The organism is Streptomyces sp. 12E (genome assembly GCF_055633275.1).
The window spans coordinates 2,760,098-2,813,038 of the sequence record NZ_JBVNCJ010000001.1 but is presented as its reverse complement, the minus strand read 5'-3'; the positions used below and the strand labels follow the sequence as shown (position 1 = coordinate 2,813,038).

The 52,941-nt window shown below is 71.3% G+C and carries 60 protein-coding genes, 1 tRNA gene, 1 pseudogene and 1 riboswitch (2 of these 63 only partly in view); of the genes and pseudogenes, 39 read left to right on the top strand and 23 right to left on the bottom strand.

Features of this window, described 5'->3' with window-relative positions:
- Both ACZ8ZB_RS13190 and ACZ8ZB_RS13185 read right to left on the bottom strand, forming a co-directional pair.
- Positions 1–422: the 5' portion of an ABC transporter permease gene (locus tag ACZ8ZB_RS13190; protein WP_470737907.1), read on the bottom strand. It extends 226 nt beyond the left edge of the window; 422 of the gene's 648 nt are visible here — the first part of the coding sequence; it begins with the start codon at positions 420–422; its stop codon lies beyond the left edge, outside the window.
- Positions 423–452: 30 nt separating this feature from the next.
- Positions 453–923, bottom strand: a complete 471-nt coding sequence (locus ACZ8ZB_RS13185) for an Lrp/AsnC family transcriptional regulator (RefSeq protein ID WP_470737906.1) — start codon at positions 921–923, stop codon at positions 453–455.
- Positions 924–1,045: 122 nt separating this feature from the next.
- Between ACZ8ZB_RS13185 and hppD the strand changes: the two genes are divergently transcribed.
- Positions 1,046–2,191, top strand: coding sequence for a 4-hydroxyphenylpyruvate dioxygenase (gene hppD / locus ACZ8ZB_RS13180; protein ID WP_470737905.1), 1,146 nt, complete (start codon positions 1,046–1,048; stop codon positions 2,189–2,191).
- A 66-nt stretch (positions 2,192–2,257) separates the two neighbouring features.
- Here hppD and ACZ8ZB_RS13175 read toward each other — a convergent pair whose 3' ends face one another.
- Positions 2,258–3,670, bottom strand: a complete 1,413-nt coding sequence (locus tag ACZ8ZB_RS13175) for a tetratricopeptide repeat protein (RefSeq protein ID WP_470737904.1) — start codon at positions 3,668–3,670, stop codon at positions 2,258–2,260.
- A gap of 104 nt (positions 3,671–3,774) precedes the next feature.
- Between ACZ8ZB_RS13175 and ACZ8ZB_RS13170 the strand changes: the two genes are divergently transcribed.
- From ACZ8ZB_RS13170 to ACZ8ZB_RS13160, 3 genes are all read left to right on the top strand, one after another.
- Positions 3,775–5,238 (top strand): FAD-binding oxidoreductase, encoded by a 1,464-nt coding sequence (locus ACZ8ZB_RS13170; RefSeq protein WP_470737903.1) that lies wholly within the window; start codon positions 3,775–3,777, stop codon positions 5,236–5,238.
- Positions 5,239–5,353: 115 nt separating this feature from the next.
- Positions 5,354–6,820 carry an RDD family protein gene (locus ACZ8ZB_RS13165; RefSeq protein ID WP_470737902.1) on the top strand — a complete coding sequence of 489 codons (1,467 nt, stop codon included), beginning with the start codon at positions 5,354–5,356 and terminating at the stop codon, positions 6,818–6,820.
- 82 nt (positions 6,821–6,902) lie between these two features.
- Positions 6,903–7,571, top strand: a complete 669-nt coding sequence (locus tag ACZ8ZB_RS13160) for an RDD family protein (protein WP_470737901.1) — start codon at positions 6,903–6,905, stop codon at positions 7,569–7,571.
- A gap of 13 nt (positions 7,572–7,584) precedes the next feature.
- Here the strand turns inward: ACZ8ZB_RS13160 and ACZ8ZB_RS13155 are convergent, their stop codons facing one another.
- Positions 7,585–7,884, bottom strand: coding sequence for a hypothetical protein (locus tag ACZ8ZB_RS13155; protein ID WP_470737900.1), 300 nt, complete (start codon positions 7,882–7,884; stop codon positions 7,585–7,587).
- Positions 7,885–8,273: 389 nt separating this feature from the next.
- Between ACZ8ZB_RS13155 and ACZ8ZB_RS13150 the strand changes: the two genes are divergently transcribed.
- Both ACZ8ZB_RS13150 and ACZ8ZB_RS13145 read left to right on the top strand, forming a co-directional pair.
- On the top strand, positions 8,274–10,631 hold the full coding sequence (locus ACZ8ZB_RS13150; protein WP_470737899.1) for an immune inhibitor A domain-containing protein: 2,358 nt from the start codon (positions 8,274–8,276) through the stop codon (positions 10,629–10,631).
- A 122-nt stretch (positions 10,632–10,753) separates the two neighbouring features.
- Complete coding sequence (locus tag ACZ8ZB_RS13145; RefSeq protein WP_470737898.1) at positions 10,754–11,083, top strand: hypothetical protein; 330 nt, start codon at positions 10,754–10,756, stop codon at positions 11,081–11,083.
- Between the two features lie 65 nt (positions 11,084–11,148).
- On the opposite strand, the gene ACZ8ZB_RS13140 is transcribed toward ACZ8ZB_RS13145, so the two are convergent.
- Both ACZ8ZB_RS13140 and ACZ8ZB_RS13135 read right to left on the bottom strand, forming a co-directional pair.
- Positions 11,149–11,742: an isochorismatase family protein gene (locus tag ACZ8ZB_RS13140; RefSeq protein WP_030825432.1), complete on the bottom strand. Its 594-nt coding sequence runs from the start codon at positions 11,740–11,742 to the stop codon at positions 11,149–11,151.
- A 161-nt stretch (positions 11,743–11,903) separates the two neighbouring features.
- Positions 11,904–13,250, bottom strand: a complete 1,347-nt coding sequence (locus tag ACZ8ZB_RS13135; protein ID WP_470737897.1) for a nicotinate phosphoribosyltransferase — start codon at positions 13,248–13,250, stop codon at positions 11,904–11,906.
- Positions 13,251–13,347: 97 nt separating this feature from the next.
- Here ACZ8ZB_RS13135 and clpS point away from each other — a divergent pair, with 97 nt between their 5' ends.
- Together clpS and ACZ8ZB_RS13125 are read left to right on the top strand one after the other, a co-directional pair.
- Positions 13,348–13,665, top strand: coding sequence for an ATP-dependent Clp protease adapter ClpS (clpS, locus tag ACZ8ZB_RS13130; protein ID WP_085573997.1), 318 nt, complete (start codon positions 13,348–13,350; stop codon positions 13,663–13,665).
- A 56-nt stretch (positions 13,666–13,721) separates the two neighbouring features.
- Positions 13,722–14,324: a DUF2017 domain-containing protein gene (locus ACZ8ZB_RS13125; RefSeq protein WP_470741474.1), complete on the top strand. Its 603-nt coding sequence runs from the start codon at positions 13,722–13,724 to the stop codon at positions 14,322–14,324.
- A gap of 204 nt (positions 14,325–14,528) precedes the next feature.
- Here the strand turns inward: ACZ8ZB_RS13125 and ACZ8ZB_RS13120 are convergent, their stop codons facing one another.
- Positions 14,529–14,687 (bottom strand): hypothetical protein, encoded by a 159-nt coding sequence (locus ACZ8ZB_RS13120; protein WP_470737896.1) that lies wholly within the window; start codon positions 14,685–14,687, stop codon positions 14,529–14,531.
- A gap of 19 nt (positions 14,688–14,706) precedes the next feature.
- Between ACZ8ZB_RS13120 and ACZ8ZB_RS13115 the strand changes: the two genes are divergently transcribed.
- From ACZ8ZB_RS13115 to ACZ8ZB_RS13095, 5 genes are all read left to right on the top strand, one after another.
- Positions 14,707–16,131: an amino acid permease gene (locus ACZ8ZB_RS13115; RefSeq protein ID WP_470737895.1), complete on the top strand. Its 1,425-nt coding sequence runs from the start codon at positions 14,707–14,709 to the stop codon at positions 16,129–16,131.
- 132 nt (positions 16,132–16,263) lie between these two features.
- Positions 16,264–16,686, top strand: coding sequence for a M67 family metallopeptidase (locus tag ACZ8ZB_RS13110; RefSeq protein WP_470737894.1), 423 nt, complete (start codon positions 16,264–16,266; stop codon positions 16,684–16,686).
- A 98-nt stretch (positions 16,687–16,784) separates the two neighbouring features.
- Positions 16,785–16,880: a putative leader peptide gene (locus ACZ8ZB_RS13105; RefSeq protein WP_366814419.1), complete on the top strand. Its 96-nt coding sequence runs from the start codon at positions 16,785–16,787 to the stop codon at positions 16,878–16,880.
- Positions 16,881–16,979: 99 nt separating this feature from the next.
- Entirely contained in the window at positions 16,980–17,312 is a 333-nt protein-coding gene (locus tag ACZ8ZB_RS13100) for a MoaD/ThiS family protein (RefSeq protein WP_470737893.1), read from the top strand.
- A gap of 6 nt (positions 17,313–17,318) precedes the next feature.
- A complete protein-coding gene (locus ACZ8ZB_RS13095; RefSeq protein WP_470737892.1) occupies positions 17,319–18,269 on the top strand; it encodes a PLP-dependent cysteine synthase family protein in 951 nt (316 codons plus the stop codon).
- Between the two features lie 45 nt (positions 18,270–18,314).
- Here the strand turns inward: ACZ8ZB_RS13095 and ACZ8ZB_RS13090 are convergent, their stop codons facing one another.
- Positions 18,315–18,452: a hypothetical protein gene (locus ACZ8ZB_RS13090; protein WP_470737891.1), complete on the bottom strand. Its 138-nt coding sequence runs from the start codon at positions 18,450–18,452 to the stop codon at positions 18,315–18,317.
- Positions 18,453–18,654: 202 nt separating this feature from the next.
- Between ACZ8ZB_RS13090 and ACZ8ZB_RS13085 the strand changes: the two genes are divergently transcribed.
- Positions 18,655–19,407, top strand: a complete 753-nt coding sequence (locus ACZ8ZB_RS13085) for an MBL fold metallo-hydrolase (protein WP_470737890.1) — start codon at positions 18,655–18,657, stop codon at positions 19,405–19,407.
- Positions 19,408–19,527: 120 nt separating this feature from the next.
- Here the strand turns inward: ACZ8ZB_RS13085 and ACZ8ZB_RS13080 are convergent, their stop codons facing one another.
- Positions 19,528–20,790, bottom strand: coding sequence for a PTS transporter subunit EIIC (locus ACZ8ZB_RS13080; protein WP_470737889.1), 1,263 nt, complete (start codon positions 20,788–20,790; stop codon positions 19,528–19,530).
- Positions 20,791–21,056: 266 nt separating this feature from the next.
- The gene (locus ACZ8ZB_RS13075) at positions 21,057–22,364 is read right to left on the bottom strand and encodes a PTS transporter subunit EIIC (protein ID WP_470737888.1); all 1,308 of its coding nucleotides are present in this window, start codon (positions 22,362–22,364) and stop codon (positions 21,057–21,059) included.
- 184 nt (positions 22,365–22,548) lie between these two features.
- Here ACZ8ZB_RS13075 and ACZ8ZB_RS13070 point away from each other — a divergent pair, with 184 nt between their 5' ends.
- The 4 genes from ACZ8ZB_RS13070 to rdgB all read left to right on the top strand — a co-directional run bounded on the left by ACZ8ZB_RS13070 (position 22,549) and on the right by rdgB (position 24,800).
- On the top strand, positions 22,549–22,782 hold the full coding sequence (locus ACZ8ZB_RS13070; RefSeq protein ID WP_010039992.1) for a PTS sugar transporter subunit IIB: 234 nt from the start codon (positions 22,549–22,551) through the stop codon (positions 22,780–22,782).
- A 96-nt stretch (positions 22,783–22,878) separates the two neighbouring features.
- The gene (gene rph / locus ACZ8ZB_RS13065; protein ID WP_470737887.1) at positions 22,879–23,616 is read left to right on the top strand and encodes a ribonuclease PH; all 738 of its coding nucleotides are present in this window, start codon (positions 22,879–22,881) and stop codon (positions 23,614–23,616) included.
- A 145-nt stretch (positions 23,617–23,761) separates the two neighbouring features.
- Complete coding sequence (locus ACZ8ZB_RS13060) at positions 23,762–24,160, top strand: hypothetical protein (protein ID WP_470737886.1); 399 nt, start codon at positions 23,762–23,764, stop codon at positions 24,158–24,160.
- A 37-nt stretch (positions 24,161–24,197) separates the two neighbouring features.
- Positions 24,198–24,800 carry an RdgB/HAM1 family non-canonical purine NTP pyrophosphatase gene (rdgB, locus tag ACZ8ZB_RS13055; protein WP_470737885.1) on the top strand — a complete coding sequence of 201 codons (603 nt, stop codon included), beginning with the start codon at positions 24,198–24,200 and terminating at the stop codon, positions 24,798–24,800.
- A 44-nt stretch (positions 24,801–24,844) separates the two neighbouring features.
- Here rdgB and ACZ8ZB_RS13050 read toward each other — a convergent pair.
- From ACZ8ZB_RS13050 to bcp, 4 genes are all read right to left on the bottom strand, one after another.
- A tRNA-Leu gene (locus tag ACZ8ZB_RS13050) sits at positions 24,845–24,929 on the bottom strand.
- Positions 24,930–24,941: 12 nt separating this feature from the next.
- Positions 24,942–25,607, bottom strand: a complete 666-nt coding sequence (locus tag ACZ8ZB_RS13045; RefSeq protein ID WP_470737884.1) for an HNH endonuclease — start codon at positions 25,605–25,607, stop codon at positions 24,942–24,944.
- Positions 25,604–26,230 carry an HNH endonuclease gene (locus ACZ8ZB_RS13040; RefSeq protein ID WP_470737883.1) on the bottom strand — a complete coding sequence of 209 codons (627 nt, stop codon included), beginning with the start codon at positions 26,228–26,230 and terminating at the stop codon, positions 25,604–25,606. Before ACZ8ZB_RS13040 ends, ACZ8ZB_RS13045 begins: the two co-directional genes overlap by 4 nt.
- A gap of 137 nt (positions 26,231–26,367) precedes the next feature.
- A complete protein-coding gene (gene bcp, locus ACZ8ZB_RS13035) occupies positions 26,368–26,835 on the bottom strand; it encodes a thioredoxin-dependent thiol peroxidase (protein ID WP_470737882.1) in 468 nt (155 codons plus the stop codon).
- Positions 26,836–26,983: 148 nt separating this feature from the next.
- On the opposite strand from bcp, the gene ACZ8ZB_RS13030 reads away from it, so the two are divergent.
- The 3 genes from ACZ8ZB_RS13030 to ACZ8ZB_RS13020 all read left to right on the top strand — a co-directional run bounded on the left by ACZ8ZB_RS13030 (position 26,984) and on the right by ACZ8ZB_RS13020 (position 28,203).
- A complete protein-coding gene (locus ACZ8ZB_RS13030; RefSeq protein ID WP_470737881.1) occupies positions 26,984–27,313 on the top strand; it encodes a DUF3618 domain-containing protein in 330 nt (109 codons plus the stop codon).
- Positions 27,314–27,418: 105 nt separating this feature from the next.
- Positions 27,419–27,721 (top strand): GroES family chaperonin, encoded by a 303-nt coding sequence (locus tag ACZ8ZB_RS13025; RefSeq protein WP_380955277.1) that lies wholly within the window; start codon positions 27,419–27,421, stop codon positions 27,719–27,721.
- Between the two features lie 66 nt (positions 27,722–27,787).
- A riboswitch (guanidine-III (ykkC-III) riboswitch) is annotated at positions 27,788–27,849 on the top strand.
- A gap of 33 nt (positions 27,850–27,882) precedes the next feature.
- Positions 27,883–28,203: a DMT family transporter gene (locus tag ACZ8ZB_RS13020; protein ID WP_030825380.1), complete on the top strand. Its 321-nt coding sequence runs from the start codon at positions 27,883–27,885 to the stop codon at positions 28,201–28,203.
- 51 nt (positions 28,204–28,254) lie between these two features.
- Here ACZ8ZB_RS13020 and ACZ8ZB_RS13015 read toward each other — a convergent pair whose 3' ends face one another.
- On the bottom strand, positions 28,255–30,597 hold the full coding sequence (locus tag ACZ8ZB_RS13015) for a transglycosylase domain-containing protein (RefSeq protein WP_470737880.1): 2,343 nt from the start codon (positions 30,595–30,597) through the stop codon (positions 28,255–28,257).
- Positions 30,598–30,820: 223 nt separating this feature from the next.
- Here ACZ8ZB_RS13015 and ACZ8ZB_RS13010 point away from each other — a divergent pair, with 223 nt between their 5' ends.
- From ACZ8ZB_RS13010 to ACZ8ZB_RS12995, 4 genes are read left to right on the top strand one after another with little or no spacing between them, the layout of a single operon-like run.
- Positions 30,821–31,621: an ABC transporter permease gene (locus ACZ8ZB_RS13010; protein WP_470737879.1), complete on the top strand. Its 801-nt coding sequence runs from the start codon at positions 30,821–30,823 to the stop codon at positions 31,619–31,621.
- Between the two features lie 49 nt (positions 31,622–31,670).
- On the top strand, positions 31,671–32,435 hold the full coding sequence (locus ACZ8ZB_RS13005; RefSeq protein ID WP_470741473.1) for an ABC transporter permease: 765 nt from the start codon (positions 31,671–31,673) through the stop codon (positions 32,433–32,435).
- A 3-nt stretch (positions 32,436–32,438) separates the two neighbouring features.
- Positions 32,439–33,416: an ABC transporter ATP-binding protein gene (locus ACZ8ZB_RS13000; RefSeq protein WP_470737878.1), complete on the top strand. Its 978-nt coding sequence runs from the start codon at positions 32,439–32,441 to the stop codon at positions 33,414–33,416.
- A gap of 54 nt (positions 33,417–33,470) precedes the next feature.
- Positions 33,471–34,190 carry a DUF1707 SHOCT-like domain-containing protein gene (locus ACZ8ZB_RS12995; RefSeq protein WP_470737877.1) on the top strand — a complete coding sequence of 240 codons (720 nt, stop codon included), beginning with the start codon at positions 33,471–33,473 and terminating at the stop codon, positions 34,188–34,190.
- A gap of 124 nt (positions 34,191–34,314) precedes the next feature.
- Here ACZ8ZB_RS12995 and ACZ8ZB_RS12990 read toward each other — a convergent pair whose 3' ends face one another.
- The gene (locus tag ACZ8ZB_RS12990) at positions 34,315–35,682 is read right to left on the bottom strand and encodes an SGNH/GDSL hydrolase family protein (RefSeq protein ID WP_470737876.1); all 1,368 of its coding nucleotides are present in this window, start codon (positions 35,680–35,682) and stop codon (positions 34,315–34,317) included.
- Between the two features lie 209 nt (positions 35,683–35,891).
- Here ACZ8ZB_RS12990 and ACZ8ZB_RS12985 point away from each other — a divergent pair, with 209 nt between their 5' ends.
- The 3 genes from ACZ8ZB_RS12985 to ACZ8ZB_RS12975 all read left to right on the top strand — a co-directional run bounded on the left by ACZ8ZB_RS12985 (position 35,892) and on the right by ACZ8ZB_RS12975 (position 39,696).
- A complete protein-coding gene (locus ACZ8ZB_RS12985) occupies positions 35,892–37,256 on the top strand; it encodes a DUF445 domain-containing protein (protein ID WP_470737875.1) in 1,365 nt (454 codons plus the stop codon).
- 307 nt (positions 37,257–37,563) lie between these two features.
- Positions 37,564–39,042: an MFS transporter gene (locus ACZ8ZB_RS12980; RefSeq protein WP_470737874.1), complete on the top strand. Its 1,479-nt coding sequence runs from the start codon at positions 37,564–37,566 to the stop codon at positions 39,040–39,042.
- 213 nt (positions 39,043–39,255) lie between these two features.
- Positions 39,256–39,696, top strand: a complete 441-nt coding sequence (locus ACZ8ZB_RS12975; RefSeq protein ID WP_470737873.1) for a DUF5980 family protein — start codon at positions 39,256–39,258, stop codon at positions 39,694–39,696.
- A gap of 103 nt (positions 39,697–39,799) precedes the next feature.
- Here the strand turns inward: ACZ8ZB_RS12975 and ACZ8ZB_RS12970 are convergent, their stop codons facing one another.
- Positions 39,800–40,102 carry a hypothetical protein gene (locus ACZ8ZB_RS12970; RefSeq protein WP_470737872.1) on the bottom strand — a complete coding sequence of 101 codons (303 nt, stop codon included), beginning with the start codon at positions 40,100–40,102 and terminating at the stop codon, positions 39,800–39,802.
- 367 nt (positions 40,103–40,469) lie between these two features.
- On the opposite strand from ACZ8ZB_RS12970, the gene ACZ8ZB_RS12965 reads away from it, so the two are divergent.
- The 5 genes from ACZ8ZB_RS12965 (at position 40,470) to ACZ8ZB_RS12945 (ending at position 43,316) form a co-directional block, all read left to right on the top strand.
- Entirely contained in the window at positions 40,470–40,898 is a 429-nt protein-coding gene (locus tag ACZ8ZB_RS12965; protein WP_470737871.1) for an Hsp20/alpha crystallin family protein, read from the top strand.
- Positions 40,899–41,076: 178 nt separating this feature from the next.
- The gene (locus ACZ8ZB_RS12960; protein WP_470737870.1) at positions 41,077–41,553 is read left to right on the top strand and encodes a DUF2267 domain-containing protein; all 477 of its coding nucleotides are present in this window, start codon (positions 41,077–41,079) and stop codon (positions 41,551–41,553) included.
- A gap of 189 nt (positions 41,554–41,742) precedes the next feature.
- On the top strand, positions 41,743–42,117 hold the full coding sequence (locus ACZ8ZB_RS12955; protein ID WP_470737869.1) for a VOC family protein: 375 nt from the start codon (positions 41,743–41,745) through the stop codon (positions 42,115–42,117).
- Between the two features lie 58 nt (positions 42,118–42,175).
- Positions 42,176–42,760 carry a sugar O-acetyltransferase gene (locus tag ACZ8ZB_RS12950; RefSeq protein ID WP_470737868.1) on the top strand — a complete coding sequence of 195 codons (585 nt, stop codon included), beginning with the start codon at positions 42,176–42,178 and terminating at the stop codon, positions 42,758–42,760.
- Positions 42,761–42,770: 10 nt separating this feature from the next.
- Positions 42,771–43,316, top strand: coding sequence for a TetR/AcrR family transcriptional regulator (locus ACZ8ZB_RS12945; RefSeq protein ID WP_470737867.1), 546 nt, complete (start codon positions 42,771–42,773; stop codon positions 43,314–43,316).
- Positions 43,317–43,335: 19 nt separating this feature from the next.
- Here ACZ8ZB_RS12945 and ACZ8ZB_RS12940 read toward each other — a convergent pair whose 3' ends face one another.
- Positions 43,336–43,833 carry a hypothetical protein gene (locus ACZ8ZB_RS12940; RefSeq protein WP_470737866.1) on the bottom strand — a complete coding sequence of 166 codons (498 nt, stop codon included), beginning with the start codon at positions 43,831–43,833 and terminating at the stop codon, positions 43,336–43,338.
- 326 nt (positions 43,834–44,159) lie between these two features.
- Here ACZ8ZB_RS12940 and ACZ8ZB_RS12935 point away from each other — a divergent pair, with 326 nt between their 5' ends.
- Entirely contained in the window at positions 44,160–44,777 is a 618-nt protein-coding gene (locus tag ACZ8ZB_RS12935) for a GNAT family N-acetyltransferase (RefSeq protein WP_470737865.1), read from the top strand.
- 266 nt (positions 44,778–45,043) lie between these two features.
- Here the strand turns inward: ACZ8ZB_RS12935 and ACZ8ZB_RS12930 are convergent, their stop codons facing one another.
- Positions 45,044–45,454 carry a RidA family protein gene (locus ACZ8ZB_RS12930; RefSeq protein ID WP_381228607.1) on the bottom strand — a complete coding sequence of 137 codons (411 nt, stop codon included), beginning with the start codon at positions 45,452–45,454 and terminating at the stop codon, positions 45,044–45,046.
- 79 nt (positions 45,455–45,533) lie between these two features.
- Here ACZ8ZB_RS12930 and ACZ8ZB_RS12925 point away from each other — a divergent pair, with 79 nt between their 5' ends.
- From ACZ8ZB_RS12925 to ACZ8ZB_RS12915, 3 genes are all read left to right on the top strand, one after another.
- Positions 45,534–45,905, top strand: a complete 372-nt coding sequence (locus tag ACZ8ZB_RS12925) for a winged helix-turn-helix transcriptional regulator (RefSeq protein WP_470737864.1) — start codon at positions 45,534–45,536, stop codon at positions 45,903–45,905.
- A gap of 603 nt (positions 45,906–46,508) precedes the next feature.
- Positions 46,509–47,528, top strand: coding sequence for a peptidoglycan-binding protein (locus tag ACZ8ZB_RS12920; protein ID WP_470737863.1), 1,020 nt, complete (start codon positions 46,509–46,511; stop codon positions 47,526–47,528).
- 327 nt (positions 47,529–47,855) lie between these two features.
- Complete coding sequence (locus ACZ8ZB_RS12915) at positions 47,856–48,206, top strand: hypothetical protein (protein WP_470737862.1); 351 nt, start codon at positions 47,856–47,858, stop codon at positions 48,204–48,206.
- Positions 48,207–48,759: 553 nt separating this feature from the next.
- Here the strand turns inward: ACZ8ZB_RS12915 and ACZ8ZB_RS12910 are convergent.
- Together ACZ8ZB_RS12910 and ACZ8ZB_RS12905 are read right to left on the bottom strand one after the other, a co-directional pair.
- Positions 48,760–49,268, bottom strand: a pseudogene (locus ACZ8ZB_RS12910) (NUDIX hydrolase).
- A 299-nt stretch (positions 49,269–49,567) separates the two neighbouring features.
- Positions 49,568–50,443, bottom strand: coding sequence for an alpha/beta fold hydrolase (locus ACZ8ZB_RS12905; protein WP_470737861.1), 876 nt, complete (start codon positions 50,441–50,443; stop codon positions 49,568–49,570).
- A 385-nt stretch (positions 50,444–50,828) separates the two neighbouring features.
- Here ACZ8ZB_RS12905 and ACZ8ZB_RS12900 point away from each other — a divergent pair, with 385 nt between their 5' ends.
- Together ACZ8ZB_RS12900 and ACZ8ZB_RS12895 are read left to right on the top strand one after the other, a co-directional pair.
- Positions 50,829–51,206 (top strand): hypothetical protein, encoded by a 378-nt coding sequence (locus ACZ8ZB_RS12900; RefSeq protein ID WP_470737860.1) that lies wholly within the window; start codon positions 50,829–50,831, stop codon positions 51,204–51,206.
- A gap of 175 nt (positions 51,207–51,381) precedes the next feature.
- Complete coding sequence (locus ACZ8ZB_RS12895; RefSeq protein WP_470737859.1) at positions 51,382–51,969, top strand: DinB family protein; 588 nt, start codon at positions 51,382–51,384, stop codon at positions 51,967–51,969.
- A 59-nt stretch (positions 51,970–52,028) separates the two neighbouring features.
- Here the strand turns inward: ACZ8ZB_RS12895 and ACZ8ZB_RS12890 are convergent, their stop codons facing one another.
- Positions 52,029–52,406, bottom strand: coding sequence for a nuclear transport factor 2 family protein (locus ACZ8ZB_RS12890; RefSeq protein WP_470737858.1), 378 nt, complete (start codon positions 52,404–52,406; stop codon positions 52,029–52,031).
- 409 nt (positions 52,407–52,815) lie between these two features.
- On the bottom strand, positions 52,816–52,941 hold the 3' portion of the coding sequence (locus tag ACZ8ZB_RS12885; RefSeq protein ID WP_470737857.1) for a hypothetical protein. It continues 195 nt past the right edge of the window; the window shows 126 of its 321 coding nt (coding positions 196–321); its start codon lies beyond the right edge, outside the window — the gene reads right to left on this strand; it ends in the stop codon at positions 52,816–52,818.

Genomic DNA, 52,941 nt, shown 5'->3' with positions numbered 1-52,941 from the left:
ATCCCGGTCAGGATCGGCGGCCAGGCCAGCGGCAGCTCCACCCGCGCCAGCCGGGCCGCGCGCGACATGCCGATCCTCGTGGCCGCGTCCACCAGCGACGGATCGACCCCGCGCAGCCCCACGATCGCGTTCCGCACGATCGGCAGCAGCCCGTACAGCGTCAGCGCGATCACCGTCGGCGCCACTCCGAGCCCCACGACCGGGATCAGCAGACCGATCATGGCCAGCGCCGGGATGGTCAGCAGGGTGGCGGTGGCGGTCGTGGCCAGGTTGCCCGCCCACTCGCTGCGGTAGGCGACCACCCCGATCAGCACACCCAGCAGGGTCGCCACGACCATGCACTGGAAGACGACGCTGGCGTGCTGGTAGGCGTCGGTGAGCACTTGCTGATGGCGGTCGACCAGGTACTCCCAGAAGTTCACATCCGCTCACCCCAGCTCGGCCAGGTCGGGTCACTCGCCGAGCGCGGCCTGTTCCACCAGCGGGATGATCCGCAGCGGAACGGGGTTCTCCATGACGATCGCCGTGGACGCCCGGACGATGCCATCAAAACCGACGACGCGGTCGATCACCCGCTGGAGGTCGGCGTTGGAACGTGCCACCAGCCGGCACATCATGTCCCCGGTACCGGTCGTGGTGTGCAGCTCCAGCACCTCCGGCACCGTCGCCAAGTGGGCCCGTACGTCGGCTCCTTGACCCTGCCGGATCTGCAGCGTGGCGAACGCCGTGACCGGGTAGCCGAGGGCCGCCGGATCCACCTCGGGACCGAATCCGCGGATGACTCCGTTCGACTGAAGCCGATCGAGGCGGGCCTGTACGGTGCCGCGCGCCACCCCGAGCCGCCGCGACATCTCCAGCACCCCGATCCGCGGCTCCCGCGCCAGCAGCAGGATGATCCGCCCGTCCAGATGATCGATCGCCATACCGGCCTCCCCGGTGGTCATCCTGTACAGAAAGCCCGACGGCACGGGCGTACGGCTGGACACATTGCCCAGTGAACGGGCGAACTATTGCGCACCTTGCAGGGCTGCACCACCCTGCCCCTATGACGCAGACCACACACCACGCTCCCGACACCGCCCGGCAGGCCGACCCCTTCCCGGTCAAGGGGATGGACGCGGTCGTCTTCGCCGTGGGCAACGCCAAGCAGGCGGCGCACTACTACTCCACCGCCTTCGGCATGAAGCTGGTCGCCTACTCCGGACCGGAGAACGGCAGCCGCGAGACCGCCGCCTACGTCCTGGAGAGCGGCTCGGCCCGCTTCGTGTTCACCTCGGTGATCAAGCAGTCCACCGAGTGGGGCGCCTTCCTCGCCGACCATGTGGCCGCGCACGGCGACGGCGTCGTCGACCTCGCCATCGAGGTCCCGGACGCGCGCGCCGCGTACGCCTACGCCGTCGAGCACGGCGCCCGCCCGGTCGCCGAGCCGTACGAGCTGAAGGACGAGCACGGCACCGTCGTCCTGGCCGCGATCGCCACGTACGGCAAGACCCGCCACACCCTGGTCGAGCGCACCGGCTACGACGGTCCCTACCTGCCCGGGTACGTCGCCGCCGACCCGATCGTCGAGCCGCCGGCCCAGCGCTTCTTCCAGGCCGTCGACCACTGCGTCGGCAACGTCGAGCTCGGCCGGATGAACGAGTGGGTGGAGTTCTACAACAAGGTCATGGGCTTCACGAACATGAAGGAGTTCGTGGGCGACGACATCGCCACCGAGTACAGCGCGCTGATGTCGAAGGTGGTCGCCGACGGCACGCTCAAGGTCAAGTTCCCGATCAACGAGCCCGCCGTCGCCAGGAAGAAGTCCCAGATCGACGAGTACCTGGAGTTCTACGGCGGCGCGGGCGTGCAGCACATCGCGCTGAACACCAACGACATCGTGCAGACGGTCCGCCGGATGCGCGCGTCCGGCGTGCAGTTCCTGGACACCCCCGACTCGTACTACGACACCCTCGGCGAGTGGGCCGGGGAGACGCGGGTGCCGGTGGAGACGCTGCGCGAGCTGAAGATCCTCGTCGACCGCGACGAGGACGGCTACCTGCTGCAGATCTTCACCAAGCCGGTCCAGGACCGCCCGACGGTCTTCTTCGAACTCATCGAGCGCCACGGCTCCATGGGCTTCGGCAAGGGCAACTTCAAGGCCCTCTTCGAGGCCATCGAGCGCGAGCAGGCCAAGCGCGGCAACCTGTAGGCACCCCGCGAGCGCGGGCGAACGCCGGGCCGCGTGACCCGCCCCCGCTCCGCGCCGACGCGCGCCTCAGGACAGCTCGGGCCCCGCCTGGAGGGAAGGCTCACCCAGGCGGGCCAGCGCCGCTCTTGCCTGCGGCACCCGCACCGGCGAGAACCACGGGTTGATCCGAAGGGCCTCTCCCAGGTGCCGCCGGGCCGCCCCGTACCGCTCCAGCGACCGCTCGATCATCCCCCGGTGGAACGCGTACAGCGCGCTCCGCACCCCGCCCCCCTCCGTCCCCTCGGTCGCCCGCACGGCGAAGGGCAGAGCCTCCTCGTGCTCACCCGCCCGGTGCAGCGCCCACCCCAGCGCGTCCGCCACCGCGGTGGACGGCTGCCGCTCCCACAGCCCCCGGAGCCGCCGCACGGCACCGGCCGCGTCCCCGTGGTCCGCCTCGAACCGCCCCAGCACCAGCCCTTCGTCGCCCCCGTGCGCCGCGGCCAGCCGGACCCGCTCCCGCACCACCCCGTACTGCGCCTGCGCGGCCCGCTTCAGCCCCAGCGACTCGTACAGCTCCCCCAGTTCCAGCGCGTACTCCGGCCGGGGCTGCCTCGCCAGCGCCGCCCGGTACGCGCTCAGCGCCTCCGTCGTCCGCCCCAGCGCCGCCAGCACCCTGCCCTGTCCGGCCTGCGCCGCCCGCTGGTCGGGATCGGTCCGCACCGCCTTCCGGAAGTACCGCAGCGCGTCCTGGCGGTCGCCGCGCTCCCAGGCGAGCTGCCCGGCCCGCTCCAGGTACGCCGCCCGCTCGGCCGGCTCCCCGGCGGCCGACGCCGCGTCCGCCAGCTCGGCCGCCGCGTCCTCCCGCCAGCCCCGGTCCCGGTACACGGCCGCCGCCCGCGCCATCACGGCGGGACCGGAGCGCAGGTCCGTCAGCTTCTCCAGCAGCCTCCCCGTCTCCTCGTCGTCGCCGAGCCCGGCGGACGCCTCGATCAGCGGCGGATACGTCGTCCACCGCTCCGGCTCCAGCTTCCGCGCCGCCTCGCCCCACTTCCGCGCCCCGGCGAAGTCCCGCCGCGCGTTCGCCAGCGCGGCCAGCCCCCGCAGCGCCGGGGCGTTCCCCTTCGCCCGCGCCTTCAACGAGGTGCGCAGCGCCTTCTCGGCCCGCGGCCAGTACGCCGGGTCCGCCAGCCGCAGCCCCTGCTCCACCCGGGCCGCCCCGAGCACGGCCCAGGCCTCCGCGTCCTCCGGATGCCCGCGCACCCGCCGCTCGCGCTCCTCGACCAGCGCCTCCAGGTCGGGCAGCGCGGCCGGCGCCCCGCGGGTGACCGCCGCCAGCGCCCGCGCCCCCGGATCCGGGGCGGGCGGGGCCCGGTGCCCCCAGAGCAACAGCACCGGCACCCCGCCCAGCACGGCGCACCCGGCGACCGAGGCGAGCAGCGCCCGGCGGCGGACCCGCCGCCGGGGCTCTTGGGGCTTGTCGTCCGTGGCGCACACCGTCATGGCGCACACTGTGCGCCACACCCCACGCCCATGCGATGATCACACTCCGACGTGACGCGGCTGCCGTACACGGGGTTCACACCGATGGCCCCCGGTGTCACGCTGTGATCATGAGCCGTATCGAAGCGCGACGCGATGAAGACACGGTGACGGCCGGCCCCCTCGTCGACCGGCTGCTCGAAGGCCTGCCCCCCGAGGCCGTCCTCACCGACCCCGACGTCACGGCCTCCTACGCCCACGACATGGCGAGCTTCTGCCCGGCCGGCAGCCCCGCGGTGGTGGTCCTGCCGCGCACGGTCGAACAGGTACAGCACGTCATGCGCACCGCCACCGGACTGCGCGTGCCCGTCGTCCCGCAGGGCGCCCGCACCGGCCTGTCCGGCGCCGCCAACGCCACCGACGGCTGCGTCGTGCTCTCCCTGACGAAGATGGACCGCATCCTGGAGATCAGCCCGGTCGACCGGATCGCCGTCGTCGAACCCGGCGTCGTCAACGCCGCGCTCTCCCGCGCGGTCGGCGAGCACGGCCTGTGCTACCCGCCCGACCCCTCCAGCTGGGAGACGTGCACCATCGGCGGCAACATCGGCACCGCGTCGGGCGGACTGTGCTGCGTGAAGTACGGGGTGACGGCCGAGTACGTCCTCGGCCTCGACGTCGTCCTCGCCGACGGCCGCCTGATGTCCACCGGCCGCCGCACCGCCAAGGGCGTCGCCGGATACGACCTGACCCGCCTGTTCGTCGGTTCCGAGGGCTCCCTCGGCATCGTCGTCCGCGCGGTCCTCGCCCTGCGGCCCGAGCCGCCCGAACAGCTGGTGCTGGCCGCCGAGTTCTCCTCCTCCGCCGCCGCCTGCGACGCCGTGTGCCGCATCATGGGGACGGAAGGGCGCGAAGCGCGTCCGCGGAAGGGCGGTGGGCGACGGGCGGGAGGCCACGTCCCCTCCCTCCTCGAACTCATGGACCGCACGACGGTCAAGGCCGTCAACGACCTGACCCGCATGGGCCTCCCGGAGTCCACCGAGGCCCTGCTGCTGGCCGCCTTCGACACCACCGACCCGGCCGCCGACCTCGCCGCCGTCGGCGCGCTGTGCGAGGAGGCCGGCGCCACCCGGGTCGTGCAGGCCGAGGACGCCGCCGAGTCCGGACTGCTGCTCCAGGCACGCCGGACGTCCCTGGTCGCGCTCGAAGCGGTCAAGGGCACGACGATGATCGACGACGTGTGCGTGCCCCGCTCGAAGCTCGGCGAACTCATCGACGGCGTCGAGCGGATCTCCGAGAAGCACCGGCTCACCATCGGCGTCGTCTCCCACGCCGGCGACGGCAACACCCACCCGACGGTCTGCTTCGACGCCACGGACCCCGAGGAGACGCGGCGGGCCCGCGAGTCCTTCGACGAGATCATGGCGCTCGGCCTGGAACTCGGCGGCACCATCACCGGCGAACACGGGGTCGGCGTGCTGAAGAAGGAGTGGCTGGCGCGCGAGATCGGCCCCGTGGGCCTGGAGATGCAGCGGGCCGTCAAGCGGGTCTTCGACCCGCTGGGCATTCTCAACCCGGGCAAGCTCTTCTGAACGAGAAGGCGCCCGAAAGGGGTGGGGTCCGGCCGGACGGGCGGTCAGGTCCCCGCTCTTCTGATAGATGTGGTTCCCCCCGACCCACCCCATCGAGCAGATACGGGACGACGGAATGAGTGCCCCAACCCCGGCCCCCGGTGACGACAGGCCCCGCGAAGGGTACTACCCGGACCCCTCCATTCCCGGATACGTCCGGTACTGGAACGGCACCTCCTGGGTGCCGGGCACGAGCCGTCCGGCGCCCGAGGACGGCGAGTCGCTCGCACCACCGCCCGGCGCGAGCCCGGCGCTGCCCTCCCTCGAGGAGACCGGACCGCACTTCTTCGACGAGGACCCGGTCGGAGAGCCGCTCCCGGACGGGTCCCGGCACGGCAGCCGGTCCGAGCCCGCCTCGGCGTGGGGCGCCGACCGCTCCCACCAGACGGGCTTCGGCGGCGACCAGGACCGCAAGGTGTCCTGGGGCGCCGACCCGAGGACGCCGCACACGGCCGCGCCCACCGCGCCTGCCGCGCCTGCCGCGCCTGCCGCGCCTGCCGCGCCCGCCGCGCCCGCCGCGCCGGAGACCGGGCCCGCGGGCGCGGACGTCCCGGACGGGCAGGCCGCGGCCGGCTCGGGCGACACCTTCGTCTTCCGCGGTCCGGCGCCGAAGCCGCGGCGGGGGGCCGGGGTTCCCGACGGGGAGCCCGCGGACGAGGGCACGATGACGTTCCGCGCCGTCACTCCCCGCACGGGACAGGGCCCCGCGGGGCAGCGGACGGGCTCCGCCGCCCCCGGACGGCCCGGGTTCGGGGCCGGGAAGGCCGCGGCCGACCGTGCCGCCGCCGCTGCCGCCACGACTCCGCCCGGCCCCCGGCAGGCCACCGCCCCCGCCGTGCCCCCGCAGACCGCGGGCACGGCGGGAACAGGCCACGCGGCGGGCGCGGTCCCCCAGCCCGCCGCTGCCGTCGCCGCGCCCCTGACGAGCGGCGCCGGCGGTGGCCAGTCCTCCTGGGCGCAGCAGGTGCACCGGCTGGCCGGCGCCGAGGAGCAGCCCGTTGCGCCCTGGAAGCCGCCGGTCGAGGACGTGTTCCAGGCCGCCGCCCGGCGCCAGGCCGCGGCCCGTCCCGCCGCCCTCGGCAGGCGGCTGGCCGCCCGGCTGCTGGACACCGTCGTCCTCGGCGCCGTCACCGCCGTGGCCGCCGTGCCGCTCGGCATCAAGGCCGTGGACCACATCGACGCGAAGATCGACGCGGCCAAGCTGTCCGGCGAGACCGTCACCGTCTGGCTGCTCGACGGCACCACCTCCGTCCACCTCGGCATCGTCCTCGTCGTCCTCCTCCTCGCCGGCGTCCTCCTGGAGGTGCTGCCGACCGCCAAGTGGGGCCGCACCCTGGGCAAGAAGCTGCTGGGCATCGAGGTGCGGGACATCGAGGGACACGAGGCGCCGTCCTTCGGCGCGGCCCTGCGCCGCTGGCTGGTCTACAGCGTGCCCGGACTGCTCGTCGTCGGGGTCGTCGGCGTTCTGTGGTGCCTGTTCGACAAGCCCTGGCACCAGTGCTGGCACGACAAGGCCGCGCACACGTTCGTCGCCGCCGACTGAGTCCGCGTCACCCGTACCACCGCTAATCCGGACGGCCGCTCGCCGGATGCGGGGCCGGGGGGTTCACGATCGACTCGGGGGCATGACCACCGAACCGCCCCCCGGCTCCGGTCGGCAGCCGCCGGACGACGACCCGTTCAAGAAGCACCCCCCGCCGGGCGGCCCCGAGACCCCGGGGCCGGGCTCCCCGTACGACACCCCCGGCGGCCCGCCCCCGCCCTCCGAGGGCGGCGGCGGCCCCTACGGCGGCGGTGGTGGCGGCCCCTACGGCGGTGGTCCCGACCCCTCCGGCCCCCTCGCCGGCATGCCCCCGCTCGCCGACAGCGGCAGGCGCACGCTCGCCCGCGTCATCGACATGATCCTCGTCGGCATCGTCGTCTGGCTGTTCACCTGGCCGTTCGGGGTCAGCGAGTACAGCGTCGACGGCGACCGCGTCAACGTCGGCAACTCCTTCGGGCAGTCCCTCATCGCCGCGGTCCTCTACATCGCCTACGACACCTTCATGACCGCCCGGAACGGTCAGACCCTGGGCAAGAAGTGGCTGCGCATGCGGGTGGCCGACCTCGCCGACGGCTCCACGCCCTCCGTGCAGACCTCGTTCATCCGCGCCCTCGTGCTGTGGCTGCCGTTCGCGTTCTGCTGCGCCTGCCTGTGGACCGCGATCGCGGGAGGCTGGAGCTTCTTCGACCGGCCCTACAAACAGGGCCTGCACGACAAGACGGCCAAGACCGTGGTGGTCAGCACGAGATGAGGGCGCCGCCCGCTCAGGACGCCGCGCGCTCCCGCACCGGTTCGCGGGACGCGGGAGCGACGGTGGCCCGTACCGGTCCCGGGGCCACGGGCAGCTCCGCCCCGGCGGGCCGCTCCACCGCGACGGGACGCCGGGGCCCGGGGCGCGGCACCGTCATGGCCACCAGCAGTCCGAGGGCGAGCGCCGGGACGGCGACGAGCGCGATGCCCACGGCCGAACTCGCCCCGGACAACAGCAGCATGGCGAACGTCGCCAGGATCACGGTGCACGAACCGTAAGCGAGCTGAGTGACAGTCGGACGGGGCATGGCCATCGTGTCCTCGGGAGTCGGGGGCTGTCCGCCTGGGTTTCCACCGGTTCGGGGCGGTTGCGCCAGACGACTCTAACCGCGAGCGTGCCCGGGGGGAACGGACGGTAAGCGTGACCTGACCGACACGGCCGGTGCACAGGGGGCGCACGGATTCACGGCGTCCACCACGTGGACGGTCGTACGCGCCCGCAGGGTTTCGCACGGATGTGTCCGGTAAGCGAACCCGGCCTCCGCATAGTGCCATTGATCTGTCCAAGTCAAGGTCTGTTTTTTCTGGCGAACCTCTAGTCAAATGTCGTCACTTGACTACACGCGTTGATCACGTGCGTGCGGGACCTTCCACAGACGGAACCTCCTTCGGCCGCGCGCACGCACGCGGGAGGGGATCTCAAGTGACGAGTAGAACCTGGACGTCCAGAGCGGCCGCGATAGGCGTGGCACTCGCGGCGGTCACCGCCACCTGCTCTGCGTTCACCGTGGCCCAGGCCGACTCGGCTGACAAGGCCGATCGCGCCGGCGCCGTGGACCGGCACGACCCGGCGGCGCACAACCACGTCGAGCACGACCTCGAGGGGCCGCTCTCCAAGACGCAGGAGGCCCAGCGCGAGGAAGCCCTCAACCAGGTCATATCCGGTAAGGCGTCGGTCAAGAACCGCGATGGTTCGAAGGTCGTCCAGCTCAAGAGCAAAAAGGGCGACAGCAAGTACGTGGAGCTCGGCCGCGAGAAGACCGACAAGATCTTCACGATCCTGGTCGAGTTCGGCGACAAGATCGACAGCCGCTACGGCGGCGAGCCCGGCCCGCTGCACAACCAGATAGCCAAGCCGGACCGCAAGAAGGACAACTCCACGGCCTGGCAGGAGGACTACGACCAGCAGCACTTCGAGGACCTGTACTTCGGGTCCGGCAAGGGCGTCGACTCGGTCAAGACCTACTACGAGAAGCAGTCCTCCGGCCGCTACTCGGTCGAGGGCGAGGTCTCCGACTGGGTCAAGGTCCCCTACAACGAGGCCCGCTACGGCAACAACGCCTGTGGCGACACCAACTGCCCCAGCGTCTGGAACGTCGTCAGCGACGGCCTGAACGCCTACGTCGCCCAGCAGAAGGCGGCCGGCCGCACCGACGCCCAGATCAAGGCGGACGTGGCCCGGTTCGACGAGTGGGACCGCTACGACTTCGACGGCGACGGCGACTTCAACGAGCCCGACGGCTACATCGACCACTTCCAGATCGTGCACGCCGGTGAGGACGAGTCCGCGGGCGGCGGCGCCCAGGGCACCGACGCGATCTGGGCCCACCGCTGGTACGCCTTCGGCACCGACGCCGGCGCCACCGGCCCCGAGCAGAACAAGCTCGGCGGCGCCCAGATCGGCGACACCGGCATCTGGGTCGGCGACTACACCGTCCAGCCGGAGAACGGCGGACTCGGCGTCTTCGCCCACGAGTACGGCCACGACCTCGGTCTGCCGGACCTCTACGACACCGCGGGCGGCGAGAACTCCACCGGCTTCTGGTCGCTGATGTCCTCCGGTTCCTGGCTCGGCACCGGGAAGAAGGAGATCGGCGACCTGCCCGGCGACATGACCGCCTGGGACAAGCTCCAGCTCGGCTGGCTGAACTACGACACCGCCAAGGCGGGCGTCAACTCCTGGCACAAGCTGGGCGTCGCCGAGTACAACACCAAGAACAAGCAGGCGCTGGTCGTCACGCTGCCGAAGAAGGCCGTGACCACCGAGGTCATCCAGCCGTCCCAGGGCCGGAGCCAGTGGTGGAGCGGCAGCGGTGACGACCTCAGGAACACGCTGTCCCGTTCGGTCGACCTGACCGGCAAGTCGTCCGCCGAGCTCACCTTCGACGGCTGGTACGACATCGAGGCCAACTACGACTACCTCTACACCGAGGTGTCCACCGACGGCGGCGCCAACTGGACCGCCATCGACGGCACGGTCGACGGCCAGCCGGTCCCGCGCGACGGCAGCGACAAGCCCGCCCTGCACGGCACGCTCGACGGCTACAAGAAGTTCGCGTACTCCCTGGACGCCTACGCCGGCCAGAAGATCGACCTGCGCTTCCGCTACCAGACCGACGGCGGAGTGGCCCAGAAGGGCTTCACGGCCGACGCGATCGCGGTGACGGCCGACGGCGCCCCGGTCTTCTCGGACGACGTCGAGACCGCCGACGCCGCCTGGAAGGCCACCGGCTTCTCCCGCATCGGCGCGTCCTTCACCAAGGACTACGCGCAGTACTACATCGCCGAGAACCGCCAGTACGTGTCGTACGACAAGACCCTCGAGGTCGGCCCGTACAACTTCGGCTTCACGGCCCGCCCGGACTGGGTCGAGCACTACGCGTACCAGAACGGCCTGCTGATCTGGAAGTGGGACACCTCCCAGGCGGACAACAACACCAGCCAGCACCCGGGCACCGGTCTGGTCCTCCCGGTGGACTCGCACCCGACCGCGCTGAAGTGGTCCGACGGCACGCTGATGCGCAACCGCATCCAGAGCTACGACGCGCCGTTCAGCAAGTACCGCACCGACGGCATGACGCTGCACAAGGCGGACGTGGCGACGTGGATCCCGTCGTCGAAGGGCGTGTCGGTCTTCAACGACCGCACCAACACCTACTACGACGAGTCGAACCCGACCGCCGGCGTCAAGGTCACTGACACCAACACGAAGATCAAGATCCTCAAGGAGGCCAAGAACGGCTCGACGATCGAGCTCGAGGTCGGCCCCGCAGGTAGGTAAATAGCATCTTCGCAGGTCAACACATGATCGGCGGTGACCCCCTGGCGGGTCACCGCCGATCCGTGTTTAGGTGCCTCCTGTGACTCGCTTATTGACACCGGCTGACACGGGGGTATGACCACATGGCCGCAGGAGGTTTCTGCAAGCTGCCGAACGGCACGGTGGTGGTGGCACTGAACCTGCCCAGCCCCGCCGCCGACGCACCGGCCGGGGTCCGCGTCCTCGTCCACGCCCAGAACCGCGCACGAGCCCTGACCAGGCTCCGCAACCTGGGCCTGCGGGCGATCTACCTCCGGGGCAACGCCGCCCCGCCCACCCCCGACGAGATCACGGCGGTCCTCCACCACCCCGACGGCCTCATATGGCGCACCAACCCCGACACCATCGCCCTGACGGTGGAACTCTGGCACCCCATAAGAGCCCTCCTCAGGCCCCCGGCGGCCTCCGCCTAGCGGGCGCGGCGGCACCCCGCGAGCGCCGGGCCGCGCGACGCCCCCAGGCCCGCCCCGGCGCAGGGCTACTGCACGACGGGCTTCCCCGACAGCTCCACCCCCGCCGAGCGCAGCTCCTCCAGCGCACGCTCGGTGGTCTCCGCCGCCACCCCCGCGGTGAGATCGAGCAGCACCTGGGTGCGGAACCCCTCCCGCGCCGCGTCCAGCGCGGTCGCCCGCACGCAGTGGTCCGTGGCGATGCCCACCACGTCCACCTCCTCGACCTCCCGCTCCCGCAGCCACTCCGCCAGCGGCGTCCCGTTCTCGTCGGCCCCCTCGAACCCGCTGTAGGCCGCCGAGTACGCCCCCTTGTCGAACACGGCGTCGACCGCGCCCGACGTCACCGCGGGGGCGAAGTTCGGGTGGAACCCGACCCCCTCCGTCCCGGCGACGCAGTGCGCGGGCCAGGACCGTACGTAGTCGGGGTTGTCGGCGAAGTGCCCGCCGGGCGCGATGTGGTGGTCGCGGGTGGCCACCACGTGCCGGTAGCCGCCGGCCGAGGCGGCCTGGCCGATCAGCTCGGTGATGGCGGCGGCCACGTCCGCACCACCGGCCACGGCGAGGCTGCCCCCTTCACAGAAGTCGTTCTGCACGTCAACGACGATCAGTGCGCGGCGCATGGTCGGTGTCCTTCGGCTATGGGGTCGGATGGGGGCGGGCCCGGCAGGGGGAACCTCCGAGCCTAGGGAATGACGGACGACGCGGGCAGGGGCACGGCAGGGCGGGCGGGAGCCCCCGCCCGCGCACCGGGAGCCCTGCCCCGCGTACGAGGGGCACGTTCTCAGCTACCCGACGGCCCGTGCGCGTACTCCGTCGGAAGGACGGGTTCCCCCCGGGAGAGCTGGGTGGCGGACAGCGGCAGGCCCGCGCGGGCCGCCGCGTGCCGGTCGCGGACCACGTCCAGCGGCTCCCGGGCGATCACCGTGCCGCCCTCGACCAGCTTCACCAGGAGCTGCCGGTCGGCCAGCTCGGCCGGCACCTCGCCGGTGCCGATCACCTCGGCCTCGGCGACGCCGTGCTCGTCCAGCCGCCGCGCGGCCCACTTGCGGCCGCCGACGGAGGTCTTGCCGCCGGTGGACTTCTTCGCCACCGGCACCAGCGGCGCCTTCGGGTCGGCGGACTGCGCGCGCGCGACCAGCTTGTACACCATGGAGGCCGTCGGGTGCCCCGAGCCGGTCACCAGCTGGGTGCCCACCCCGTACGCGTCCACGGGCGCCGCCGCCAGCGAGGCGATGGCGTACTCGTCCAGGTCCGAGGTCACGACGATCTTCGTGCCGGTGGCGCCCAGCTCGTCCAGCTGCTGCCGCACCCGGTGCGCCACCAGCAGCAGGTCGCCGGAGTCGATCCGCACGGCGCCCAGGTCCGGCCCGGCGACCTCCACGGCCGTACGGACCGCCTCGGTCACGTCGTAGGTGTCCACCAGCAGCGTGGTGCCGCTGCCGAGGGAGTCCACCTGGGCCCGGAAGGCGTCCCGCTCGCTGTCGTGCAGCAGGGTGAAGGCGTGGGCGGAGGTGCCCACGGTGGGGATGTTGTAGCGGAAGCCGGCCGCCAGGTCGGAGGTGGTGGCGAAGCCGCCGACGTACGCGGCCCGGGCGGCGGCCACCGCCGACAGCTCGTGGGTGCGCCGGGCGCCCATCTCGATCAGCGGGCGGTCCCCGGCGGCGGACGACATCCGGGAGGCCGCGGCGGCGATCGCCGAGTCGTGGTTGAGGATCGACAGGATCACCGTCTCGAGGAGCACGCACTCCGCGAAGCTGCCCTCCACCCGCATGATCGGCGAGCCCGGGAAGTACACCTCGCCCTCGGGGTAGCCCCAGATGTCACCGGAGAAGCGGTAGCCGGCCAGCCAGTCCAGGGTCTCCTCGTCGACGATGTCCTTCTCGCGCAGGAACCGCAGGACGCCCGGGTCGAAACGGAAGTTCTCCACCGCGTCCAGCACCCGCCCGGTGCCGGCCACCACGCCGTAGCGGCGGCCGTCGGGCAGGCGTCGGGTGAAGACCTCGAACACGCTGCGCCGCCCGGCCGTGCCCGCCTTCAGCGCGGCCCGCAGCATCGTCAGCTCGTACTGGTCAGTGAAGAGCGCCGTCGACGGAACATCCACCGGCAGCCCAAGGTCCGCTGTGTTCATGACGGGGATGCTACCCCCATTTCGTCACTTTGACGATTTCAGTCCGTGCACCGGAACAGCGGGCCGGTTTGTGCGACCACCCCCCTGCGGTGGCAGCATGGGCTGTGTGACGTCACCCGCACCCCTGGAGATCGAACGCACCGAATCGGCGGAGGAGGCCTTCGCCGTACCCGAGCCCGACGTCCCGTGGGTCACCATCGTCCACAACGACCCGGTCAACCTCATGAGCTACGTGACGTACGTCTTCCAGACGTACTTCGGCTACAGCAAGGACAAGGCCACCAAGCTCATGCTCGACGTCCACCACAAGGGCCGGGCGGTCGTCTCCAGCGGTACCCGTGAGGAGATGGAACGCGACGTCCAGGCCATGCACGGCTACGGACTGTGGGCCACCCTCCAGCACGACCGGAAGTGACCGAGCCGGACATGACCCGCCCCCGCCCGCAGGACCGGAAGCAGCCGATCGCCGCCATGCCAGGAACCTTCGAACCGCTCCCCGGCGGCGGCGCGGCCGTCGCCCTCGACGACGTCGAGATCTCCATCATCCGGTCGCTGGCCGTGCAGTTGATGGAGCTCATCGGCCCCGGACCCGCCGAGGACGCCTCCGCCGACCCGTTCGCCGGGCTCTTCGACGAGGGGCCGAGCGAGCCCCCTTCCGACCCCGTGCTGCGCCGCCTCTTCCCGGACGCCTACGTGGATCCCGAGGGTGCTGCGCGGGCCGAGGAGGCCGAGGAGCAGCGGGCCCACTCCGCGGAGTTCCGCCGCTACACCGAGAACGACCTGCGGGCCGGCAAGCGCGACAACGCCCTCGCGGTGATCCGCTCCCTGGACGCGCTCACCCCGGCCGGCGAGGCCGGCGCGGTGCTGGAACTGTCGCCGGACGAGTCCCGCCAGTGGCTCGGCGCCCTCAACGACCTGCGCCTGGCGATCGGCTCCCGCCTGGAGATCAGCGACGAGGACGACAGCGACCTCCTCTTCCACCTCCCCGACGAGGACCCGCGCAAGCCGATGGTGATGGCGTACCTGTGGCTCGGCGGACTCCAGGAGACCCTGGTCACCACCCTCATGCCGTGAATCCATGACGAGCATGCCGTGAATCCACCCGGAAAGTCCGGAAAAGTCCGCTGACGCGTTCGCTCAGAGGGCACTCAAATCCGGATAACGATCGCGTCAAAGAGCCCGCCGTCTATGGGCTCTTCAGGTGCCTTTTGTCCACTTCTCCCCGTGAGGCACGCCACACACCGCCCGTGTGATCAGTATTGCGGCCGTGATAAATCTTCACGACCGCCCGGCGAACACCACCCGTACGTTCGCCGGGTGCGCCACCGAGCCGGCGACCGCCGGCCAGGCACGGGCGGACTCCCAGAGCCCGCCCAGCTCCATCAGTCCGGGGGGATCGAGACCCGATCCGAGGCCGACAGCGGCTCGGATCGGCATGGAGAAAGGCGCACCGCACATGACCTCACCGCAGGTCGACACGGAGTCCGCACCCGAAGAGGGTTACGAGCGAGGTCTCAACAGCCGCCAGGTCCAGATGATCGCGATCGGCGGCGCCATCGGCGTCGGACTCTTCCTGGGAGCCGGGGCGAACATCGCCAAGGCCGGTCCCAGTCTGATCGTCATGTACGCCCTCGCCGGCGTCATCATCTTCTTCATCATGCGGGCCCTCGGCGAACTCCTGCTCTACCGGCCCGTCTCGGGTTCGTTCGCCGAGTACTCGCGCGAGTTCCTCGGCCCGTTCTTCGGCTACTTCACCGGCTGGACCTACTGGCTGATGTGGGTGGTCACCGGCATGGCCGAGCTGACCGCCGCCGCCATCTACATCAACTTCTGGTTCCCGGCGATCCCGCAGTGGACGTCGGCCCTGGTCTTCCTGATCATCCTGTTCGGCGCCAACCTGATCTCGGTGAAGCTCTTCGGCGAGATCGAGTTCTGGTTCTCCATGGTCAAGGTCACCGCCATCATCGGCATGATCGTGATCGGCCTCGGCGTGCTCACCCTCGGCTTCAGCCAGGCCGGCGACACCGCCGCCGTCTCCAACCTGTGGGCCTTCGACGGCTTCTTCCCCAAGGGCATCGGCTCGTCCCTGATGACCCTGCAGGGCGTCATGTTCGCCTACCTCGCCGTCGAGCTCGTCGGCGTCACCGCCGGCGAGTCCGAGAACCCCGAGAAGACCCTCCCCAAGGCGATCAACACCCTGCCCTGGCGCATCGCCCTGTTCTACGTCGGCGCGCTCACCGTCATCCTGTGCGTGGTCAAGTGGACCGAGTTCTCCGACGGGGTCAGCCCCTTCGTGAAGGCGTTCGCGGTCATCGGCATCCCGGCCGGCGCCGGCATCGTCAACTTCGTCGTCCTCACCGCCGCCCTGTCGTCCTGCAACTCCGGCATGTACTCCACCGGCCGCATGCTGCGCAACCTCGCCGACAACGGCGAGGCCCCGCGGGTCTTCAAGCGGCTGTCGTCCACCAAGACCCCGGCGCTCGGCATCGCCACCTCCGTGGTCTTCATGGGCATCGGCGTCGTCCTGAACTACACCGTCCCGGAGAAGGCCTTCGGCTACGTCACCTCCATCGCCACCGCCGCCGGCATCTGGACCTGGCTGATGATCCTGATCAGCCACGTCCTCTACCGCCGCCGGGTCGTCGCCGGCCGGCTGCCCGCCTCGTCCTTCCCGGCGCCCGGCGGCTCGGTCTGCTCCTACATCGCCATCGCGTTCCTGCTCTTCGTCACCGGCATGATCGCCATCGACGCGAACGCCAGGATCTGCCTGTACGTGATGGCCGGGTGGGCCCTCGCCCTGGGCGTCGGCTGGTTCTTCCTCAAGCGCCGCAACCCCCAGGTCACCCGGCGCGACGAGGACCGGTTCCAGAGGGTCGGCTGACCCCTCCCCGGGACGCCGAACCGCAGGGGGCACTCGTGGCGCCCCCGCGCCCTCCGCTCAAGGCGTCCGGCATACGGGCCGTTCCGTACCACCCCTCGGTACGGAACGGCCCGTCTGCTTATCCTGAGCCCCATGCTGACCATCACCCAGGACCTGTACGACCGGATCGTCGCCCACGCCCGCGAGGACCACCCCGACGAGGCGTGCGGCGTGGTGGCGGGCCCGGTGGGCGCCGGCCGCCCCGAGCGCTTCATCCCCATGCTGAACGCGGCCCGCTCGCCCACCTTCTACGAGTTCGACTCCCAGGACCTGCTGAAGCTCTACCGGGAGATGGACGACCGGGACGAGGAGCCGGTGGTCATCTACCACTCCCACACCGCCACCGAGGCCTACCCCTCCCGCACCGACATCTCCTACGCCAACGAGCCCGGCGCCCACTACGTCCTGGTCTCCACCGCCGACACCGACGGCGCCGGCGAGTTCCAGTTCCGCTCCTTCCGCATCCTGGAGGGCGAGGTCACCGAGGAGGAGGTCGAGGTCGTCGAGGCCTACTGACCCGGCGCACCGGCCCCGGTCCCGCATCCCGGAAGGAAGGTGTCCGAAGCGTGAGATCACATTCCGGAGACCGGTCCGGGAATCGATACGATGCCCCCATGGTTCTCCCTGACGTGAGCGAAACAGCGCCGGGCGCCCTGCTCGTGGCGCGGCTGCACGTCGACCTGTGCAGGCTGAACAGCGCCATCTGTTGATCCTCCGCCGCCGTGGGCCGTGAGCCGCGGCGGACTGCCGCGCGCCCCCGCGCGCCCTGACGAACCCACGACAGACACTTCCGACAGGAGCCCTCAGCCATGGCCATCGAGGTCCGCATCCCGACCATCCTCCGCCAGTACACCGACGGTCAGAAGGCGGTGGAGGGCACCGGGGACACCCTCGCCGAGCTCTTCAACGACCTCGAGACCCGGCACCCGGGCATCCACGCCCGCATCGTGGACGGCGAGCAGCTGCGCCGCTTCGTCAACGTCTACCTCAACGACGAGGACGTCCGCTTCCTGGACGGCATCAACACCAAGCTGTCCGACGGCGACAACGTCACGATCCTGCCGGCCGTCGCCGGGGGATCCGCCGCGGCGGAGCCGCGTCCGACCGGGGTGGCGGTCGGGCGGCGGGCGGGAACGGTCTGACCGGCGATGCGCTACGACTCCCCGCTGGCCGCGGTGGGCAACACCCCCCTGGTGCGCCTGCCGCGGCTGTCGCCGTCCGCCGACGTCCGGATCTGGGCGAAGCTCGAGGACCGCAACCCCACCGGCTCGATCAAGGACCGCCCCGCCCTGTTCATGATCGAACAGGCGGAGAAGGACGGCCGCCTCACCCCGGGCTGCACCATCCTCGAACCGACCAGCGGCAACACCGGCATCTCGCTGGCCATGGCCGCCAAGCTCAAGGGCTACCGCATGGTGTGCGTGATGCCCGAGAACACCTCGCAGGAACGCCGTGACCTGCTCGGCATGTGGGGCGCGGAGATCATCTCCTCCCCGGCCGCCGGCGGCTCCAACACCGCCGTGCGCGTCGCCAAGGAACTCTCCGCCGAGCACCCCGACTGGGTGATGCTCTACCAGTACGGCAACCCGGACAACGCCGGCGCCCACTACGCCGGCACCGGCCCCGAGATCCTCGCCGACCTGCCGTCCATCACCCACTTCGTGGCCGGCCTCGGCACCACCGGCACCCTCATGGGCGTCGGACGCTACCTGCGCGAGAACAAGCCCGACGTGAAGATCGTCGCCGCCGAACCGCGCTACGACGACCTCGTCTACGGACTGCGCAACCTCGACGAGGGCTTCGTCCCCGAGCTGTACGACGCCTCCGTGCTCACCACCCGCTTCTCCGTCGGCTCCGCCGACGCCGTCACCCGCACCCGCGAACTCCTCCAGCAGGAGGGCATCTTCGCCGGCGTCTCCACCGGCGCCGCCCTGCACGCGGCGATCGGCGTGGCGAACAAGGCGCTCAAGGCCGGCGAGAGCGCCGACGTCGTCTTCGTCGTCGCCGACGGCGGCTGGAAGTACCTGTCGACCGGCGTCTACACCGCCGCGACGACGGAAGAGGCCATCGACACCCTCCAGGGCCAGCTCTGGGCGTGACACCCCGCGCACGACGAGGGGCCGGAGAGCAGCGTCTCCGGCCCCTCACGCGTTCCCGGAGCCGTCCCGCCCGCCGCCCCGCCGCCTTGGGGACCGGCGCCCCCGCCCCCACCCGTCGACGAGCGCGGTGACGAGCGCGAGCACCCCCACCGCGGCGAGCGCGAGCCACCAGGCCGTGTCCATGCCCCGACCGTACCGGCGCGCGCCACCGCCGCGCGCCCCTCCCGACCACGGCACGCGCCCCTTCCAGCCGAACCGGTGACACCGCAGGTGAGTTCGCCCACAACGGCCCCTGGCGGAGGAGCGACCACAGGTTTCGCGCCTTACGCTCGACAAACCGCACGACCCCCGTCTCTCCACACCCGCCAGCGGAGGTTTCTGCTTCATGAAGCTCACCGTCGTCGGCTGCTCGGGGTCGTTCCCGTCCGCGGAATCGGCCTGCTCGAGCTACCTCGTCGAGGCCGACGGCTTCCGGCTGCTCCTCGACATGGGCAACGGCGCCCTGGGCGAGCTGCAGCGCCACTGCGGTCTCTACGACCTCGACGCGATCTTCCTCAGCCACCTGCACGCCGACCACTGCATCGACATGTGCGCCTACTTCGTGGCGCGCTACTACCGGCACGACGGCGGCCGCTGCGCCCCGCTGCCGGTCCACGGACCCGAGGGCACCGAGCACCGGCTCACCACCGCCTACGCCGACACCCCCTCGGCCTCCTCCATGAGCGAGGTCTTCGACTTCCACACGGTCAAGCCGTCCTCCTTCGAGATCGGCCCGTTCCTCGTCCACACCGAGCGCGTCGCGCACCCGGTCGAGGCGTACGGCATCCGCATCGAGCACGGCGGCAGGACACTGACCTACTCCGGCGACACGGGCGTGAGCCCCGCGCTCGACGACCTCGCCCGCGACGCCGACCTCTTCCTGTGCGAGGCCGCCTTCACGCACGGCAAGGAGAACATCCCCGACCTGCACCTCAACGGCCGCGAGGCGGGTGAGACGGCGGCCCGGGCCGGCGCCCGCCGCCTGATCCTCACCCACATCCCCCCGTGGACCGACCCGCAGATCAACCTCGCCGACGCCCGCGCGGTGTACGACGGCCCGGTGGGCCTGGCGGCGCCCGGGGCGACGTACGAGATCTGAGGCCGGGGCCGCCGGACCGGTCCGGTCGCTCCGGCACGTCCGCACGGCGCGTGCGCGACGAGGCGCGGACAGCGCGAAGGCCCGGCCGATCCCGGCCGGGCCTTCGCGTGGGTCAGCGGGTCACTTCGCCTCCGCCTTCCGCAGTTCCGCCAGTTCCTCGTCCGACTCCCGGCCGGGCGTCGGCAGGTTGAACTTGGTGATGGCGAAGCGGAAGACCACGTAGTAGACCGCCGCGAAGCACAGGCCCACCAGGGCCAGGCCCCACGGGTTGCTGGCGATGCCGAGGTTGAGGAAGTAGTCGACCGCGCCGGCGGAGAAGCCGAAGCCGTCCTTCATGCCCAGGGCCCACGTCAGCGCCATGGACACACCGGTCAGCACCGCGTGGATGGCGTAGAGCACCGGCGCGATGAACATGAAGGTGAACTCGATCGGCTCGGTGACGCCGGTCACGAACGAGGTGAGCGCGAGGGAGAACATCATGCCGCCGACGACCTTGCGGCGCTCGGGCCGGGCGCAGTGCACGATGGCCAGGCAGGCTGCCGGCAGGGCGAACATCATGATCGGGAAGAAGCCGGTCATGAACTGGCCGGCGGTCGGGTCACCGGCCAGGAAGCGCGCGATGTCACCGCTCTTGCCCTCGTACTCGCCCGCCTGGAACCACGGGAAGGAGTTCAGCAGGTGGTGCATGCCGATCGGGATGAGAGCACGGTTGGCCACACCGAAGATACCGGCGCCGACGGCCCCCGAGCCCACCAGCCACTCACCGAAGTTGTGCAGGAGGGTGCCGAGGACCGGCCAGATGTAGCCGAAGACGATGCCGATCACCAGACCGGCGAAGGCCGACAGGATCGGCACCAGGCGGCGGCCGCCGAAGAATCCGGCCCAGTCCGGAAGCTTCGTGCGGTAGAAGCGCTGGTAGAGCAGCGCCACCACGAGGCCCATCACCACGCCGCCGAGGACCTTGGCGTCCACCGGCGCGTCCACCATCACGACCTTGCCGTCGACGACCGTGCCCACCTGGGGAAGGTTCTCGTCGGTGAAGGTGGCCAGCACGTTCTTGAAGACCAGGTAACCGACGACCGCCGCGAGAGCGGTCGAACCGTCCGACTTCTTCGCGAAGCCGATCGCGATGCCCACGGCGAACAGCAGCGCCATGTTGTCGAGGATCGCGTTGCCGCCGGCCGCCATGAAGCCGGCGATCTTGGTGATGAAGGCGGGGAACGACTCGCGTCCCAGCATGTCCTCGTTGCCGAGGCGCACCAGCAGCGCCGCCGCGGGCAGCACCGCGACCGGCAGCATGAGGCTGCGGCCGATGCGCTGCAGGACGGCCATCGCGCCGGCGCCCTTCTTCTTGTCGGCTGTTGCCGTGCTCGCCGTGGTCATCGTCTTCCTCCAGTGGGCAAGGCGCCGCCAGGGGACACAATGAGGACGGCGGCGTCCCGAACGCGCGGCGCAGGTCCGCGCGCATGGTCTACACCACTGAGTGGTGTAGACCTGTTGTAGCACGATGAAGGTCGCATAAGGAACCCGTGATTCCCGCTCCCGCCGGGCCACGCACCGCACCCGCCCGGACCCCGCCGGCGGACACGCCGAAAAGCCCCCGGACCACACGGTCCGAGGGCTCGAACAGCCACCCCCACCCTAAGACGTCACGCCTTCGCCGCGTCCTCCACCTCCTCCTCCGGCTCCCGCCCCGGAGTCCTCAGACCGAACCGCGTGATCGCGAACCGGAAGACCACGTAGTACACCGCCGCGAAGCACAACCCGATCGGAACGATCAACCACGGCCTGGCGGCCAGGTTCCAGTTGATCACGTAGTCGATGAGCCCGGCCGAGAAGCTGAACCCGTCCTTCACCCCCAGCCCCCACGTCACCGCCATCGACACACCCGTCAGCACCGCGTGGATCACGTACAGCGCCGGCGCGACGAACAGGAAGGAGTACTCCAACGGCTCCGTGATGCCGGTCACGAACGAGGTCAGCCCCACCGACAGCATCAGCCCGCCCACCTCCTTGCGCCGGTGCGGCCTCGCACAGTGCGTGATCGCCAGCGCGGCGGCCGGCAACGCGAACATCATGATCGGGAAGAAACCCGTGGTGAACTGACCCGCGGTCGGATCACCCGCCAGGAACATGTTGACGTCACCGTGCACCACCGTGCCGTCAGGCTTGGTGTAACTGCCGAACTGGAACCACATCGGCACGTTCAGGAACTGGTGCAGCCCGATCACCAACAACGCCCGGTTGGCCACACCGAACACGCCCGCGCCCCATGCGCCCAGACCGCTCAGCCAGTCGCTGAAGCTCTCCAGCGCGCCGCCGACCGGCGGCCACACCCACAGGCACAGCGCCGCGAACACGATCGCCACGAACGCCATGACGATCGGCACCAGACGCCGCCCGTTGAAGAACCCCAGCCAGTCCACCAGCCTCGTACGGTGGAACCGCTGCCAGAAATACGCCGCCGCCAACCCGATGACGATCCCCCCGAACACCCCCGGATTCTGGTACGTGAACGCCGTCACCGTCCCGTCGGCCACCCGGCAGCCCACCATCGGCACCGCCCTCGACCCCTCCGGACAGTCCTCCGGGAACTGCCGCAGCACGTTGTAGTAGACGAGGAACCCCGCCACCGCCGCCAACGCCGTCGACCCGTCCGCCTTCTTCGCCATCCCGATGGCCACACCCACACAGAACAGCAGCGGCAGCCCCAGCGAACCGTCCAGCAGCGCGCCACCCGCACCCGTCATCACCTTGGAGACGCCCGTCCAGCCCAGACCCTCGGCCCCGAACACGTCCGGCTGCCCCAGCCGGTTCAGGATGCCCGCCGCCGGCAGCACCGCGATCGGCAACTGCAGACTCCGCCCCATCTTCTGCAAACCCTGGAACAAACGGTTCCAGCGCTCACGCACGGGAGGGACCGCACCCCCGGCCCCGGCGGCACTCTCGGTACTCATCCGGCCCCCTCGAGGAAAGCGGTGACGACGGGTTTGGCGGCAGTCCGCCCGGTGGTGTAGACCAGTCGGAGGGGTGGTTCCGCCGTCGTGACGCCATCATCCGGCCCCCACGACAGGACCGCTCGCAAAGATGGGCCAACTGTGGGTTACTGCGACAAAGCGGTTCGGATCAGGGAGAACGAACATGGCCACCAAGGCTGAGAAGATCGTTGCCGGGCTGGGCGGCATCGACAACATCGAAGAGGTCGAAGGCTGCATCACCCGCCTCCGCACCGAAGTCGTCGACCCCGCCAAGGTCGACGAAACCGCCCTCAAGGCCGCCGGCGCCCACGGCGTCGTCAAGATGGGCAGCGCCATCCAGGTCGTCATCGGCACCGACGCCGACCCCATCGCCGCCGAAATCGAAGACATGATGTGAGCCATCGCCACACACCAGGGGCCCCGACCCACCACGGGAGGGGCCCCTTCCACATGTGGCGCTTCCGCACACACCGCTGACGCTAGGCTCAGCGCCATGTCTCGAATCGACGGCCGCACCCCCGAACAACTCCGCCCGGTCACCATCGAACGCGGCTGGAGCAAGCACGCCGAAGGCTCCGTCCTCGTCTCCTTCGGCGACACCAAGGTCCTCTGCACCGCCTCCGTCACCGAAGGCGTCCCCCGCTGGCGCAAAGGCAGCGGCGAGGGCTGGGTCACCGCCGAATACGCGATGCTGCCCCGCGCCACCAACACCCGCGGCGACCGCGAATCCGTCCGCGGCCGCATCGGCGGCCGCACCCACGAGATCAGCCGCCTCATCGGCCGCTCCCTGCGCGCCGTCATCGACTACAAGGCCCTCGGCGAGAACACCATCGTCCTCGACTGCGACGTCCTCCAGGCCGACGGCGGCACCCGCACCGCCGCCATCACCGGCTCCTACGTCGCCCTCGCCGACGCCGTCGCCTGGGCCCAGGGCAGGAAACTCATCAAGCCCGGCCGCAAACCCCTCACCGGCACCGTCAGCGCCGTCTCCGTCGGCATCGTCGCCGGCGTCCCCCTCCTCGACCTCCGCTACGAGGAAGACGTCAAGGCCGACACCGACATGAACGTCGTCTGCACCGGCGACGGCCGCTTCGTCGAAGTCCAGGGCACCGCCGAAGCCGAACCCTTCGCCCGCGACGAACTCAACGCCCTCCTCGACCTCGCCGTCACCGGCTGCACCGAACTCGCCGCCGCCCAGCGCGCCGCACTCGACACCGTCCTCGAAAGGTAAAGGACACACCAAGACACGTGGCCGACGCGGGCAACCGCGCCGGCCACCACCGCGTCTGAAGGAGTACGGGCGCACGGCTCACCCCCGGGCGCCCGGCCAACGACCAGGGCCGCACACCGGCCCGACCAAGGGGAGGGACCGTTCCATGGCCGCGAGCCGCCGACGCCGCACCGCAACCGTCGCCACCACCCTGGCGGCCGTCGCGCTGACCGCCGGACTCACCACCGGCTGCGCCGCCGTCGACAAGGCACTGGACTGCGTCCAGACCGCCGACGCCATCGCCGACAGCGTCACCGACATGCAGCAAGCCGTCGAGAACGCCGGCAACGACGTCACCCAGCTCGAGGAATCCCTCGCATCCATAGACAAGAACCTCGGCGAGATCGGCGACAAGACCGACAACGCCGACGTCAGCAAGGCCGTCGACGACCTCGAGAAGGCCGTCCAGAACGTCCGCACCTCCATCCGGAACGGCGACGAGACCCCCGACATCAGCCCCGTCACCGACGCCGCCGGCGAACTCACCAAGGTCTGCACGCCGTAACGGACGAGCGCTCCACGGGCCCGGGGATACTGGGCCCATGACCCGCCTGATCCTCGCCACCCGCAACGCCGGAAAGATCACCGAACTGCGCGCGATCCTCGCCGACGAGGGACTGCCCCACGACCTCGTCGGCGCCGACGCCTACCCCGACGTCCCCGACGTCAAGGAAACCGGCGTCACCTTCGCCGAGAACGCCCTCCTCAAGGCCCACGCCCTCGCCCGGGCCACCGGCCTCCCCGCCGTCGCCGACGACTCCGGCCTCTGCGTCGACGTCCTGAACGGCGCCCCCGGCATCTTCTCCGCCCGCTGGGCCGGCCGCCACGGCGACGACAAGGCCAACCTGGACCTCCTCCTCGCCCAGCTCTCCGACATCGCCGACGAACACCGGGGCGCCTACTTCGCCTGCGCGGCGGCCCTGGCCCTCCCCGACGGCACGGAACGCGTGGTCGAGGGCCACCTGATGGGCACCCTCCGCCACACCCCGGCGGGCACCGGCGGCTTCGGCTACGACCCGATCCTCCAGCCGGAGGGCGAGACCCGCACCTGCGCGGAGCTGACGCCGGAGGAGAAGAACGCGATCAGCCACCGCGGCAAGGCGTTCCGGGCCCTGGCGCCGGTGGTGCGGGAGCTGCTGGGCTGAGGCATGAAAACGCCCCCCGCCTTTGTTTCGAAGGTGGGGGGCGGTGCGGCCGGTGGGATTCGAACCCACACGGGCTTTCGCCCACGGGCTTCTAAGGCCCGCGCGTACTGCCTATTTCGCCACGGCCGCGTGGCCGCCATGCTACCGGTCTCGGCCTGCTTGCCTAGGCCGACCTCCTCGGCACCAGGTGCTGGTGATCGCGTGGCAGTTGGGACACAGTAACCGCAGATTTTCACGTCGGTCGTCACTCCAGTCCCCGTTGATGTGATCGACCTCCAACGTCATAGGCTTGCCGAGCCACTCCGGGGCGGTGCCGCACATGGCGCACCGTTCTGGTATGCCGGTCTCGCGGAGCGCGCGACGCAACTGCGGAGTCCTCGTCCGTTGCTTGCCGTTGTGTTGGACGAGGATGTCATCGGCGCCCTTGAGCGGGGTTGGACCAGGCTTTCCTCGCTGATGAGCCTGGCCCAGGAAGTGTGTGACCGAGAGGTGCTCCTCGGCGATCCACCGTCGCACCATGGCACGCTGGCCGCCGTTGGCCGGTCGACCCAAGTGGCGAAGCACCCCCGCCATCGAGATCGACTCGGCGACTGCCGTACGCAGTGCGTCAGCCGTGGGACGTGGCAGTCTGTCACGAAGACCGAAGTGCGAGATGTCAATCCCGAAGTGAGCGAAGCGCCTTACGAGGTAGCGATCGAGATACGGGTAAGGCCGGGTGCGGAAGAAGGCGATGACCTCCTTCATGTCAGCACACTTCTCGGCGGCTTCAACCAGGCGCTCGCGGGTGTACCGCATGCCGCTGGTCATGAGGCACGCCCCTTGCCCCGGCCCCGGTAATCATCGGTCGTAGAGTGGCAGTTGGGGCAGAGCAGTCGCAGATTCTCGATCCGGTTGTTCCGCCAGTTGCCATCGATATGGCCGACCTCAAGTGGCAACGGCTCTCCCAGCCAGACTGCCCCGATGCCACACAGAGCGCACTGCTCTTGCACTCCGTGCTTGCCCATGGCTCGCTTGAGGCGATCGCTTGGAATGCGTCGGGCAGTGGCGGGTGCTTGCTCGATGAGCAGCAGTCCCTGTGCCCTACGGCGTTGGCTCGGCACCTGAAAGTGCGACGTGTCGATGCCGTACGCCTCGATGCGGCGGCTGATGTGCGTGTGATGCCCACCGACCACTTCCAGTCCGAGATGCCGTAGCACCTCGCACATGTTCGTCGAGGCCGAGACCGCTTCTTGGAGCAACTCCCGAGTCCACTTCACCCCCTCACGCTGGAAATGCGATGTGTCGACCCCGAGTTTCTTCATCCGCCCGAGCACATACCGCCGTGTCGAACTCTTCGGATCCACCCCCAACCGCACCAACGCCTCCGTCAGCGTCCGTGCCCCCCGAGCCGCCTCTTCCAGCCGCTCCCTGCTGTACGCACTGGCCCCCATCGGACCCCCTCCGTCTCCCGGCCTCCCGTTCGTGGCCTCGTACGGAGTAACGAACCGGATATCGGACGGTCGCGTGCGGAATGCGGAACGGGCCGTACCGGGGTTCCGGTACGGCCCGTTCCACGGGCGCGGAGGGCTCAGACGCCCAGGTCCTTGATGATCTTGGCCACGTGGCCCGTCGCGCGGACGTTGTAGAGGGCGCGTTCGACCTTGCCCTCCTCGTCGACGACGATCGTGGAGCGGATGACGCCCAGGTAGGTCCTGCCGTAGTTCTTCTTCTCGCCGAAGGCGCCGTACGCGTCGAGGACCTTCTTATCGGGGTCGGCGAGGAGGGTGACCTTCAGGGACTCGGCCTCGCGGAACTTGGCGAGCTTCTCCGGCTTGTCGGGGGAGATGCCGATGACGTCGTAGCCGGCGCCGGCCAGCAGCTCCAGGTTGTCGGTGAAGTCGCAGGCCTGCTTGGTGCAGCCGGGGGTGAGGGCGGCCGGGTAGAAGTAGACGATGACCTTGCGGCCCTTGTGGTCGGCCAGGGACACCTCGTTGCCGTCGGCGTCGGGCAGGGTGAAGGCGGGGGCCTCGTCCCCGGGCTGGAGGCGTTCGCTCATCGTCTCTGGTCTCCTCGTGCGTGCGCGCTGCGTGGATCGGGTGCCGGGATCGAGGGTAACCGGGGGTCCTGACCGTGCGCGGCGGCGTGGAGCTGACAGACTGTCCGGCACAGGTACACGGGTATCAGCGGATTTCGGAGGCGGCACGGTGGCGGACACGGCGGACACCAGGACCCCGGCGCAGATCGAGGCGGACATCGAGCGCCGTCGTGCGGTGCTGGCCGAGACCCTGGACGAGATCGGTGTGCGGGTGCATCCGAAGACGATCGTGGGGGATGCCAAGGCCCGGGTCGTCTCGAACGTGGACCACACGCTGGGGCGGGCGTATGTCCGGGTGAACGGTGTGGTGGGCCAGGTCAAGGCGCAGTTCGTGGACGAGGAGGGCGCGCCTCGGTTGGAGCGGGTGGTTCCGGTGGCGGTGCTGGTGGTGGGGGTCGTGGGGCTGCTGGCTCTGGGGTCCCGTCGGCGCGGGCGCTGAGCGTGTACCCGCCTGTCTTGGTTCGCGGCGATTGCAGGTAGGTTTCAGGGCGTGAGCGCCAAAAGACACGAGCAGGGTTCCCAGGACGACAAGCTGCCCATCCGGATGTTGCACGATCGTGTGCTCGTGCGGCAGGAGACCGGTGAGGGCGAGCGGCGTTCGGGGGGTGGGATTCTGATTCCCGCGACGGCGGCGGTGGGTCGTCGGCTGGCCTGGGCCCAGGTGGTCGCGGTGGGGCAGAACGTGCGGACCGTGGAGCCGGGTGACCGGGTGTTGTTCGATCCGGAGGACCGGGCGGAGGTCGAGGTGCGGGGGACGGCGTACGTGTTGATGCGGGAGCGTGATCTGCACGCCGTGGCCGCGGACCGTTTCGAGGGTTCTGAGGATTCGACCGGTTTGTACCTGTAGTTCGTTGGTGGGGAGGGGCTGGTGGCTGTTGTCACCGGCCCTTTTCCTGCTTTCGGGCTAGGGTGGTGGGACCCGTGAGGGCCCCGACGAGACGCGCCGTACCGGGGTGAAGGCAAAGACGACGCGCCCCCGTTTCCGTCCGTGTCCCGGAGGTGCCTGTCATGGCCTGGGTTCTGCTTGTCGTCGCCGGTCTGCTGGAGGTCGGCTGGTCGGTGGGGATGAAGTACACCGATGGTTTCACCCGGTTGGTTCCGAGCCTGCTGACCGGTGCGGGCATCGTGACGAGCATGCTGTTGCTGTCGTACGCGGCGCGTACGCTGCCGATCGGTACGGCGTACGGCGTGTGGGTGGGGATCGGTGCGGCCGGGGCGGCGGTGCTGGGCATGCTGGTGCTGGGTGAGCCGGTGACGGCGGCGCGGATCTTCTTCATCTGTCTGTTGCTGGTGGCCGTGGTGGGGTTGAAGGCGACGTCCGGGCACTGAACGGCGGGTGTTCCCTCGGTCTCCTGGGTCCTCCGGGGCCCTTCAGTCCCTTCAGTCCCATCGGCCGCTCTGGGTGAGGGCGTCGGTGAGGCCGTCCGGGACGGGGGAGTCGTCCCCGTTGGTGTCGCCGTCGCCTTCGCCGGTGTCGTCGGTGGTCGTCGCGCTGTCGTCCTCGGTGTCGCCGCCGGTGGTTCCGCCGCCGGTCTGTCCCCGGGGTGGTTCGGGCTCGTCCTGGCCGGTGGGCTCGTCGCCCGTCCCCGTCCCCGTCCCCGTTCCCGTCTCGTCGGGTGCCCGGCTGCCGCCGCCGTCGTTGTCGTCGGGGGTGCCGGTGGAGGAGGGGCCGGTGCTGGAGTCGCCGGGGGGCGGCTGGGTCTTCCAGGCGCCGGGTTGGAGGCGGAGGGTGAAGGCCGTGACCGGTGTGTCCTGGAGGGCTTCGCGGGTGTACTGGCCCCAGATCTCGGCGGGGGCGCCGCCGCCGTTGACGCGGGGCAGGCCCATGGCGCCGTAGAGGGGTTTGTGGCCGGCGGTGACGGGGTCCTGGCCCATGACGGCGACGACGGTGGCGAGGTCGGGGGTGTAGCCGGCGAACCAGGCGGCGGTGTCCTCCTCGGCGGTGCCGGTCTTGCCGGCGGCGGGGCGGCCGGCGGTCTGGGCGGCGGTGGCGGTGCCGCTCTCGACGACGCCGCGCAGGACGGAGGTGGTGGTGTCGGCCGCCTGGCGGGTGACGGCCTGGCGGGTGTGGCGTTCGGGCAGGTCGACGTCGCGTCCGTTCTGGGTGATCTTCTCGACCAGGGTGGGGTCGGTGTGTTTGCCGTGGTTGGCGAGGGTGGCGTAGGCCTCGGTCATGTCGAGGACGCTGGCGGTGGCGACGCCGAGGGCGATGGAGGGTCCGGCGTTGTCGAGGCTGGGGGTGTCCGGGGCCAGGCCGAGGTCGACGGCGGTTTGGCGGACCTTGTCGGGGCCGACGTCGGCGGCCATCTGGGCGTAGACGGCGTTGACGGATTTGTCGGTGGCCTCGCGGACGGTGATGTCGCCGTAGTCGCGGTGGTCCTCGTTCTCGGGGGCGTAGCGGTCGCCGGGCCAGCCCTCGACGGGGCGTTCGCTGGTGCCGTCGTAGAGGGTGTTGGGGGTGATGGGGCGGCCGTCCTGGGTGCGGGAGCCGTGTTCGACGGCGGCGGTGAAGACGAACGGTTTGAAGCTGGAGCCGACCTGGAAGTCCCGGCGGGTGGCGTTGGGGGTGTACTGCTTGACGTAGTCGATGCCGTTGTACAGGGCGACGACCTTGCCGGTCTTGACGTCGATGGAGGCGCCGCCGGCGCGGACGTAGGTGTCGACCTCGCGGTTCTTCCGGTCGAGCCGGTCCATGAGTTTGTCGTTGACGGCGTCGACGAGGGCGTCCTGTTTGTCCTTGTGCAGGGTGGTGGTGATGCGGTAGCCGCCGGTGTCGAGGGCGGCCTCGTCGATGATGCCGTTCTGGGTCAGGTGGCCCTTGACGATGTTCACGATGTAGCCGCGCTGTCCGGACAGGCTGGTGGAGACGGTGGTCCGCCGGGGCACGGGGAAGGTCAGGCCGGCGCGTTCGGGGGCGCTGAGCCAGCCTTCGTCGACCATGCCGTCGAGGACGTAGTTCCAGCGGCGTTCGACGGCGTCGCGGTTCTCGGGGTGGAGGATGACGTCGTACTGGCTGGGGGCGTTGACGAGGGCGGCGAGGTAGGCGGCGCGGCCGGCGTCGAGTTCGGAGGCGTCGATGCCGTAGTAGGCGTGGGCGGCGGACTGGATGCCGTAGGCGCCGCGGCCGAAGAAGCTGGTGTTGAGGTAGCCCTCGAGGATCTGGTCCTTGGTCTGTTCGCGGTCGAGTTTGATGGCGATGAAGAACTCCTTCACCTTGCGGGTGATGGTCTGCTCCTGGCGGAGGTAGTAGTTCTTCACGTACTGCTGGGTGATGGTGGAGCCGGATTGTTTGCCCTTGCCGGTGAGGGTGTTCCAGGCGCCGCGGACCATGGCCTGGGGGTCGACGGCTGATTCGGTGTAGAAGTCGCGGTCCTCGGCGGCGAGGACGGCGTGCTGGGCGTGCTTCGAGATCTGGGAGAGGGTGACGTTCTCCCGGTTGACCTCGCCGTCGCGTGCGATGACGGAGCCGTCGGCGTAGAGGTAGACGTTGGCCTGCTGGGTGGCGAGGGCGTTGGCGGCGGGGATCTGGACGAGGTGGTAGCCGAGGAGGAAGGCGCCGACGACGAGTGCGGCGGTGAGGAGGAGGCCGGCGAGGAGCATCCGCCAGGTGGGGAGCAGCCGGCGCCGGCCGGTGCGTCCGGGTCCTCTCGGGGCGGCGGCCGCCGGGGGTCTTCTCGGTGCCCAGCCCTGGTGGGGCTGCTGTGGCTGCGGCTCGTCGCTCATGTCGTGCATGGATTCCTGTTTCGCCTGGTTCGTTCCACTGCGCCGTGGTGTGTGCCTCTTATTCAAGACTGTCCCATCCTGTGGCGCGTGCCCGCCGACGCCGCGCGTGGCGCGCGCACGCGGCGTGTCACGCGCATGGCCCCGACGAAAATGCGTGGCGGGGGGTGCGGCGGGCGCACTAGGCTCCTGCGCTTTCGGTGCCGGACGCGGGAGGGGGCGGGGCGTGGGCTCGGCGCGGTTGTATCTGGCCGTGGCGGTGGGGGGTTTCCGGCGGTACGCGTCGTACCGGGTGGCGACGGCGGCCGGGGTGTTCACCAATACGGTGTTCGGGCTGATCCTCGTGTACACGTATCTGGCGCTGTGGGAGGAGCGGCCGGGGCTCGGCGGGTACGACCAGGCGCAGGCGGTCACGTACGTGTGGCTGGGGCAGTGTCTGTACGCGACGCTGGCGATCCAGGGCGGCGGTGCGGAGAAGGACCTGATGGAACGCATCCGTACCGGTGAGATCGCGGTCGATCTGTACCGGCCGGTGGATCTGCAGCTGTGGTGGCTGGCGGGGGACGTGGGGCGGGCGGGGTTCCAGTTGCTGGGGCGGGGGGTGGTGCCGTTCGTGTTCGGTTCGCTGTTCTTCCCGATGGCGCTGCCGGCGGAGGCGGCCGCGTGGGCGGCGTTCGCGGCCGCGCTGCTGCTGGCGGCGGTGGTGAGTTTCGCGATCCGCTACCTGGCGGCGCTGTGCGTGTTCTGGCTGATGGACGGCAGGGGGATCAGCCAGGTGCTGATGATCACGGGGGTGTTCTTCTCGGGCATGGTGCTGCCGTTGAACGCCTTTCCGGACGGGCTCGGTGACGTCGTGCGGGTGCTGCCGTGGGCGGCGCAGCTGCAGGTGCCGGCGGATGTGCTGATGGGGGAGGCGGACGTGTGGGGGGCGTTCGCGTTCCAGGGGGCGTGGGCGGTGGCGCTGCTGGCGGCGGGGCGGCTGCTGCAGTCGGCGGCGGTGCGGCGGGTGGTGGTGCAGGGTGGGTGAGCGCGGCGTGTTCGTGGAGGGGGTGCGGGCCTACGGGCTGATCGCGGGGATGTGGGTGCGGTCGGGCATGACCTACCGCGCGTCCTTCGTGTTCACGGTGGTGGGGAACCTGCTGGTGACCGGGCTGGACTTCGTGGGGATCCTGCTGATGTTCTCGCAGGTCGACTCGTTGGGCGGCTGGTCGTTGCCGGAGATCGCCCTGTTGTACGGGCTGTCGGCGACGTCGTTCGGGATCGCCGACCTGGTGCTGGGGTCGATGGACGTGCTGGGCGGGCGGATGCGGGACGGCTCGTTCGACGTGCTGCTGGTGCGTCCGGTTCCGGTGCTGGCGCAGGTCGGCGCGGACCGCTTCGCGTTGCGCCGGCTGGGCCGGGTCGCGCAGGGCGTGGTGGTGCTGGGCTGGGCGCTGGCCGCGGTCGACGTCGACTGGAGTGCGGTGAAGGTGCTGCTGGTGCCGGTGGTGGTGGTCAGCGGCGCGGCGATCTTCTCGGCGGTGTTCGTGGCGGGCGCGGCGTTCCAGGTCTTCGCGCAGGACGCGGCCGAGGTGCAGAACGCGTTCACGTACGGCGGGAACACGCTGTTGCAGTATCCGCCGAGCGTGTTCGGGAAGGATCTGGTGCGCGGGGTGACGTTCATGCTGCCGCTCGCCTTCGTCAACTGGGTGCCGGCCGCGTACGTGCTGGAGCGGCCGTACCCGGTCGGGTTGCCGGGGTGGGCGGCGTTCGCGTCGCCGCTGGTGGCGGTGGGGTGCTGCGTGCTGGCGGGGCTGGCGTGGCGGACGGGTCTCAGGTCGTACCGGAGCACGGGGAGCTAGCGGGTGAGGGACGTTTTCATCGAACTCGACGGTGTGGAGAAGGTCTTCGACGTGCGGAGGAGGACCGGCTTCATGAAGCGGGAGCGGCACCGGGTGCGGGCGGTCGACTCGCTCTCCTTCACGGTGGCGCGGGGCGAGATGGTCGGCTACATCGGTCCGAACGGCGCCGGGAAGTCGACGACGATCAAGATGCTGACGGGGATCCTCACGCCGAGCGGCGGCCGGCTGCGGGTCGCCGGCATCGACCCGTCCCGCGAGCGGACGCGGCTGGCGCACCGCATCGGGGTGGTGTTCGGGCAGCGCACGACGCTGTGGTGGGACCTGCCGCTGATCGACTCGTACCGGCTGATGCACCGCATGTACCGCATCCCGGTGGCGCGGTACCGGGAGAACCTGGAGCGGCTGACCGAGCTTTTGGACCTGGGCGGGCTGCTGGACGTTCCGGTGCGCCAGCTCTCGCTGGGCCAGCGGATGCGCGGGGACGTCGCGGCGGCGCTGCTGCACGACCCGGAGGTGCTCTACCTCGACGAGCCGACGATCGGCCTGGACGTCGTCTCCAAGACCAGGGTGCGGGAGTTCCTGCGGCAGTTGAACGCCGAGCGGGCCACCACGGTGCTGCTGACCACGCACGACCTGCAGGACATCGAGCAGCTGTGCTCGCGGGTGATGGTGATCGACCACGGCCGGCTGGTGTACGACGGTCCGCTCGCCGGGCTGCACGAGGCGGGGGAGAGCGAGCGGACGCTGGTGGTGGACCTGGAGCGGGAGCTGCCGCCGATCGAGGCGCCCGCGCCCGCGCGGGTGGTGCGGGTGGAGGGGCCGCGGCAGTGGCTGGCGTTCCCCGCGTCGGCGTCGGCGGCCGAGCTGGTGGCGGAGGTCGCGGCCCGGTACCCGCTGGTGGACCTGTCGGTGCGGGAGCCGGACATCGAGGCGGTGATCGCGAAGATGTACGAGGAACGGGCCGGGCGGGCCCTGTCGTAGCCCGGCGGACCCTCTCGTAGCCGTGCGGCGGAGACAACTCGTAGGCTGCTGACTATGACCGACGACGCAGCCGTGCCGGACCTCCGAGCCTCCGACGCCGACCGTGAACGGGTCGCCGAGATCCTGCGGGAGGCCCTCGCGGAGGGCCGTCTCGACATGGAGGAGTTCGAGGAGCGGCTGGACGCGGCGTACAGGGCGCGCACCTACGGGGAGCTGACGCCGATCACCCGTGACCTGCCGGGCCCGGGGACGGCCGTGCCGGCCGTGTCCCTGGCCAAGGAGCCGGAGGGGTCCGGTGATTGGCGGGACAGGATCGTCGGCGGCGACGACGCGGGGACGTCGTCGTGGGCCGTGGCGGTGATGTCGGGCTTCCAGCGCCGGGGCCGCTGGACGGCGCCGCGCCGCTTCAACTGCTTCGCCTTCTGGGGCGGCGGCGAGGTCGACCTGCGGGAGGCGTACTTCGCGGACCGCGAGGTCGTCGTCAACGCGGTCGCGGTCATGGGCGGGGTGGACGTCATCGTCCCGCCCGGTGTCGAGGTCGTCGTGCGCGGCGTCGGCGTCATGGGCGGCTTCGACCACCGCGAGGAGGGCGTGCCGGGCGACCCGGGCGCCCCGCGCGTGGTCGTCACGGGCTTCGCCTTCTGGGGCGGCGTGGGCGTCCAGCGCAAACTCCCCCGGGCGGAGAAGCAGCGCCTGCGCGAGGAACGCCGCAGGGAGAAGCTGGAGCGCAGGGAGCAACGCCGCCGCGGACTGGAGGGCTCGGACGGCCGCTGAGCCGATCCGGCCCTTCGGGCTGCTTCAGCCCCTCCGGCGTTCGAGGAGCGGGGGTCCGGGGGCGGCGTCCCCGGGATGGGGCTCCGGCGCGGCTGTAGGGGGGCGAGAAAAGCTCCCCGGCCCCCTACAGCCGCGCCGGAGCCCCGCCCTTCAGATCGTCGAGATCGAACTCCTCCGCCATCCGGGTGTATCCCCGGTCACTCGGGTGCAGACGGTCCCCGGAGTCGTACTCCGCCCGGAACCGGCGCGGATCGTACGGATCCCGGAGCGCCTCGTCGAAGTCGACGACCGCGTCGAACACCCGCCCCGCCCGGATCTCCGAGTTGACCGCCTGCCGCACGCCCTCCCGCGCGTCCGTGTACCCACGGTGCCCGCCGAACGGCATGAGCGTCGCCCCCACGACCTTCAGCCCCCGCGCATGAGCCCGCTCGACCAGCTCGTCCAGCCCCGCCACGATCGCCTCCGGATCGGCGGTCCCCGGATGCCGCAGGATGTCGTTGATCCCGAGCGCGACGACGACGACCTCGACGTCGGCCCGCCCCAGCACGTCCCGCTCGAACCGGTTCAGCCCGCTGGCGTTCTCGGCGGGCCGCCCCGGTCCGTCGGTGAGGACCCGGTTCCCGCTGATCCCCTCGTTGACGACGCTGTACCGCGGCACGTCCCGCCCGGCCCCGGTCGCCGACCGCAGCCGGTCGGACAGCACGTCCGGCCACCGGTTGTTCGCCCCGGTCGTCGAGGTGACGCCGTCGGTCAGCGAGTCCCCGAGGACGACGACCGTGCCGTCCGACTCGTTGCTCAGCACGTCCAGCGCGGTCACGTACCGCCAGGCCCTGCTCCGCCCGGTGTAGGCCGCCCCCGTCGCGTCCCGGGTGTGCTCGCCGTCGGCGACGTACGAGATCTGGCGGGCGTGCGGGTGGTGGGTGACCGGTCCGGACGCGGTGGGGGAGTACGTCGTGATCAGCACGTCCCCGTCGTGCGGGACGGCGATGCGCACCGCGTCGCTCACCACCTGCTCGCCCGCCGGGACGACGACCGCCGGGTTCCCTGCGAAGGTCAGCGGCCGCACCGTCTCCGCGAGCGCCGCCGCCGTGTCCGGGTCGGCCGACACGGCGATGGAGGCGTGCGTGATGCTCAGCGGCGACCGGCCGTAGAGGTTGGACAGTGTGACGCGGGCACTCGTACCGCCGGCGCTGGTGTGGACGACGTTGCGCACCGAGCGGTCCATGAGCCCCGTCGTCCCGGTGCCGGGCTCGCCCGCGACCGGGGAGGCGGCCCAGGAGGTGACCCAGGCGCCGGTGGAGGCGGGCGCGGCCGGGTTGTTCCGTGCGCCGCGGTCGTCGGCGAGGGCGCCGCGTTCCCGCGTGCCGTCGTCGACCCCGACACCGACGTATATGGCGGCGGAGACCGCCAGGACCGCGGCGACGACCGCGGCGAGCAGGGCGCGCTGCTGGGCGGGAGGCGTCACCGCGCCCCCGTCACGACCCCGGGTCATGCTGTTCCGTTCTGCTCGGGAGACGGGAGCCCGAGGCTCCGATCCGATGAACCCATGATGATCCATGGGAGGGGAAGACCGATCCGGGGGATCCTTGGGTGATCCCCCGGGACGAACCCCTTCCGGACAGACGCCGGGAACTCCTGTCACGTTCCAGTAGTCGGTCAGGAAGGGACAATGTGTGAGGGATCACCGAACGGGTGGAGCGGATGGAACGGACCGAGACGGCAGAAACGGCAGGAACGGCGGAGACCGGTGAGGGCGGCGCCGAGGGGCAGCATGCCCGTGCCGGCGCCTTCACCAACCGCGCGATGAACACGTTCAGCCCCGCGGACGAGGAGAAGCGGCGCGGGGTGCGCCGGATGAAGCTCACCGCCACCGGACTGCTGCTGTTCGTCGCCGTCGTCTACGTCCTCGCCAAATGGGCCTCCCACCAGGGCGCCGGCCCCTGGGCGGGCTACGTCGCCGCCGCGGCCGAGGCCGGCATGGTCGGCGCGCTCGCCGACTGGTTCGCCGTCACCGCGCTCTTCCGCCACCCCCTGGGCCTGCCCATCCCGCACACCGCGATCATCCCCACCAAGAAGGACCAGCTCGGCGTCTCCCTCGGCGAGTTCGTCGGGGAGAACTTCCTCTCCGAGGCCGTCGTGCGGCAGCGGCTGCGCGCCGTCGGCATCGGCAGCCGGCTCGGCGCCTGGCTCGCCGTCCCCGAACACGCCGACCGGGTGACCGCCGAGCTGTCGACGGCCCTGCGCGGCGCGCTGACCGTGCTGCGCGACTCCGACGTCCAGGCGGTGGTCGGCGAGGCCATCACCCGCCGCGCCGACGCCCAGGAGGTCGCGCCGGGCATGGGCAAGCTGCTGGAGCGGATCGTCGCCGACGGCGGCCACAAGCGGGCCGTGGACGTCATCGTCACCCGCGCGCACGACTGGCTGGTGCTGCACGGCGACACCGTGATGGACGCCGTCCACGGCGGCGCGCCCGGCTGGACCCCCAAGTTCGTGGACCGCAAGGTCGGCGAGCGCGTCTACAAGGAGCTGCTGCGCTTCGTCACCGAGATGCGCGACATGCCCACCCACCCCGCGCGCGGCGCCCTCGACCGCTTCCTCGCCGACTTCGCCTCCGACCTCCAGTCCGACGGCGACACCCGCGCCCGCGTCGAGCGCCTCAAGAGCGAGATCATCGGCCGCAGCGAGGTGCAGGACCTGATCGCCTCCGTGTGGACGGCCGTACGATCCATGATCGTCTCGGCGGCGGAGGACGAGCACAGCGAACTGCGCCTGCGCGTGCGCGCCTCGCTGCTCTCCCTGGGCGCCCGCATGTCGCTCGACCCCAAGGTGCAGGGCAAGGTCGACGGCTGGCTGGAGAGCGCCGCGGTGTACGTGGTCACCACCTACCGCAAGGAGATCACCTCCCTGATCACGGACACGGTGGCGAGCTGGGACGCCGAGCACACCACGAAGAAGATCGAGGCCAACATCGGCCGGGACCTCCAGTTCATCCGCATCAACGGCACGGTGGTGGGCTCCCTGGCGGGCTTGCTGATCTACACGATCTCCCAGGCCCTGGGCGCGTAGCGCGACACGCCCCGGCACGTGCCGGCCGGCGGCGACCGCAACGCCCCGGGGGCGCGGGGAACTGCGCGAACGGCCACGACGCACCCGCGGGAACACGACGTGCCGCGGCCCCTCCGGCACGTGCCGGCCGGCGGCGACCGCAACGCCCCCGGGGGCGCGGGGAACCGCGCGAACGGCCACGACGCACCCGCAGCACCCCCGCGCACCGCACCCCGAGAAGCCCCGCCGCCCCGCCGCGAAAGGCGGGCGGGCGTGAAAACCCCCGCCCGGGGGCATACGGAGGTTCGCTTCGCCAGGGAGGGAGCCCATGACCACCGCGCAGTCCGAGACCGGACGCACCATCACCACCAGCATCCCCGCCCGCCTGGACCGCCTCCCCTGGTCCCGCTGGCACTGGTCCGTGGTCATCGGCCTCGGTACCGTGTGGATCCTCGACGGCCTGGAGGTCACGGTCGTCGGCAACATCGCCGGCCGCCTCTCCGAACCCGGCAGCGGACTGCCCATCACCTCCGGCGAGGTCACCGGCATCGCCGCCGCCCTCTACGTGGCCGGCGCCTGCGCGGGCGCCCTGTTCTGGGGCCGTCTGACCGACATCTGGGGCCGCAAGAAGCTCTTCATGATCACCCTCGCGGTGTACCTCGGCGCCACCGCCCTCACCGCGATCGCCTTCGACACCTGGTGGTTCTTCCTCTTCCGCTTCCTCACCGGCTTCGGCATCGGCGGCGAGTACGCGGCCATCAACTCCGCGGTCGACGAGCTGATCCCGGCGAAGTACCGGGGCCGCGTCGACCTGATGATCAACGGCAGCTTCTGGCTGGGCGCGGTCGGCGGCTCCCTGCTGTCGATCCTGGCCCTGAACACCGACATCTTCCCGGCGAACGTCGGCTGGCGCCTGACCTTCGCCCTCGGCGCCGTCCTGTCCCTGGTCATCCTCCTCGTACGCCGGCACGTCCCCGAGAGCCCGCGCTGGCTGCTGATCCACGGCCGCGACGAGGAGGCGGAACGCATCGTCGGCGACATCGAGCGCCGGGTCGAGGCCGAGCGCGGCGAGCCGCTGCCCCGCGCCGAGGGCGAGCTGACCATCCACCAGCGCAAGAACGTCACGTTCACCGAGATCGCCCGCACCGTCTTCGCCAGGTACCGCAAGCGCTCCGTCCTCGGCTTCTCCCTCTTCATCGGCCAGGCGTTCCTCTACAACGCCATCACCTTCGGCTTCGGCGCGATCCTGACCACGTTCTTCGACGTCCCGTCCGGCAACACCGGCTACTACTTCGCCGTGATCGCGGTCGGCAACTTCATGGGCCCGCTGCTGCTCGGCAAGCTGTTCGACACGGTGGGGCGCCGGGTGATGATCTCCGGCACGTACCTGCTCTCGGGCATCCTGCTGTTCGGCACCGCCTGGCTGTTCGACCGGGGTTCGCTCGACGCGGCGACCCTCACCGCCTGCTGGTGCGCGGTCCTGTTCTTCGCCTCGGCCGGCGCGAGCAGCGCGTACCTGACGGTCTCCGAGGTCTTCCCCATGGAGACCCGCGCGATGTCGATCGCCTTCTTCTACGCCCTCGGCACCGCCGCCGGCGGTATCAGCGGCCCCCTGCTGTTCGCGAAGCTCACGGAGACGGGCGTGGTCGGCGACACGGTCCTCGCCTTCCAGATCGGCGCCGGCCTGATGTGCGCGGCGGGTCTGGTCGCGGCCTTCCTCGCGGTCAACGCGGAACGCCGCTCCCTGGAGGACATCGCGAGCCCGCTGTCGGCGGCCGGGGCGAAGGAGGGGACGGCGGGGGAGTGACCGGGCCGCAGGGGCCGTGGCGGCGGCCCTTGTCGGACACCGGACGGCGATATCGGGCCACTGGTCTTTGAAAGTGCAACTAACCCCTTGTTCGAGGATCGTCACACGGGTGACACTCGCTGACGGCGGCCGACCTCTTCGGATCGGCGAACCGGGCCGACGGGAACGTCGTGCCGCCTCGTGCACCCCCATGCCCTCGATCAGGAGGTACCGATGAAAACAAGCCGTCGTGGGGCCGGATTACTCCTCGGCCTGTCCTCTGCCCTGGCCTTCTCACTCCTCGGAGCGTCTCCGGCGTCCGCCTCGACCTCGACATGGACGCTGGAGGCCGAGGGGCAGGTGGTGTGCGTCCGTGGTGGGTTCTCATGGACGTACGCCCTGTCCCCGGTGTCCGGAAGCTGGTCGAAGCCCATCACGACCGGCATCCGCAACCTGCCGGGCCAGTCCTCCGCCAACCTGGGCCGCCAGGTCATCCCCCCGGGCACGAACGAACGTGACCCCGCCGACGGCAGCCTGGCCGTCAACGGCTACGTCTTCTTCTCCCTGGGACTGGCGCCGGTCGGTGAGTACACCGCCGAGATCTACGCCACTGACGGCGAGCGGACCGAGACCGACCAGCTGAAGATCGTCTACCAGAACGAGTACTGCCGGTAGGCCCGGTGGAACGATCCTGAGCCATGGTGCCCGGGCGCCCGGTCGGCCCGGGCACCATGGCGCGGTCGCCGGAGCCCCGTCGCACGGCCGCCCTTCTTCCGCCTCATCCCCGCCGGTCGGCCACCGCCCACGAGGCGAGCGCCACGGCCCCCGCCGCCCCGAACACGGCGGGCCAGGCGCCCACCTTCTTCGCCAGCGGGTGCGACCCGGCGAACGCGGCGACGTACGCCACCGACAGCGCCCCCGCCGCCCCGCTCCCCGCCCGCTCCCGCCACTGCTGCGCGGCGGCGGCCCCGGCGGCGGCGAGCACGACACCGCCCAGCTGACGCTTCCGGGTCCAGCGGGCCACGCCGTACCCCCCGACGAGTCCGCTCGCGGCCACCACCGAACTGGGAACCTTCGCCATCCTGCTGCCTCCTGCCGCTGCGCCGGCCCGCCGGGCCGGGGTCGTCCGGACTCCGAGGCTAGCGCTCCGGGAGACGGCCCCCGCGCCCGGACCCGCGACCGGGCCCATGCCGAGCCCACGACCGGACCCATGACCGGACCCGCGCCAAGCCCGTGACCGGGCCCGCGCCCACCCTTGCGCCCAAGCCCGTGACCGGGCCCGCGCCCACCCCTGCACCCAAGCCCGTGACCGGGCCCGTGACCAGGCTCGCGTCCGGTCGCGCGACACAACCTGAGTCTTGGCTTGTCAACTTTCCTCCCCCGCGCTATATAAGAAAGCAAGACCGTAAGGGCATCGCAGATGACACCCACGGAAGGAGATGACCGTGATGCTCATGCGTACCGACCCGTTCCGCGAATTCGACCGACTCGCGCAGCAGGTCTTCGGCGCCACCTCCAACGGACGCCCCTCGGCGATGCCGATGGACGCCTACCGCTCGGGGGACGACTTCATCGTCCACTTCGACCTCCCCGGCATCGACCCCGAGACGATCGAGCTCGACGTCGAGCGCAACGTCCTCAACGTGCGCGCCGAGCGCCGCTCCCCGGCGCCCGAGGGTGCGGAGACCGTGGTCGCCGAGCGGCCCACCGGCACCTTCACCCGCCAGCTGTTCCTGGGCGACACCCTGGACACGGAGCGCATCGACGCGTCGTACGAGTCCGGTGTCCTGACCCTGCGCATCCCGGTCGCCGAGCAGGCCAAGCCGCGCCGCATCCAGATCACCGGCGGCGACAGCCGCAAGCAGATCGGCGGCTGACCCCCCCCGCGCGTCCCGCGCACCCGCTCACCCCGCGCGTCCCACGGACCCGGACGGTCCGCGGGACGCGCCCCCGCGCACATCCGGCCCGCAGGGCGGCACATGCCCGGGAAGAACCGGGGCACTGGAGAACCGGAGACCGGGGCACTGGAGAACCGGAGAAGGAGAGAAGCACCGGATGACCACGCTGACACCGCAGAAGCCCGCGACCCCGAAGCCGACCGGAGGCATCCCGGCCCCGGCCGCAGCGCCCCGGAACGACAGCTGGCACCAACTGATCGACGCGGTACGGGAGTCGGGCCAGTACCCGACGCGGTCGGAGGCGGAGAGCGTCACCCGTGTCGTCCTCTCCGCCCTCGGTGGTCACGTCGTCGGCGACGAGCGCGTCGACCTGGCCCGCGCCCTGCCCGAGGAGGCGGCCAGAGTGGTCGCCTCGCAGATCCCGGTGACCCGCAGACTGACCGCCGCGGAGTTCGTCGACTCGGTGGCCGCCCGCATCGAGGGCGCGACCCCGGCGACCGCCCGCTGGGACGTCAGCTCGGTCCTGAGCGTCCTGCCCGACCTGGTCGGCGACGCCCTGGTGACCCGCGTCCTGGCCCAGTTGCCGCCGGGCTACGCCCTGCTCTTCGGCCGCGCGGAGCTGACCCCGGCGTGACGGCCGGGCCGCGGCCCGGTACACGTGGGACACGTGAGAACCGCCTGACGTGAGCCGGCCCCGGACCCGTGTCCGGGGCCGGCTCACGTCAGGATCCCGCCCCCGCCCGCCAGGAGGTTCGACACCACCCCTCCCCGCCCGCCATCCTGCGGGCCGGAAGCCACACCGCCCGCCCGCCCCGGAGGACCGTTGAACCCCGTCATCCGCCACATCACCTTCGACTGCACCGGCGACCCCTACGACCTCGCCGCCTTCTGGAGCGCGATGCTGGGCAACCCGCTCGCCGACGACGACAGGCCCGGCGACCCCGAGGCCCTGGTCGCGGACCCGTCCGGCGGGCCCGGCCTGCTCTTCGTGCGCGTGCCGGAGGGCAAGACCGCCAAGAACCGCCTCCACTTCGACCTCAGGCCGACCGGCCGCACCCGCGCGGAGGAGGTCGCCCGCGCCATCGGACTCGGCGCCCGTCAACTGGCCGACCACACCCGCCCCGACGGCGGAGGCTGGGTCAGCCTGCTCGACCCCGAGGGCAACGAGTTCTGCGTCGAGCGCGGCGACCTGGACTGAGACGGACACGCGGCGACCGGAGTGTACGTTCGTACGCTCTTGTGCGTACGATGGCGGCATGCCGACGGACGACCACTTCGCGAACGACCCGCGCACCAACCTGGAGCGCATGCTCGCGGGCGACCTGTACATCGCCGACGACCCGGAGATCGCCCGCCGCCAGCAGCGCGCGATGCGGCTCGCGGCCCGCTACCAGGCCGCCTATCCCGAGAACCCCGCCGAGGCGAGGCCGATCCTGACCGAGCTCCTCGCCTCGGTGGGCGACGACGTCGACGTGCGCCCGCCCCTGTACGTCGACTACGGCAGCAACATCAGCATCGGCGCCCGCACCTTCGTCAACTACAACCTGACCGCCCTGGACGTCGCCCGGATCACCATCGGCGAGGACTGCCAGATCGGCCCGAACGTCCAGCTCCTCACCCCCACCCACCCCGTGGAGCCACAGCCCCGCCGCGACAAGCTCGAGGCCGCGCTGCCCATCACCATCGGCGACAACGTCTGGCTCGGCGGCGGCGCGATCATCTGCCCCGGCGTGACCATCGGCGACAACTCCGTCATCGGCGCCGGCGCGGTGGTCACCAAGGACGTCCCGGCGAACGTCGTGGCCGTGGGCAACCCGGCCCGCCCGGTCCGCACGATCTGACCCCGCCCGTATGGCCACCGGACACACCGACCCCCACCGCCGCGAGCGCATCCTCGCGGCGGCGCTCGACCTGATCGCCGAGGAGGGCGTCGCCGGCGTCTCCCACCGCAAGATCGCCGCACGGGCCCGGGTCCCGCTGGGCTCGATGACGTACCACTTCACCGGCATCGACGACCTGCTGCTCCAGGCCTTCACCGGCTACGCCGACCACGTGGTGACCGTCTTCGAACAGCACCTCGGCGCCGCCACCACCGCCGACGAGGCCCGCGAGGCGGTCACCGACCTCATCCACACCCTCTCCGAGAACCCCCGCCGCGACCTGATCCTCACCCAGGAGCTCTACACCCTGGCCGCCCGCCACGAGCCCTACCGCGCCCTGTGCGCCCGCTGGATGCGCCGCAGCCGCACCCTCCTGGAACACCACTTCCCCGCGCCCACGGCCCGCCGACTGGACGCCCTCATCGAGGGCCTGACCCTCCACCGCGCCCTGGACGACACCCCCTGCGACCGCGCACTGACCCGCGAGGCGGTCGCCCGCATCACCGCCGGACCCTGATCCGTGGTGCGGGCCGGTCTCAGTTCAGCATGTTCCAGATGACCGCCGAACGGGCCTCGGAGATCAGGTCGTCGACGACCGAGCCGCCGTCGCCACCGCGCGGGGGCTCCGGTGTCCGCTGCTCCGGCTTCTCCGGAACGACGGACCACAACGGAGCACCGCCGGGGAGGGCGGCGACGGCCGGGAAGCGCAGATCACCGGCGAACCACAGCACCCCCCGGCCGTCGGCCATTCCGAGCCAGACGTCGGTGGGGACGTTCCCCCGGAACGACGCCGCGACGCTCTTGTCCGGTGCCAGCAGCAGGACGCGGCGCTCGGACGACTTCCCCGGGACCTCCTCTAGCCGGCACGGCCACACCTGCCAGCGGTTGTTCTCCAGGATGCGCAGCATCTGCTTCGGAGCCAGCTTCGCCTTCAACACCCAGCCGAGCGCGAAGACGACGGCCATCGGGACGGCGATGAAGGGAAAGAGCCCTGTATCGGACACCGCGCTGACAGCGAACGCTACGAGGAGCATGAGCGGGACCACCCAGAGGGCCCGGCGGTTCGAGCTTCTCCCGATCTGCTCCACCTGCGCCCGCATCCCGGGCGTGTCTACCGCGGGACGCGGTGACACCTGGTACCCGTACTCCTCGGCGAGCATCCGTCCCCCGGTGCGTCGGCTGTGCCCGATGTGTCGGCTGAATGCTAGTGGCGCTCAACCGGGTTCGTACCGTTGTTCGTATGTCCGTCTGTTCGTCTGTTCGTCTGTTCGTCTGTTCGTCGGGCGGATCCCTGGTCCCGCTTCTCCCTCGCCGTCGCGTACGGACCCTCGCCGAAGCTGAAGATCGTCAAGCGTGCAGAATGACCCGCATGCCGATGACGAACATCCCGAGAGCGGCGAAGGCCGACGATGCGCGGGCGGTCGGCCGTACTCTCGCCAGAGCCTTCGGCGACGACCCGATGATGCGGTGGTTCTTCCCCGACGACTCCTCCCGCGAGGCGGCGTCGGGCCGTTACTTCACCACCCTCTTCACCCGGCAGTACGTCAAGCACGGCGTGTGCGAGCGCACCGGGGGCGCGGCCGCCTTCTGGGTGCCGCCGGAGGGGCAGGCGAAGGCCGTGCCCGACGCGGAGACCGTCCGGGAACTCCAGGACATCCTCGGCGACCGGGCTCCTCTGTTCCGCGGCGCCGTGGAGGCGGCGGCCGAGCACTCCCCGAAGGAGCCCCACTGGTACCTGGCGGTGATCGGCGCCGACCCGGCCGCCCGGGGGCGGGGGCACGGCGCCGCCCTGCTGCGCTCGGGACTGGCCAAGGCGGACGCCGCGGGCCTGCCGGTCTGCCTGGAGTCCTCCAAGCCGTCCAACCTCCCCTTCTACGAGCACTTCGGCTTCACCGTGCACGAGGAACTGCGGCTGCCGGGCGGCGGACCGGTGCTCTGGGCGATGCGGCGCGAGCCCAGCCCCCCGGCTGGCGGCTGAGGACCGTCCGGCGGGCCACCACCGGACGCGCGCACCGCCTCGGCCGTCCGGCCGAGGCGGTGACGCGGGGCTCCTCCCCGACCGGACGACACCGCCGTGGAGTTCGGGAAACGACCGGGCGGCCACGGCGGTTGGCCGTGCCGTGACCGGCCGGCCCGCGCCGCGTCCCTTGTCCGACGAAGCCCTCTCCGGCCTGCTCGGCACCACCACGACCAGGCCGGCCACCTCACCTGCCACCGGCGGACCGGGCCTGTGCGGGCGGTCGGTCAGTCGACGAGGGCGGTGGCTTCGATCTCGACGAGGACGCCGGGCTCGAAGAGGCAGTCGACGCCGATGAGCGACGACGGGGGAAAGGGCTGCGGCAGCCCGATCTCGTCGGCCACACCTTCGACGCCCGCCATGAAGGCGCCCATCTTCTCCGGCTCCCACTGGGTGACGTAGAAGGTCAGCCGCACCACGTCGTCGAACGTCGCGCCGGCCCCGGCGAGACCGCGTGCGGTGTTGCGCAGCGCCTGCGCGACCTGTCCGGAGAGGTCCCCCGGCGCGACGGGCGTCCCGTCCGCGAGGCTGGAGATCTGCCCGCTGACGTGGACGTGCCTGCTGCCGGTGCCGACGGCGACGTGATGGTAGGGCGTGGGCTGCAACAAGCCCTCGGGGGTGAAACGCTGAACGGCCACGATGGTCTCCTTCGAACGACGGACTTGGTATAGCTTTGATACCTAGGAGACGCAGGACACTTCAACGAGACCAGGTTTCATGACCGATACCGCCCCTCCCCACGACGACGAGCTGAGCATCCCGGCGCCGCACCGCGAACTGCTCGACCAAGTGCTGGACAAGTGGTCCTTGAGCGTGCTCAGCGAGCTGTGCGAGGGGCCGCGCCGGTTCAACGAGCTGCGCCGCGCGATCCCCTCGGTCACGCAGAAGTCGCTGACCGCCACCCTGCGCAGGCTGGAGCGCAACGGCATCGTCGAGCGCGAGGTCGTGAACTCCAGGCCTGTCGCGGTGGAGTACCGGATCACTCCACTGGGGAAGACCATGCGCCCTCCCGTCGACGTCCTCCTGGACTGGGTACGGACGTACATGCCCCGGATCGAAGAGGCACGGGAGGCCTTCGACGCCGAGTGAGGAGCGGAACGGGAGATCCGCCCGCGTTCCACCCCACGCCTCGGCCGTCACCGACGAGGCGAGATGCTTCTCCGCCCCTTCCAGGGACGAACCCGCCGGGTCCGTCATCGGTCGCGGACGGGACGGTCCGGCGCCCGCTCGACGCCGCGGCGCCCGTCCTGGCCGCCTCCCCCTCGGTGCGGGACCTCGAAGCGGACGGCCGGTCCTGCTTCACCGACGTCGTGGACCGCGCCGACCCCGACGCCGTCGCGACGCCGACGAAGGCCGGCCGTCCTTCCTGTGGGTGAGCGACGCGTGCCGGGAGCACATCGCACCCGCACTCGTCCGGGTGAACGCGTGGTTCTCCGCGCCGGCGCTCCGCACGGCTCCCCGCAGGGGCCGTGGACAGCCGGATCGCGGCACCGCGGAACGTCCGGCGGTCGTACGCGATGCGGACGGCCCGCGGCGGAGGCCCCGAACCCCCCCGTCCGGCATCACTACGATCTGCGCTGCTGTGGGCCGATGCACCCGCGCTCACCGTCATGCACGCGATCGACCTGCTGTTATGCGGCGATGCAGGCGGCGTGGACGCCCGGCCGTTCCGCGAGACGACGGGAGGAACGCATGGCGCACGAGCCGGAGGCCCAGGACCGGGGGCAGCGGCCGGGGGAGCGGCTGGCACGGCTGCTGCGCCGCTGGTGGGAGGAGGCCGGGAGCGCACCCGGCGGCACGCGGCCCACCCAGCAGGCACTGGCCGCGAAACTGGGCGTCGACCAGACGACGCTCTCCCGCTACCTCAACCCGAAGCACACCTCGACCGCTCCGCCGAGGGTGGTGGAGGCGCTCCACGCCCACCTGCGCGCCCCGGCGGCGGAGCTGGAACAGGCACGGGAGCTGTGCCGGGCGGTACGGGAGGAGAACAGCGGCCACGCGCCCGTCGGCAGCGTCCCGCAGCCCGCCGCCCCGGCCGACGCCACGGGCGGCCCGGGCGGACGCGGCGCCCCGGGCCGCCCGTGGCGAGCTCGGTGGGTGCGGCCGACGCTGGTGGCCGCGGCGGTGGCGCTGGCCTTCGTCGCCGGGGCGGTCGTGCGCGACCAGTACGCCCCCCACCCCCGGACCCCGGCCGACGGCGTGGCGGCCGGGGCCGTTCCGGCGAGCGGCGCGCCGCTGGAGTGGCCGCTGCTGATGAAGCGGAAGGAGGACCACTTCACCCCCGGCCGCGCCCTGCAGCACCTGCTGAGGGCACACGGCTACGAGGTGAAGGCGGACGGGTACTTCGGGGACGAGACCCGGGACGCCGTCATGGACTTCCAGCGCCGCAACAACCTGCCGTCCGACGGCAAGGTCGGCGAGGACACCTGGCCCGAACTGGTGATCCCCCTCGGGCGCGGAGCCGACGGACACGCCGTCCTGGCCCTCCAGGAGCTCCTGCACAACACGGGCCAGGGCGGCACGGAGGTGTCGGGGGAGTTCACCGCGGCCACCGCCGAGGACCTGAGGTACTTCCAGAGCCGCCACGGCCTGCGGCCGAACGGCCACGCGGACGCCGACACCTGGCTGGCCCTGCTGGTGTTCCAGCGCCCGCCGACCGGCGCACCCGCCCACCAGGGACCCGCGACTCCACGGCCCTCCACGCCGGCGTGAGCGGGCCGCGCCGCCCGCCCGCGTGAGACCTCCGCACGGGGCGGCCCGCATGCACGCCGCCCGCCCCGTGCCGCATGATGCGCGATCTCCACTTCCGACAGGCATGACCGCAGGTCAGGGCCCCTTCCCGCAGGCTGCACGGAGCCTGCATGGATGCGCCTGCGCAGACCCCCCGGAATCCCTTCCCGCACCCCGCCCCCGCGGTCATTCTGGTTGCCGTGCCCGGCGCTCCCCGGCCGAAGCGACCCGCCCTCACCGGCGGTCGACGTGCCCGGGGCGTGACACCGGAGCGCTTTCCGACCACTCTCCATCCGAAGGGGTACTTCCATGTCCGCTGTCCGCAAGACCGTCCTGTCCGCGCTGTCGACGATCGTCCTCGCCGGAGGGCTGGCCTTCGGCGCCGCCGGCACGGCGAGCGCCGCCACCTGCCCGTCCACGGCGTCCCCGAAGATCGACGGTGCGATCGCCGGCTGGTCCCTGAGCTGCTCGGGCGGCGCCGTGCGGGTGGCCGGCTGGCTCGAGGACACCCGCATGGACGGCAAGTGCGCCGTGGTCCGCGTCGTCGGCGGCAACGGCGATTACCGCACGAAGCAGGCCTGCGGCTCCGGGGTCCGCGAGCAGTTCGACTTCACCTTCGCCGGGACGGACTCGGCCCAGGTGCGCCTGGCCATCGCCTGAACCCCGCTCCGGGGCGGGCCGCGACGCCCGCCCCGGAGCGTCCGGGCGCGCACCCGCCCGACGGGGAGTCCGGGCGGGTGCGCGCCCCGTGTCGGCCCGGCCGGCGGTACCGTCCGGTGCACGCCGCCGACCCGGCGAGGAACCCGCCCACCGGCCGTGACGGCCCACCGGCCGTGACGGCCCACCGGCCGTGACGGCCCACCGGCCGTGACGGACCGCGACATCCGGGACAGCCGGTGCCCGAGGACCCGCCCACAGGCGCGTGACCGCGGGAGAGCGACGAGGAACGAGGCGGACAGGTGAACACGGACAAGGGTTCCCCGCGCGGCCTCCTGACGGCATGGGCGGTGATGACCGCCCTGGCCCTCACCCCGGCCGCCCTCGCGGACGATCCCGCCCGGCTCTGTCCACGAGACGGGAACGGACGGCAGGTGCCGACCGCTTCGGAAGGCGCCAAGGAACCGGACAGGCGCGACCCGAGGCGGACATCCGTGAGTGCACGGACACCGACGTGCGACCCCTCCGTGAACAGTGCGGTGAGCCGATGAAGGACTCAGCTCGGGGAACGGCCCGCCCGGCTCGGACCGCGGTACCAGTCGAACGCCTCGCGGGCGTCCGGGACGAACTTCCGCCCCCGTACGAGGGACTCCAGCTCCGACTCGGTGAGCCAGTCGTGCCGGGCGACTTCCTGGACGCTCGGCCGGACGGGCGCCGTGATGACGACCTCGTGCAGTCCGAGCCGTAGGGACCGATCGCCCCCGCGCACGGGAACTCGAGCACGAAGCGCGGGGCAGCACGAACGCCCAGTTCCTCCGACAACTCCCGGTCCGCCGCCTCCTCGTACGACTCGCCGACATCGACCGCACCGCCGAGCATCCAGTTGTACTGACCGGGAAAGCGGGACGAACCGTCCGGGCGGCGATGGACGAGGAACCGTCCGTCCGCGTCGCGGCACACGATCGTGGCGATGCGATGCAGCCGGCCCTGACGGATCGCTTCGGCCCGGTCGACGACCCCCAGCACCCGGTCCTGCTCGTCGACGCGCTCAACCAGTTCACCCATCGAGCACACGATGACAGGGGCTGCCTCCGCCGGGACCAGCAGGTTCCCACGCCGGCTTGCGCCGCCGACGCGCCGAGACGGAGGAGGCCGGCGACCCGCCGCGCCCCCACCTCAAAGCTGCGCCGTCCCAGGTCGTCCACATCGAACGGAGCCGGAGGCAGGCGCCTCCCGAAGCGGTGGACGTCTGCTGTCCGTCCTCGGGCTCCGGCCCGCTTCCCGTGGTGTGTGCACGCTGACTGACGCTACTGCGACCGTCCGTCCCTGGCTCAGCTCTTGTGGCCGAGCTCCGTGAGCGGCCACTACCGGAGTTCTGGGCCCGGCCGAAGGAAGTCGATAAGCGCCGAGGCCAGTGCTTCGGGCGCCTGCTCGGCGACATGATGCCCGGAGTCGATGCCGTGGCCGCGGACGTCGTGGGCCCACCGGCGCCAGATCGCGCGGGGATCTCCATACAGATCCTCCAGATCGTCCTGAAGCGACCAGAGGACCAGCGTGGGGCAGGTGATGCGCGCACCGGCGGCGCGGTCGGCCTCCTCGTGTCGTCGGTCGACGGTGAGGCCGGCGCGATAGTCCTCGAGCATCGCCCGCACCACGTCGGGATCGCGGGTGGCCTGCCGCCACTCGTCGTAGTTCTCCCGTCCCATCGCCTCGCGGTCGCCGAGGTACCAACTGTCGGGATCGGCGGTGATGACGCGCTCGGGGATGCCCGGCTGCGCGAAGAAGAACCAGTGCCACCACTGAGTGGCGAACTCGGCGGTGATCCGCGACAGATGTTCCGTCAGCGGCAGGCAGTCCGCGAAGACCACCCGGGAGACGGTCTCGGGATGGTCGAGCGTGAGGCGCAGCGCCACGCTCCCTCCGCGGTCGTGTCCGACGAGCGCGAACCGGCGATGCCCGAGGTGGCGCATCACGGCCACCACGTCCCCGGCAACCGCGCGCTTGGAATAGCCCGCATGATCCGCCGTGAAACGCGGCCCCCTGGAGCGCCCGTATCCCCGCAGGTCCGGACAGACCACCGTGTGGCCGGCCCGCACGAGCAGCGGAGCGACCCGGTGCCACGTCGCCGATGTGCGGGGATGGCCGTGCAGCAGCACCACTGGCGGACCGTCCCCACCGAAGCGGACGAAGAGGCGAGCCTCACCGACATCGATCCGCGCCGTCTCGAACCCCTCGAACACCCCGGCCTCCCTGGGCTCGGCTCACGTACCGCGCCTCACCGTCGGCGCGGTACCGGGACTCCCTCCTGCCCCGGCCGGCGACGGCCATGCGTCCGCTTCCACGGTCGGTCACGCACGGATCACGACGGCGACGACCGACTCCGCGCGGCCCGGCACTCCCGGCCCGCGCCGACCACCACGGGGGCGGCATGACGAGCGCGCCGGCCTTGATCCCCAGGACGCCCGGCCGACGGAGACGGCCCGAGGCGGACCCCGGCGCCTGTGCGGGTCGGCGGGACCGCGTCGACTGGGCTTCGAACCGGCCGGGAAGGCCGAAAAGTGATGCTTGACGATTCAACATACTTGTTGTGATCATGCGCATGACGTCCCGAGATCGGAGCCCCTCATGCGCCTGAAGTCCCTCGCCCTCGCGGCGATACCCGCAGCTTTCCTCGGAGTCATGGCATCCGCGCCCAGCGCGTCGGCGTGGTCTCCCGGGAACTGCCAGACGGGCACGTTCTGCGTCTGGCCCGAGTTCTGGTACGGCGACACGGACATGACGCCGTCGCTGGTGACCGACGGTGAATGGTCGGGCAGCGCTCGCGGCCACATCTTCTACAACAGGACGCCCCGGGACGTCACGATGACGTACGTCATCGTCGGACACGAGGAGCAGGGTCCCAGCACGGCATGCGTCTCCAGCAATCACGGCAGCTACTTCACGATGCCCATGCACGTCACGGACATCGCCTGGCGTGAGGACGACGGCAGCCCCTGCTGGTGACCGTCCCGAGCCACCGTCTCCAGCAGCGCCGGAGCGCGCCGGGTGTCCTCGGCCCGCGGGTGGGGACCTCTGCGGGGGAGAGGTCCCCACCGCTCACGGCCAGGAGACCCCGGCACGGCCGTCCGGCGGGCTCCGCCGTCCGGGAGGTCCGTCTACCCGATTCCCGGCGGCACCGATGGTGTGCGAGGCTCGGCGGGTGTCCGACTCTCGAAACGAATCCGCCTCGCGGTACGCCCTCGACCTGCTGCGCCGACAGTTCGACCTGACGTGGTCGTTGTTCGAGTACCACCTGGAGAGGCTCGAACCCGACGACTTCCTGTGGGAGCCCGTCGGCAACTGCTGGACGGTACGCCGGGCCGACGACGGGACGTGGGCGCCGGACTGGGCGGAGAGCGAGCCCGACCCGGTCCCCCTGCCGACGATCGGCTGGCTGAGCTGGCACATCGGCTGGTGGTGGAGCGTGGCCACCGACCACGCCCGGAACAGGACGCCCCGGGAACGGGACGACATCACCTGGCCGGGCGCGGGCGAGCCGGCCGTCGAGTGGCTGCGCGCCCTGCGCGCCGACTGGCTGGAGGCACTGGACCGGCTCACCGACGCCGACCTGGACGCGACCGCCCCGTTCCCGTGGCGGGACGACCCCCGGCACACCGTCGCGGACATGGTCGCCTGGGTGAACGCCGAGCTGATGAAGAACGTCGCGGAAATCGGCCAACTCCGCCTCCAGCGAGCGGCCGACCGTCCGCCGGCCGCCACGAACTGACGGCCGGGACCCGCGGCGGGGCGCCGCCGCGAACGGGGCCGGGTCGAGCGGAGGGCGGCTCAGGACGCGGAGGGCCCGATCTCCCCCGCGAAGACGATGATCTGGTCGATGAGGCTGCGCCGCAGGTGGACGACGTCCGTTCCCGCCAGACGGGGACCTCCGTCCGGGGTGGTGAAGACCCACTGGTACCGGGCCCACTCGTCCGGCATGTCCACCGCCGAGCAGCGCACCATCGTGCCGGTTCCCGCCGGGTGCCGCCGGATGTCCAGCACGAACCGTTCGACCGCCTCGATCCCCTCACTGCGCCCCAACGGCCCCCAGAAGACGACGTCCGAGGTCAGGGCCTGGGAGAGCAGCCCTGTCACGTAGCCGTCCTCCGAGGCGTTGAAGGCGGAGAGGAACGTGTCGATCGCGGCCTGTGCGGTCTCTTCATGCATGCGCCAGTCATACCAGCCCGTCCGCGGCGAAGTCCGTCCCACGACGCGGCTTCCGGACGCGGAGGACCATCCCGGACACCGCACCGGCTCCTGCTCGGCCGATTCCGGTACGACGAGGCCACGTTCTGTTCTTCGCGGGCTCCGTCATCCGGAGTCACAGCGACGATCGCCACGGTCGGGGGCGGCGGAGAGGGCGTGTACCCGTACGCCACGGCCGATCCCGGCACGCCGTCCCGGGGCTCGATCCTCGTCCTGCGCACCTCCGTGCCGTAGTGACGGGGAGGCCAGAGCCGCACACCGAGACGCGGGGTCTGCTCGAACTCCTGCCGCGGAGCCTCCGGATCCCGCTCGGCTCCCAGTTCCTTCGCACACTGGGCGGCCCGTGCGGTGACGGCCGCCGTCACACCGCTCAGGCGCGTGGATCCTCCCGCTTCAGCTGTGCCGCCAGGTCGAGACCCTCCTGTACGGCGATGTCGAAGTCCGGGTCCTGGTGGAGGCGGATCCGCCCCCGGTGGTCGACGATCACCGCGGCGAC

Excerpts from the sequence above, each read along its gene's own strand:
- ACZ8ZB_RS13090 (WP_470737891.1), bottom strand. The coding sequence starts at position 18,452 with ATGGACACGGCCTGGTGGCTCGCGCTCGCCGCGGTGGGGGTGCTCGCG.
- ACZ8ZB_RS13095 (WP_470737892.1), top strand. The coding sequence starts at position 17,319 with ATGCGCTACGACTCCCCGCTGGCCGCGGTGGGCAACACCCCCCTGGTG.
- ACZ8ZB_RS13040 (WP_470737883.1), bottom strand. The coding sequence starts at position 26,230 with ATGGGGGCCAGTGCGTACAGCAGGGAGCGGCTGGAAGAGGCGGCTCGG.
- ACZ8ZB_RS12970 (WP_470737872.1), bottom strand. The coding sequence starts at position 40,102 with ATGGCGAAGGTTCCCAGTTCGGTGGTGGCCGCGAGCGGACTCGTCGGG.
- ACZ8ZB_RS12945 (WP_470737867.1), top strand. The coding sequence starts at position 42,771 with ATGGCCACCGGACACACCGACCCCCACCGCCGCGAGCGCATCCTCGCG.
- ACZ8ZB_RS13075 (WP_470737888.1), bottom strand. The coding sequence starts at position 22,364 with ATGAGTACCGAGAGTGCCGCCGGGGCCGGGGGTGCGGTCCCTCCCGTG.
- ACZ8ZB_RS12985 (WP_470737875.1), top strand. The coding sequence starts at position 35,892 with ATGGAACGGACCGAGACGGCAGAAACGGCAGGAACGGCGGAGACCGGT.
- ACZ8ZB_RS13140 (WP_030825432.1), bottom strand. The coding sequence starts at position 11,742 with ATGCGCCGCGCACTGATCGTCGTTGACGTGCAGAACGACTTCTGTGAA.
- hppD (WP_470737905.1), top strand. The coding sequence starts at position 1,046 with ATGACGCAGACCACACACCACGCTCCCGACACCGCCCGGCAGGCCGAC.
- ACZ8ZB_RS12935 (WP_470737865.1), top strand. The coding sequence starts at position 44,160 with ATGACCCGCATGCCGATGACGAACATCCCGAGAGCGGCGAAGGCCGAC.
- ACZ8ZB_RS13135 (WP_470737897.1), bottom strand. The coding sequence starts at position 13,250 with ATGAACACAGCGGACCTTGGGCTGCCGGTGGATGTTCCGTCGACGGCG.
- ACZ8ZB_RS12995 (WP_470737877.1), top strand. The coding sequence starts at position 33,471 with ATGACCGACGACGCAGCCGTGCCGGACCTCCGAGCCTCCGACGCCGAC.
- ACZ8ZB_RS12900 (WP_470737860.1), top strand. The coding sequence starts at position 50,829 with ATGCGCCTGAAGTCCCTCGCCCTCGCGGCGATACCCGCAGCTTTCCTC.
- rdgB (WP_470737885.1), top strand. The coding sequence starts at position 24,198 with ATGACCCGCCTGATCCTCGCCACCCGCAACGCCGGAAAGATCACCGAA.
- ACZ8ZB_RS13015 (WP_470737880.1), bottom strand. The coding sequence starts at position 30,597 with ATGAGCGACGAGCCGCAGCCACAGCAGCCCCACCAGGGCTGGGCACCG.
- bcp (WP_470737882.1), bottom strand. The coding sequence starts at position 26,835 with ATGAGCGAACGCCTCCAGCCCGGGGACGAGGCCCCCGCCTTCACCCTG.
- ACZ8ZB_RS13185 (WP_470737906.1), bottom strand. The coding sequence starts at position 923 with ATGGCGATCGATCATCTGGACGGGCGGATCATCCTGCTGCTGGCGCGG.
- ACZ8ZB_RS13060 (WP_470737886.1), top strand. The coding sequence starts at position 23,762 with ATGGCCGCGAGCCGCCGACGCCGCACCGCAACCGTCGCCACCACCCTG.
- ACZ8ZB_RS12960 (WP_470737870.1), top strand. The coding sequence starts at position 41,077 with ATGACCACGCTGACACCGCAGAAGCCCGCGACCCCGAAGCCGACCGGA.
- ACZ8ZB_RS12925 (WP_470737864.1), top strand. The coding sequence starts at position 45,534 with ATGACCGATACCGCCCCTCCCCACGACGACGAGCTGAGCATCCCGGCG.
- ACZ8ZB_RS13020 (WP_030825380.1), top strand. The coding sequence starts at position 27,883 with ATGGCCTGGGTTCTGCTTGTCGTCGCCGGTCTGCTGGAGGTCGGCTGG.
- ACZ8ZB_RS13005 (WP_470741473.1), top strand. The coding sequence starts at position 31,671 with ATGTGGGTGCGGTCGGGCATGACCTACCGCGCGTCCTTCGTGTTCACG.
- rph (WP_470737887.1), top strand. The coding sequence starts at position 22,879 with ATGTCTCGAATCGACGGCCGCACCCCCGAACAACTCCGCCCGGTCACC.
- ACZ8ZB_RS13155 (WP_470737900.1), bottom strand. The coding sequence starts at position 7,884 with ATGGCCATGCCCCGTCCGACTGTCACTCAGCTCGCTTACGGTTCGTGC.
- ACZ8ZB_RS12920 (WP_470737863.1), top strand. The coding sequence starts at position 46,509 with ATGGCGCACGAGCCGGAGGCCCAGGACCGGGGGCAGCGGCCGGGGGAG.
- ACZ8ZB_RS13115 (WP_470737895.1), top strand. The coding sequence starts at position 14,707 with ATGACCTCACCGCAGGTCGACACGGAGTCCGCACCCGAAGAGGGTTAC.
- ACZ8ZB_RS13165 (WP_470737902.1), top strand. The coding sequence starts at position 5,354 with ATGAGTGCCCCAACCCCGGCCCCCGGTGACGACAGGCCCCGCGAAGGG.
- ACZ8ZB_RS13160 (WP_470737901.1), top strand. The coding sequence starts at position 6,903 with ATGACCACCGAACCGCCCCCCGGCTCCGGTCGGCAGCCGCCGGACGAC.
- ACZ8ZB_RS13120 (WP_470737896.1), bottom strand. The coding sequence starts at position 14,687 with ATGCCGATCCGAGCCGCTGTCGGCCTCGGATCGGGTCTCGATCCCCCC.
- ACZ8ZB_RS12975 (WP_470737873.1), top strand. The coding sequence starts at position 39,256 with ATGAAAACAAGCCGTCGTGGGGCCGGATTACTCCTCGGCCTGTCCTCT.
- ACZ8ZB_RS13080 (WP_470737889.1), bottom strand. The coding sequence starts at position 20,790 with ATGACCACGGCGAGCACGGCAACAGCCGACAAGAAGAAGGGCGCCGGC.
- ACZ8ZB_RS13125 (WP_470741474.1), top strand. The coding sequence starts at position 13,722 with ATGCCAGGAACCTTCGAACCGCTCCCCGGCGGCGGCGCGGCCGTCGCC.
- ACZ8ZB_RS12940 (WP_470737866.1), bottom strand. The coding sequence starts at position 43,833 with ATGCTCCTCGTAGCGTTCGCTGTCAGCGCGGTGTCCGATACAGGGCTC.
- ACZ8ZB_RS12980 (WP_470737874.1), top strand. The coding sequence starts at position 37,564 with ATGACCACCGCGCAGTCCGAGACCGGACGCACCATCACCACCAGCATC.
- ACZ8ZB_RS13110 (WP_470737894.1), top strand. The coding sequence starts at position 16,264 with ATGCTGACCATCACCCAGGACCTGTACGACCGGATCGTCGCCCACGCC.
- ACZ8ZB_RS12950 (WP_470737868.1), top strand. The coding sequence starts at position 42,176 with ATGCCGACGGACGACCACTTCGCGAACGACCCGCGCACCAACCTGGAG.
- clpS (WP_085573997.1), top strand. The coding sequence starts at position 13,348 with ATGGGCTGTGTGACGTCACCCGCACCCCTGGAGATCGAACGCACCGAA.
- ACZ8ZB_RS13085 (WP_470737890.1), top strand. The coding sequence starts at position 18,655 with ATGAAGCTCACCGTCGTCGGCTGCTCGGGGTCGTTCCCGTCCGCGGAA.
- ACZ8ZB_RS13100 (WP_470737893.1), top strand. The coding sequence starts at position 16,980 with ATGGCCATCGAGGTCCGCATCCCGACCATCCTCCGCCAGTACACCGAC.
- ACZ8ZB_RS13145 (WP_470737898.1), top strand. The coding sequence starts at position 10,754 with ATGGCCGCAGGAGGTTTCTGCAAGCTGCCGAACGGCACGGTGGTGGTG.
- ACZ8ZB_RS12895 (WP_470737859.1), top strand. The coding sequence starts at position 51,382 with ATGGTGTGCGAGGCTCGGCGGGTGTCCGACTCTCGAAACGAATCCGCC.
- ACZ8ZB_RS12965 (WP_470737871.1), top strand. The coding sequence starts at position 40,470 with ATGCTCATGCGTACCGACCCGTTCCGCGAATTCGACCGACTCGCGCAG.
- ACZ8ZB_RS13025 (WP_380955277.1), top strand. The coding sequence starts at position 27,419 with ATGTTGCACGATCGTGTGCTCGTGCGGCAGGAGACCGGTGAGGGCGAG.
- ACZ8ZB_RS12915 (WP_470737862.1), top strand. The coding sequence starts at position 47,856 with ATGTCCGCTGTCCGCAAGACCGTCCTGTCCGCGCTGTCGACGATCGTC.
- ACZ8ZB_RS12890 (WP_470737858.1), bottom strand. The coding sequence starts at position 52,406 with ATGCATGAAGAGACCGCACAGGCCGCGATCGACACGTTCCTCTCCGCC.
- ACZ8ZB_RS13070 (WP_010039992.1), top strand. The coding sequence starts at position 22,549 with ATGGCCACCAAGGCTGAGAAGATCGTTGCCGGGCTGGGCGGCATCGAC.
- ACZ8ZB_RS13045 (WP_470737884.1), bottom strand. The coding sequence starts at position 25,607 with ATGACCAGCGGCATGCGGTACACCCGCGAGCGCCTGGTTGAAGCCGCC.
- ACZ8ZB_RS13175 (WP_470737904.1), bottom strand. The coding sequence starts at position 3,670 with ATGACGGTGTGCGCCACGGACGACAAGCCCCAAGAGCCCCGGCGGCGG.
- ACZ8ZB_RS13105 (WP_366814419.1), top strand. The coding sequence starts at position 16,785 with ATGGTTCTCCCTGACGTGAGCGAAACAGCGCCGGGCGCCCTGCTCGTG.
- ACZ8ZB_RS12990 (WP_470737876.1), bottom strand. The coding sequence starts at position 35,682 with ATGACCCGGGGTCGTGACGGGGGCGCGGTGACGCCTCCCGCCCAGCAG.